General features: G+C 56.4%; 52 protein-coding genes, 7 tRNA genes and 1 pseudogene (2 of these 60 cut by a window edge). 38 read left to right on the top strand and 22 right to left on the bottom strand.

Annotation, left to right across the window (positions count from 1 at the left end; translation table 11 throughout):
* From sucA to sdhC, 5 genes are all read right to left on the bottom strand, one after another.
* Nucleotides 1–305 carry the 5' end (the start) of a 2-oxoglutarate dehydrogenase E1 component gene (gene sucA / locus ABLU86_RS02460; protein WP_015367672.1) on the bottom strand. 2,503 nt of this gene lie to the left of the window's left edge, so 305 of the gene's 2,808 nt are visible here — the first part of the coding sequence; it begins with the start codon at nt 303–305; its stop codon lies beyond the left edge, outside the window.
* Nucleotides 306–570: 265 nt separating this feature from the next.
* Nucleotides 571–1,287, bottom strand: a complete 717-nt coding sequence (gene sdhB, locus ABLU86_RS02455; RefSeq protein WP_020079339.1) for a succinate dehydrogenase iron-sulfur subunit SdhB — start codon at nt 1,285–1,287, stop codon at nt 571–573.
* 15 nt (nt 1,288–1,302) lie between these two features.
* A complete protein-coding gene (gene sdhA, locus ABLU86_RS02450) occupies nt 1,303–3,069 on the bottom strand; it encodes a succinate dehydrogenase flavoprotein subunit (RefSeq protein ID WP_032707635.1) in 1,767 nt (588 codons plus the stop codon).
* Nucleotides 3,069–3,416, bottom strand: coding sequence for a succinate dehydrogenase membrane anchor subunit (gene sdhD / locus ABLU86_RS02445; protein ID WP_015367674.1), 348 nt, complete (start codon nt 3,414–3,416; stop codon nt 3,069–3,071). Before sdhD ends, sdhA begins: the two co-directional genes overlap by 1 nt.
* Complete coding sequence (gene sdhC, locus ABLU86_RS02440) at nt 3,410–3,814, bottom strand: succinate dehydrogenase cytochrome b556 subunit (RefSeq protein ID WP_020079340.1); 405 nt, start codon at nt 3,812–3,814, stop codon at nt 3,410–3,412. The genes sdhD and sdhC overlap by 7 nt, the downstream gene beginning before the upstream one ends.
* 639 nt (nt 3,815–4,453) lie before the next feature.
* On the opposite strand from sdhC, the gene gltA reads away from it, so the two are divergent.
* Nucleotides 4,454–5,737: a citrate synthase gene (gene gltA / locus ABLU86_RS02435; protein ID WP_015367676.1), complete on the top strand. Its 1,284-nt coding sequence runs from the start codon at nt 4,454–4,456 to the stop codon at nt 5,735–5,737.
* A gap of 98 nt (nt 5,738–5,835) precedes the next feature.
* Here the strand turns inward: gltA and nei are convergent, their stop codons facing one another.
* From nei to ybgI, 8 genes are all read right to left on the bottom strand, one after another.
* On the bottom strand, nt 5,836–6,627 hold the full coding sequence (nei, locus tag ABLU86_RS02430) for an endonuclease VIII (RefSeq protein WP_032722427.1): 792 nt from the start codon (nt 6,625–6,627) through the stop codon (nt 5,836–5,838).
* A 15-nt stretch (nt 6,628–6,642) separates the two neighbouring features.
* Nucleotides 6,643–7,287: a pyroglutamyl-peptidase I gene (pcp, locus tag ABLU86_RS02425; RefSeq protein ID WP_015704765.1), complete on the bottom strand. Its 645-nt coding sequence runs from the start codon at nt 7,285–7,287 to the stop codon at nt 6,643–6,645.
* Nucleotides 7,288–7,296: 9 nt separating this feature from the next.
* A complete protein-coding gene (locus ABLU86_RS02420) occupies nt 7,297–8,292 on the bottom strand; it encodes a DUF979 domain-containing protein (protein ID WP_015367679.1) in 996 nt (331 codons plus the stop codon).
* Nucleotides 8,289–9,014 carry a DUF969 domain-containing protein gene (locus tag ABLU86_RS02415; protein WP_015704763.1) on the bottom strand — a complete coding sequence of 242 codons (726 nt, stop codon included), beginning with the start codon at nt 9,012–9,014 and terminating at the stop codon, nt 8,289–8,291. Before ABLU86_RS02415 ends, ABLU86_RS02420 begins: the two co-directional genes overlap by 4 nt.
* 73 nt (nt 9,015–9,087) lie before the next feature.
* Entirely contained in the window at nt 9,088–9,831 is a 744-nt protein-coding gene (pxpA, locus tag ABLU86_RS02410; protein WP_032707633.1) for a 5-oxoprolinase subunit PxpA, read from the bottom strand.
* Nucleotides 9,821–10,753: a 5-oxoprolinase subunit PxpC gene (gene pxpC, locus ABLU86_RS02405; RefSeq protein WP_032707632.1), complete on the bottom strand. Its 933-nt coding sequence runs from the start codon at nt 10,751–10,753 to the stop codon at nt 9,821–9,823. The genes pxpA and pxpC overlap by 11 nt, the downstream gene beginning before the upstream one ends.
* Entirely contained in the window at nt 10,747–11,403 is a 657-nt protein-coding gene (pxpB, locus tag ABLU86_RS02400) for a 5-oxoprolinase subunit PxpB (RefSeq protein WP_032709926.1), read from the bottom strand. The genes pxpC and pxpB overlap by 7 nt, the downstream gene beginning before the upstream one ends.
* 14 nt (nt 11,404–11,417) lie before the next feature.
* Nucleotides 11,418–12,161, bottom strand: a complete 744-nt coding sequence (gene ybgI, locus ABLU86_RS02395) for a radiation resistance protein YbgI (RefSeq protein WP_015367684.1) — start codon at nt 12,159–12,161, stop codon at nt 11,418–11,420.
* A 268-nt stretch (nt 12,162–12,429) separates the two neighbouring features.
* On the opposite strand from ybgI, the gene dtpD reads away from it, so the two are divergent.
* The gene (gene dtpD, locus ABLU86_RS02390; protein ID WP_015704759.1) at nt 12,430–13,908 is read left to right on the top strand and encodes a dipeptide permease DtpD; all 1,479 of its coding nucleotides are present in this window, start codon (nt 12,430–12,432) and stop codon (nt 13,906–13,908) included.
* Nucleotides 13,909–13,911: 3 nt separating this feature from the next.
* Here the strand turns inward: dtpD and phrB are convergent, their stop codons facing one another.
* A complete protein-coding gene (gene phrB / locus ABLU86_RS02385; RefSeq protein WP_126028433.1) occupies nt 13,912–15,321 on the bottom strand; it encodes a deoxyribodipyrimidine photo-lyase in 1,410 nt (469 codons plus the stop codon).
* A 179-nt stretch (nt 15,322–15,500) separates the two neighbouring features.
* Complete coding sequence (locus ABLU86_RS02380) at nt 15,501–15,707, bottom strand: DUF2517 family protein (RefSeq protein ID WP_015367687.1); 207 nt, start codon at nt 15,705–15,707, stop codon at nt 15,501–15,503.
* A 313-nt stretch (nt 15,708–16,020) separates the two neighbouring features.
* Between ABLU86_RS02380 and kdpF the strand changes: the two genes are divergently transcribed.
* Genes kdpF through kdpE form a run of 6 tightly spaced genes read left to right on the top strand, consistent with a single transcriptional unit; the run spans nt 16,021 to nt 23,806 of the window.
* The gene (gene kdpF, locus ABLU86_RS02375; RefSeq protein WP_020079348.1) at nt 16,021–16,110 is read left to right on the top strand and encodes a K(+)-transporting ATPase subunit F; all 90 of its coding nucleotides are present in this window, start codon (nt 16,021–16,023) and stop codon (nt 16,108–16,110) included.
* On the top strand, nt 16,110–17,789 hold the full coding sequence (kdpA, locus tag ABLU86_RS02370; protein WP_101739216.1) for a potassium-transporting ATPase subunit KdpA: 1,680 nt from the start codon (nt 16,110–16,112) through the stop codon (nt 17,787–17,789). The genes kdpF and kdpA overlap by 1 nt, the downstream gene beginning before the upstream one ends.
* 20 nt (nt 17,790–17,809) lie before the next feature.
* Nucleotides 17,810–19,858: a potassium-transporting ATPase subunit KdpB gene (kdpB, locus tag ABLU86_RS02365; protein WP_015704756.1), complete on the top strand. Its 2,049-nt coding sequence runs from the start codon at nt 17,810–17,812 to the stop codon at nt 19,856–19,858.
* Between the two features lie 10 nt (nt 19,859–19,868).
* Nucleotides 19,869–20,441: a potassium-transporting ATPase subunit KdpC gene (gene kdpC, locus ABLU86_RS02360; protein ID WP_059444368.1), complete on the top strand. Its 573-nt coding sequence runs from the start codon at nt 19,869–19,871 to the stop codon at nt 20,439–20,441.
* A 3-nt stretch (nt 20,442–20,444) separates the two neighbouring features.
* A complete protein-coding gene (gene kdpD, locus ABLU86_RS02355; protein WP_348796179.1) occupies nt 20,445–23,132 on the top strand; it encodes a two-component system sensor histidine kinase KdpD in 2,688 nt (895 codons plus the stop codon).
* Nucleotides 23,129–23,806: a two-component system response regulator KdpE gene (gene kdpE, locus ABLU86_RS02350; protein ID WP_348796178.1), complete on the top strand. Its 678-nt coding sequence runs from the start codon at nt 23,129–23,131 to the stop codon at nt 23,804–23,806. The genes kdpD and kdpE overlap by 4 nt, the downstream gene beginning before the upstream one ends.
* Before the next feature lie 54 nt (nt 23,807–23,860).
* Here the strand turns inward: kdpE and pgm are convergent, their stop codons facing one another.
* Both pgm and seqA read right to left on the bottom strand, forming a co-directional pair.
* Entirely contained in the window at nt 23,861–25,501 is a 1,641-nt protein-coding gene (gene pgm / locus ABLU86_RS02345; RefSeq protein WP_015367693.1) for a phosphoglucomutase (alpha-D-glucose-1,6-bisphosphate-dependent), read from the bottom strand.
* Nucleotides 25,502–25,533: 32 nt separating this feature from the next.
* A complete protein-coding gene (gene seqA, locus ABLU86_RS02340; RefSeq protein ID WP_348796177.1) occupies nt 25,534–26,109 on the bottom strand; it encodes a replication initiation negative regulator SeqA in 576 nt (191 codons plus the stop codon).
* Between the two features lie 229 nt (nt 26,110–26,338).
* Here seqA and ybfF point away from each other — a divergent pair, with 229 nt between their 5' ends.
* The 8 genes from ybfF (at nt 26,339) to ABLU86_RS02300 (ending at nt 33,980) form a co-directional block, all read left to right on the top strand.
* Nucleotides 26,339–27,112, top strand: coding sequence for an esterase (gene ybfF, locus ABLU86_RS02335; protein WP_113373861.1), 774 nt, complete (start codon nt 26,339–26,341; stop codon nt 27,110–27,112).
* Between the two features lie 133 nt (nt 27,113–27,245).
* Nucleotides 27,246–27,539 carry a LexA regulated protein gene (gene ybfE, locus ABLU86_RS02330; RefSeq protein WP_015367696.1) on the top strand — a complete coding sequence of 98 codons (294 nt, stop codon included), beginning with the start codon at nt 27,246–27,248 and terminating at the stop codon, nt 27,537–27,539.
* Nucleotides 27,540–27,688: 149 nt separating this feature from the next.
* Nucleotides 27,689–28,219, top strand: a complete 531-nt coding sequence (fldA, locus tag ABLU86_RS02325; protein ID WP_015367697.1) for a flavodoxin FldA — start codon at nt 27,689–27,691, stop codon at nt 28,217–28,219.
* A 291-nt stretch (nt 28,220–28,510) separates the two neighbouring features.
* The gene (fur, locus tag ABLU86_RS02320) at nt 28,511–28,963 is read left to right on the top strand and encodes a ferric iron uptake transcriptional regulator (protein ID WP_015367698.1); all 453 of its coding nucleotides are present in this window, start codon (nt 28,511–28,513) and stop codon (nt 28,961–28,963) included.
* 113 nt (nt 28,964–29,076) lie between these two features.
* Complete coding sequence (gene tcuR, locus ABLU86_RS02315; RefSeq protein WP_015367699.1) at nt 29,077–30,003, top strand: tricarballylate utilization LysR family transcriptional regulator TcuR; 927 nt, start codon at nt 29,077–29,079, stop codon at nt 30,001–30,003.
* Nucleotides 30,004–30,099: 96 nt separating this feature from the next.
* Entirely contained in the window at nt 30,100–31,503 is a 1,404-nt protein-coding gene (gene tcuA, locus ABLU86_RS02310) for an FAD-dependent tricarballylate dehydrogenase TcuA (RefSeq protein WP_348796176.1), read from the top strand.
* On the top strand, nt 31,490–32,629 hold the full coding sequence (tcuB, locus tag ABLU86_RS02305; protein WP_348796175.1) for a tricarballylate utilization 4Fe-4S protein TcuB: 1,140 nt from the start codon (nt 31,490–31,492) through the stop codon (nt 32,627–32,629). Before tcuA ends, tcuB begins: the two co-directional genes overlap by 14 nt.
* 55 nt (nt 32,630–32,684) lie before the next feature.
* Nucleotides 32,685–33,980: an MFS transporter gene (locus ABLU86_RS02300; protein ID WP_049034978.1), complete on the top strand. Its 1,296-nt coding sequence runs from the start codon at nt 32,685–32,687 to the stop codon at nt 33,978–33,980.
* Nucleotides 33,981–34,032: 52 nt separating this feature from the next.
* On the opposite strand, the gene chiQ is transcribed toward ABLU86_RS02300, so the two are convergent.
* On the bottom strand, nt 34,033–34,365 hold the full coding sequence (gene chiQ / locus ABLU86_RS02295) for a ChiQ/YbfN family lipoprotein (protein WP_015367703.1): 333 nt from the start codon (nt 34,363–34,365) through the stop codon (nt 34,033–34,035).
* A gap of 47 nt (nt 34,366–34,412) precedes the next feature.
* Nucleotides 34,413–35,813 carry a chitoporin gene (gene chiP / locus ABLU86_RS02290; protein WP_348796174.1) on the bottom strand — a complete coding sequence of 467 codons (1,401 nt, stop codon included), beginning with the start codon at nt 35,811–35,813 and terminating at the stop codon, nt 34,413–34,415.
* Nucleotides 35,814–35,918: 105 nt separating this feature from the next.
* Here chiP and ABLU86_RS02285 point away from each other — a divergent pair.
* Nucleotides 35,919–35,996, top strand: a pseudogene (locus tag ABLU86_RS02285) (methionine synthase); the annotation flags it as partial.
* Between the two features lie 251 nt (nt 35,997–36,247).
* Here ABLU86_RS02285 and glnS read toward each other — a convergent pair.
* Entirely contained in the window at nt 36,248–37,915 is a 1,668-nt protein-coding gene (gene glnS, locus ABLU86_RS02280) for a glutamine--tRNA ligase (RefSeq protein ID WP_015704748.1), read from the bottom strand.
* 177 nt (nt 37,916–38,092) lie between these two features.
* The gene (nagE, locus tag ABLU86_RS02275) at nt 38,093–40,045 is read right to left on the bottom strand and encodes a PTS N-acetyl glucosamine transporter subunit IIABC (RefSeq protein ID WP_015704747.1); all 1,953 of its coding nucleotides are present in this window, start codon (nt 40,043–40,045) and stop codon (nt 38,093–38,095) included.
* Between the two features lie 314 nt (nt 40,046–40,359).
* On the opposite strand from nagE, the gene nagB reads away from it, so the two are divergent.
* From nagB to ABLU86_RS02215, 12 genes are all read left to right on the top strand, one after another.
* Nucleotides 40,360–41,160, top strand: a complete 801-nt coding sequence (gene nagB / locus ABLU86_RS02270) for a glucosamine-6-phosphate deaminase (RefSeq protein ID WP_015367707.1) — start codon at nt 40,360–40,362, stop codon at nt 41,158–41,160.
* Nucleotides 41,161–41,262: 102 nt separating this feature from the next.
* Nucleotides 41,263–42,411, top strand: coding sequence for an N-acetylglucosamine-6-phosphate deacetylase (gene nagA, locus ABLU86_RS02265; protein WP_015367708.1), 1,149 nt, complete (start codon nt 41,263–41,265; stop codon nt 42,409–42,411).
* A gap of 8 nt (nt 42,412–42,419) precedes the next feature.
* Entirely contained in the window at nt 42,420–43,640 is a 1,221-nt protein-coding gene (locus ABLU86_RS02260) for an N-acetylglucosamine repressor (RefSeq protein WP_015367709.1), read from the top strand.
* 45 nt (nt 43,641–43,685) lie between these two features.
* Nucleotides 43,686–44,438, top strand: a complete 753-nt coding sequence (locus ABLU86_RS02255) for an HAD-IIA family hydrolase (protein WP_015367710.1) — start codon at nt 43,686–43,688, stop codon at nt 44,436–44,438.
* A gap of 279 nt (nt 44,439–44,717) precedes the next feature.
* Nucleotides 44,718–46,382 carry an asparagine synthase B gene (asnB, locus tag ABLU86_RS02250; protein WP_015367711.1) on the top strand — a complete coding sequence of 555 codons (1,665 nt, stop codon included), beginning with the start codon at nt 44,718–44,720 and terminating at the stop codon, nt 46,380–46,382.
* 226 nt (nt 46,383–46,608) lie between these two features.
* Nucleotides 46,609–46,685 (top strand) — tRNA-Met (locus ABLU86_RS02245).
* Nucleotides 46,686–46,693: 8 nt separating this feature from the next.
* Nucleotides 46,694–46,778, top strand: a tRNA-Leu gene (locus tag ABLU86_RS02240).
* Nucleotides 46,779–46,801: 23 nt separating this feature from the next.
* Nucleotides 46,802–46,876, top strand: a tRNA-Gln gene (locus ABLU86_RS02235).
* Between the two features lie 36 nt (nt 46,877–46,912).
* Nucleotides 46,913–46,987 (top strand) — tRNA-Gln (locus tag ABLU86_RS02230).
* A gap of 23 nt (nt 46,988–47,010) precedes the next feature.
* A tRNA-Met gene (locus ABLU86_RS02225) sits at nt 47,011–47,087 on the top strand.
* A gap of 45 nt (nt 47,088–47,132) precedes the next feature.
* Nucleotides 47,133–47,207, top strand: a tRNA-Gln gene (locus ABLU86_RS02220).
* A 35-nt stretch (nt 47,208–47,242) separates the two neighbouring features.
* Nucleotides 47,243–47,317: transfer RNA gene (locus ABLU86_RS02215), tRNA-Gln, on the top strand.
* A gap of 114 nt (nt 47,318–47,431) precedes the next feature.
* Here ABLU86_RS02215 and ubiF read toward each other — a convergent pair.
* Nucleotides 47,432–48,607, bottom strand: a complete 1,176-nt coding sequence (gene ubiF / locus ABLU86_RS02210) for a 3-demethoxyubiquinol 3-hydroxylase (protein WP_015367712.1) — start codon at nt 48,605–48,607, stop codon at nt 47,432–47,434.
* A 170-nt stretch (nt 48,608–48,777) separates the two neighbouring features.
* Between ubiF and miaB the strand changes: the two genes are divergently transcribed.
* From miaB to ABLU86_RS02165, 9 genes are all read left to right on the top strand, one after another.
* Nucleotides 48,778–50,202 (top strand): tRNA (N6-isopentenyl adenosine(37)-C2)-methylthiotransferase MiaB, encoded by a 1,425-nt coding sequence (miaB, locus tag ABLU86_RS02205; protein ID WP_015367713.1) that lies wholly within the window; start codon nt 48,778–48,780, stop codon nt 50,200–50,202.
* Between the two features lie 156 nt (nt 50,203–50,358).
* Nucleotides 50,359–51,405 carry a PhoH family protein gene (locus tag ABLU86_RS02200; protein ID WP_015367714.1) on the top strand — a complete coding sequence of 349 codons (1,047 nt, stop codon included), beginning with the start codon at nt 50,359–50,361 and terminating at the stop codon, nt 51,403–51,405.
* Nucleotides 51,402–51,875 (top strand): rRNA maturation RNase YbeY, encoded by a 474-nt coding sequence (ybeY, locus tag ABLU86_RS02195; RefSeq protein ID WP_015367715.1) that lies wholly within the window; start codon nt 51,402–51,404, stop codon nt 51,873–51,875. The genes ABLU86_RS02200 and ybeY overlap by 4 nt, the downstream gene beginning before the upstream one ends.
* 158 nt (nt 51,876–52,033) lie before the next feature.
* Nucleotides 52,034–52,912, top strand: coding sequence for a CNNM family magnesium/cobalt transport protein CorC (gene corC, locus ABLU86_RS02190; protein ID WP_015704743.1), 879 nt, complete (start codon nt 52,034–52,036; stop codon nt 52,910–52,912).
* 22 nt (nt 52,913–52,934) lie between these two features.
* Complete coding sequence (gene lnt / locus ABLU86_RS02185) at nt 52,935–54,473, top strand: apolipoprotein N-acyltransferase (protein ID WP_348796173.1); 1,539 nt, start codon at nt 52,935–52,937, stop codon at nt 54,471–54,473.
* A gap of 428 nt (nt 54,474–54,901) precedes the next feature.
* A complete protein-coding gene (locus ABLU86_RS02180; protein WP_015367719.1) occupies nt 54,902–55,813 on the top strand; it encodes an amino acid ABC transporter substrate-binding protein in 912 nt (303 codons plus the stop codon).
* A gap of 163 nt (nt 55,814–55,976) precedes the next feature.
* A complete protein-coding gene (locus ABLU86_RS02175) occupies nt 55,977–56,717 on the top strand; it encodes an amino acid ABC transporter permease (RefSeq protein ID WP_015367720.1) in 741 nt (246 codons plus the stop codon).
* Nucleotides 56,717–57,391 (top strand): glutamate/aspartate ABC transporter permease GltK, encoded by a 675-nt coding sequence (gltK, locus tag ABLU86_RS02170; RefSeq protein ID WP_015367721.1) that lies wholly within the window; start codon nt 56,717–56,719, stop codon nt 57,389–57,391. Before ABLU86_RS02175 ends, gltK begins: the two co-directional genes overlap by 1 nt.
* Nucleotides 57,391–57,671, top strand: the 5' portion of a protein-coding gene (locus ABLU86_RS02165) for an amino acid ABC transporter ATP-binding protein (RefSeq protein ID WP_015367722.1). Its footprint extends 445 nt past the window's final position; only the first 281 of its 726 coding nucleotides appear in the window; the start codon lies at nt 57,391–57,393; its stop codon lies off the right edge, out of view. The genes gltK and ABLU86_RS02165 overlap by 1 nt, the downstream gene beginning before the upstream one ends.

Below are 57,671 nucleotides of genomic sequence, written 5' to 3'. Positions count from 1 at the left end.
CGGAAGCGGTATGCGTTGATGAGCTGCAGGACTTTAACCTGCTTCACATTGGTATCAGGGTCGGATATCGAAGAAGTGTAACGTGAGGCATCCTTCGCCAGTCGACGGAAATAATCACGCGTTTTCGAATGAAATTGATCCGGTTTAACTCCGGTGCCAGGTAACTGCTGGAACATCGAACGCCAGTTGGCGTCAACAGAGTCAGGATCGGTTAAGAAGTCTTCATAGAGCTGTTCTATCCAGCTCTGGTTCGAACCAGAGAGGTAAGAAGAGTCCAGCCAGGCTTTCATTGCGCCGTTCTGCATCGTGATCCCTTAAGCATTTTTATGCTTATTTCGCCGTAGAAACTACCACGCACACCGAGTGCACGTGCCGGGGTTCACTTGTTGCGGACGAGTTGTGGTTTCTATCCGCTAAGGAACCTTTAAAAACTGTCTAACTATCAGGGGCAGTTTTTAGAGGTTTCCTGCTATATCTATTGCCTGATGGCGCTTCGCTTATCAGGCCTACAAGATACGATCCTGTAGGCCGGATAAGACGTTTACGTTGCCATCCGGCAACGAAAACAACTTACGCGCTGCGCTGCAGCAGCATCGACTTAATATGGCCGATAGCGCGCGTTGGGTTCAATCCCTTAGGACACACACTGACGCAGTTCATAATGCTGTGACAGCGGAATACGCTGAAAGCATCGCTCAGACCTTCCAGACGCTCGCTGGTTTCGGTATCGCGGCTGTCGATCAGGAAGCGATACGCGGCCAGAAGGCCTGCCGGGCCGATGAACTTGTCCGGGTTCCACCAGAACGACGGGCAAGAGGTCGAACAACATGCGCACAGAATACACTCGTACAGACCATCGAGTTTCTCGCGCTGCTCAGGCATCTGCAGATGCTCGCGAGCCGGAGGATTTTGCCCATTATTCAATAAGTAAGGCTTGATCTTCTCATATTGTGCGTAGAATTGCCCCATGTCTACCACCAAATCGCGGATAACCGGCAATCCAGGCAGCGGACGGATAACAATTTTCTTACCCGGCTGATTCAGCGCGGAGATCGGCGTGATGCACGCCAGACCATTTTTACCGTTCATGTTCAGACCATCGGAACCGCACACCCCTTCACGGCAGGAGCGGCGGAACGACAGCGACGGATCTTTTTCTTTCAGCTGGATAAGCGCATCCAGCAGCATCATGTCGCGACCTTCTTCCGCGTCGAGGGTGTAATCCTGCATATGCGGAGCGTCGTCAACATCCGGGTTATAGCGATAAATTGAAAACTCGAGTTTCATATTCCTGTCTCCGCATTAATAAGTACGAATCTTCGGCGGGAATGCCGGACGCAGTTTCGGTTCCATGTTGACCGCTCGACGCGTCATGGATTCCGACTCTGGCAGATACAGGGAATGGCACAGCCAGTTTTCATCATCACGTTCCGGGAAGTCGAAGCGGCTATGCGCGCCGCGGCTTTCGGTACGGAAGTTAGCGGATACCGCCGTGGAATACGCGGTTTCCATCAGGTTATCCAGCTCCAGGCACTCAACGCGCTGGGTGTTGAACTCGCTGGAAGTGTCGTCCAGGCGCGCATTTTTCAGACGCTCGCGGATCTCTTTCAGCTGTTCCAGACCTTTATGCATCGCGTCGCCTTCACGGAAGACCGAGAAGTTATGCTGCATACATTCCTGCAGCGCTTTGCGGATAGCGACCGGGTCTTCGCCGGAACGGGTGTTGTTCCAACGGTTGAGGCGGTCCAGGGAAGCTTCGACATCGGACTCGCTGGCAGCGCGCAGCGCGCCCTGCTCGGCGATGGATTCCTGCAGATGCAGACCCGCCGCACGGCCGAAGACCACCAGGTCCAGCAGCGAGTTGCCGCCCAGACGGTTGGCGCCATGTACCGATACGCAGGCGATTTCGCCAACGGCGAACAGGCCCGGGATCACCACATCTTCGCCCTTCTCGTTCACGGTCAGCGCCTGGCCAGTCACTTTGGTCGGAATACCGCCCATCATGTAGTGGCAGGTTGGGATAACCGGAATCGGTTCTTTAACCGGGTCAACGTGGGCAAAGGTACGAGACAGTTCAAGAATGCCCGGCAGACGGGATTCCAGCACTTCTTTACCCAGGTGATCCAGTTTCAGTTTAGCGTGCGGACCCCACGGACCATCGCAGCCGCGGCCTTCGCGAATTTCGATCATGATGGAACGTGCCACCACGTCACGACCCGCCAGGTCTTTCGCGTTCGGCGCATAACGCTCCATAAAGCGCTCGCCGTGTTTGTTCAGCAGGTAACCGCCTTCGCCGCGGCAACCTTCGGTGACCAGCACCCCTGCCCCGGCGATACCGGTCGGGTGGAACTGCCACATTTCCATATCCTGCACCGGAACGCCCGCGCGCAGAGCCATACCGACGCCGTCGCCGGTGTTGATGTGGGCGTTAGTGGTGGATTGATAAATACGACCTGCGCCGCCGGTCGCCAGCACGGTAGCGCGGGCTTTGAAGTACACCACTTCGCCGGTTTCGATGCACAGTGCGGTACAACCAACCACCGCGCCGTCCTGGTTTTTCACCAGATCGAGGGCATACCATTCGGAGAAGATAGTGGTGTGGTTTTTCAGGTTCTGTTGATACAGGGTGTGCAGCAGCGCGTGACCGGTACGGTCGGCCGCCGCCGCGGTGCGTGCCGCCTGCTCGCCGCCGAAGTTTTTCGACTGGCCGCCAAACGGACGCTGATAAATACGGCCGTCATCAAGACGGGAGAACGGCAGGCCCATATGTTCCAGCTCAAGAATCGCTTCCGGGCCGGTCTTACACATATATTCGATGGCGTCCTGGTCGCCGATATAGTCCGACCCTTTTACGGTGTCGTACATGTGCCATTCCCAGTTATCTTCATGGGTATTACCGAGCGCGACGGTGATGCCACCCTGCGCGGAAACGGTATGGGAACGGGTAGGGAAAACTTTAGAGAGCAGCGCACAGGTCTGTCCGCTCTGGGAAATCTGCAGCGCCGCGCGCATACCTGCGCCGCCGGCACCAATTACAACTGCATCAAATTCTCTGACTGGCAATTTCATTACACACCCCACACCACAACAAATCCATAAAGAACGTAAGCCACCAGCGCCACAACGATAATCAGTTGCAGAACTAAGCGCACGGCCAGTGGTTTAACGTAGTCCGTCAACACCTGCCACATACCGATCCAGGCGTGAATCAGGATGGAAACGAGAGCCAGCAGGGTAAAGACTTTGGTGAACGCGGAGGAGAAGAATCCGGTCCAGATTTCCCAGGAGATCTCACCGGAGGTGGCGAAGAAGCCAACCATGTAGATGATGTAGAGGGTCAGAACGATGGCGGTAGCACGGACCAGAATAAAGTCATGTACGCCGTTGCGTCCCAGTGCTGAGGCGTTGCTTACCATACGAGGACTCCTGCGAGAAGTGAAAGCACGACAGTAATAACAAAAGAAATTTTGGCGGAGCGTGTCCCTGCTTCGAGGGTTTCTTCCAGATAGCCAAAGTCCATCAGCAGATGGCGGATACCGACAACGGCGTGGTAAGCCAGCGCGGTGAGGATGCCCCACATGATGAACTTCACGAAGAAGCTATTCATGATGGAAGCGGCCGTCAGGAAGCCCTCCGGAGAGGAAAGGCTGGTGCCCAGCAACCAAAGCAGAATTCCGACCGCCACAAAAGTGATCACACCGGATACGCGATGGAGAATGGACGCTATCGCCGTGATTGGGAATCGAATCGTTTGTAGATCCAGATTGACAGGTCTTTGTTTTTTCACATTTCTTACCATGAATAACGCCCACATGCTGTTCTTATTGTTTCCTTCCTCCGGTCTGCTTGCGGGTCAGACAGCGTCCTTTCTATAACCAGAAGTCATGTTAAAACCCCTTTCCAGGAGTAAAAGCGTGACCAAACAACGCTGGGTGGCTCGGGATTGCAGGGTGTTCCGGAGACCTGGCGGCAGTATAGGCCGTTCACAAAATCATTACAATTAACCTACATATAGTTTGTCGGGTTTTGTCCGGAACAGTGATCAAGGTCACGATTACAACATTATTTTAAATTTTAATCACCTGATTTGACAAATATTAAACATTCTTGTTACAACCATTACTAGATTAATGCAATAATGCCCAAAAGTTATGGGGTCACTCTTTCACCTGAGAATAAGTTATGTAACAGTGTGATGGTATTGACCGATGTAATCAGGACAGTTATTAGTGGTATACAGGTTTTAATATTCGGGCTGCTAAAACGCTGATTTGCTGCCGTTTCACTCCCGGGCTGAAGACGTACCATCAAGCGCCTGCGCTCTGTACCCTGCAATTTTCGCGACACAGAGCTGTGAGCAACATAACAATCTGGTAACGTAGTCAGGTTCGGGCCGAATGCAAATCCACCACCCGGCAGTCTTAAGCAATAAAAGGCGCTAAGGAGACCATAAATGTCTGATGCTAAAGCAAAAATCACCCTGGGTGGTGACACTGCTATTGAACTTGATGTGCTAAAAGGCACGCTCGGTCAGGATGTTATTGATATTCGTAGTCTTGGTTCAAAAGGTGTCTTCACCTTCGACCCCGGTTTCACTTCAACAGCCTCGTGTGAATCTAAAATTACTTTTATCGACGGCGATGAGGGGATCCTGCTGCACCGCGGTTTCCCGATCGATCAGCTGGCTACCGAGTCAAATTATCTTGAAGTGTGCTACATCCTGTTGAACGGCGAAAAACCGACTCAACAGCAGTACGACGAATTCAAAACTACCGTTACCCGCCACACCATGATCCACGAGCAGATTACCCGTCTGTTCCACGCGTTCCGCCGCGACTCTCACCCGATGGCGGTGATGTGCGGTATTACCGGCGCGCTGGCGGCGTTCTATCACGACTCCCTGGACGTGAATAACCCACGCCACCGTGAAATCGCCGCCTATCGTCTGCTGTCCAAAATGCCGACCATGGCAGCGATGTGTTACAAATATTCTATCGGCCAGCCTTTCGTGTATCCGCGCAACGATCTCTCCTACGCGGGTAACTTCCTGAATATGATGTTCTCCACGCCGTGCGAAACCTATGAGGTTAACCCGGTGCTGGAACGCGCGATGGACCGTATCCTGATCCTGCACGCTGACCACGAACAGAACGCCTCAACCTCTACCGTGCGTACCGCTGGCTCTTCCGGCGCTAACCCGTTCGCCTGCATCGCTGCGGGTATCGCCTCCCTGTGGGGGCCGGCGCACGGCGGCGCCAACGAAGCCGCGCTGAAAATGCTGGAAGAGATCAGCTCCGTTGAACACATTCCGGAATTCGTGCGCCGCGCGAAAGACAAGAATGACTCTTTCCGCCTGATGGGCTTCGGTCATCGCGTGTACAAGAACTACGATCCGCGCGCCACCGTAATGCGTGAAACCTGCCACGAAGTACTGAAAGAGCTGGGCACCAAGGACGATCTGCTGGAAGTGGCGATGGAACTTGAGCATATCGCGCTCAACGACCCGTACTTCATCGAGAAGAAACTGTATCCGAACGTCGACTTCTACTCCGGCATCATCCTGAAAGCGATGGGTATTCCATCCTCGATGTTTACCGTCATCTTCGCGATGGCGCGTACCGTCGGCTGGATTGCCCACTGGAACGAAATGCACAGCGACGGTATGAAAATTGCCCGTCCGCGTCAGCTGTATACCGGCTACCAGAAGCGCGATTTCAAGTCCGATCTCAAGAAGTAATTTCAACCCTGTCGGGGTTAGCAAAAAAAATCGGGGACCTTCCCCGATTTTTTTTTATTTAAGCGTACAAAAAAATTTGAATCACTCAATAACTGACGTTAGTGCTGGCAGCCAGGACACCAGTAAAAGGGTCGCGATGACAGCATGGTTTTTTCAATGATACTGCCGCAGCGTTCGCAGGCCTCACCCTCGCGATGAAAAACCTTAAAGCGGAATAGCGCGCCATGATGTTTGTTTTCATCCACTTGCCCGCGGGTGCGGTAAGAAAGGCGCGGGATATCCAGCAGCGCGTGCGCCAGCGCATCGAGCTGCGTGTCATTGAGCTCGGCGGCCTTATGCTGCCCGGTCAACCCCACCTGCCATAGGATCTCCACCCGCAGATAGTTACCGAGCCCGGCGAGAAACGCCTGGTCCAGCAACAGGCCGGAAAACTGGCGATTGCGAAATTTCGCCGATAACAGCCGCTCTCTGACCTGCCCGGCGGTTAACGTCATATCCAGCACATCCGGCCCGACCCGTTGTAAAAACGGATGATGGGCCAGCTCTTGCGCCGTCAGTATCTCAATCTCGGAGGCGCTATAGAGCAAAATCGCCTTGCGTGCGGTCTGTAACCTGACGCGCAGCACGCGCTTCGATTGCGGCTCAACGCCGGCATCCACCACGCGCCAGACGCCATACAGCTGGTTATGGCTATACAACGTCAATCCGCCGGAGAAGTGGGTTAACAGGGCCTTGCCGCGGGTGGCGATATGGGTCACCCGCTGACCAATTAGCTGAGTTTGATAGGGTTGCAACTGTGGAAAGGCGAACCAGGCTTCGGTTAACGGTTCGCCTTTGATAGCCGCCTCCAGGGTATCCGCCGCGCGGCGGATCTCCGGGCCTTCAGGCATAGTTTCGTCCTTCTGTTAGTGCGTGGCGCCGCCGCCAATTTTGACGTCGTCATCCTGTTCAAGGGCGACGGCAATCGCCGTTTCCAGCGCCGCGCGTACCGTCTCGACCGACATACTCGCCTGCCCCGGATGGGCCGCCGCCTGTTCAGGCAGATAAGGAATATGGATAAAACCGCCCTTCTGCCCGCTTTTTCCCTGCAGCTGATGCAGCAAACCATACATCACGTGATTGCAGACGAAGGTGCCCGCGGTTTGCGACACCGAGGCCGGGATCCCCTGCTGGCGCAACGCGCTAACGATCGCTTTGATCGGTAGCGTACTGAAGCATGCCGCGGGGCCGTCAGCGACGATCGGCTCATCGATCGGCTGCTGGCCTTTATTGTCGGGGATCCGCGCATCATCGACGTTGATAGCCACACGTTCGACGGTAATATCGACACGGCCTCCGGCCTGCCCGACGGCAATCGTTAGCTGCGGTTGATAGGTTTCCAGCGCGGCGTTCAGCACCGTTAGCGCCTCGCCGAACACGCAGGGTAACTGTTTAGCCACCACCTGCTGCCCGCGAATAATCATGCCATCAAGCTGCTTAACCACTTCCCATGAAGGATTAACCGTTTCGCCGCCGAACGGCTCAAAACCGGTAATTAATACGCCAGCCATCATCCCTCCTTACAGGAACATCAGGAAATAGAGTAAGAATACGTTGACGATCAGCAGCAGGATACCGGTCGGTACCTGGGCTTTAATCACCGCATTTTTATCCGGCAGTTCCAGCAGCGCCGCCGGTACGATATTAAAGTTCGCCGCCATCGGCGTCATCAGCGTACCGCAGTAGCCGGAAAACATACCAATCGCCGCCATTACCGCCGGATTGCCGCCGTGCTGCAGAACTAAAATCGGAATGCCAACCCCGGCTGTCACAATCGGGAAAGCGGCAAAGGCATTGCCCATCACCATCGTCAACACCGCCATGCCGATGGCGTACACGGCCACGGCGATAAAGCGGTTATCTACCGCCAGATAGTGCTCGGTCAGCCACGAAATGCTGGTTCCGACACCCGCTGTGGTGAACAGCAGCCCCAGCACCGCGAGGATTTGCGGCAGGATAAAGGCCCAGCCGACGGAATCAAGCAAACGGCGCGCTTCCTGCATCGGCTGCGCCACCGTTTCATGGGTCATACGAATCGCCATCGCCAGGCCAATCAGCGTACCGACGGTCATCGAGAACAGGGTAATCAGCGTCGCGTGGTTGCCCGGCCCGAAGAGCGCCACCTGCCATGAAGGCAGATTGTTAAACAGCAGTACGCCAATGACGGTGACGACCGGAATCGCCAGCGCCGGATAGAAAAGTTTGTTGCCGAGGCGTTTCGCGCTGGCGGTTTTCTCTTCCTGGCTACGCTGATGGTAGCTGCCGAGGCGCACACCGCCAAAACCGGCGATCAGCGCCAGTACCACCACCACCCCGCCGACGGCGATATTCACCGCACGCTTATCGCCCACCAGTTGATACGTCCAGTCGCCGAGCAAGAACACCAGCCCGTACAGACCCCAGAACAGGCCGGTTGTCAGACGCCGCGGATTGCTTTTGTCGCGCCAGGACATGATAGCCACGACCAGCAGTACCGCGCCGGCCAGCCAGTATAAATACGTTTGCTGGAAGTTCATGCCGCACCGCCTTTCGCCTGCCCGGCGTTAACCCGGTCCAGCTCACGCTGGAGATGGCGATCGAGGCGCCACAGGCGCGCGGCGTGGATCAGGAAGGCGCAGATCGCCGTCGGGATCCCCCACAGGGCAATATGCAACGGTTCCGTCTGGATCCCGCCCGACTCCAGCATAAAGTTGTGCATGAAGATGATCGCGCCAAAGGCGACAAAAATATCTTCACCGAAAAACAGCCCGACGTTATCGGTCGCCGCCGACATCGCGCGCAGACGGTAGCGCACATGACCCGGCAGCGGGCCAAAGCGCTTTTCCGCCGCCCCCTCCGCCATTGGCGCCAGCAGCGGGCGCACCATTTGCGGATGCCCGCCGAGGCTGGTCAATCCCAGGGCGGCGGTAGCTTCGCGCACAAACAGATAGACGATCAGCAGACGTCCGGCGGTCGCGCTATGAATCTTCGCGATCCACGCCTGCGCCCGCTCTTTCAGACCATGTCGCTCCAGCAGCCCGATCACCGCCAGCGGCAGCAGCAGAATAAACGGCAGATTACGGGTATTAAGGAAGCCCTCGCCCAGTTTCTCCAGAATAGTGGCTATTGGCATATGCGCCGCCACGCCGGTGACGATCCCGGAGATTATCACCACCAGCACCGGGTTAAAGCGTAATACAAAACCGACCACAATCACGGCAATGCCGATCAGCGGCCAGAGGGATATCGCCTCTTGCATAATAACGTCCTGTTCAGTTGTGAGTGTTGTTTATTGTTTGATTTAATTATTATTAAAATACTCAGGCGGCCGATTAATCGATGTCCGCGCTGACGTCAATATTGCGCCCGGCAAACGCGGCGCGCAGGCGTCGGGCGAAATCGAGCGCATGAGCGCCATCGCCATGCAGACAGACCGTTTCCGCCTTCACATGCGCCCATTCGCCGCTCAGGCTGCGCACCCGATTGTGCTGCACCATTTCCAGCGTTTGCGCCAGCGCCTGCTCTTCGTTCTCTATCAGCGCGCCCGGCTGGCTGCGCGGCACCAGGCTACCGTCGGCGAGATAACCGCGATCGGCGAAGACTTCCTGGCGCGTCGTCAGCTGATAGCGCTGTCCGGCGCGGATAAGCTCGCTCCCCGCCAGCCCGACCAGCACCAACCCGGCGTCGGCATCGCGCACCGCACGGGCGATGGCATCGGCCAAAGCCGGCTCTTTCGCCGCCTGGTTGTACAACATGCCATGCGGTTTGACGTGCCGCAGCTCGCCGCCCTGGGCATGCACGATTGCCGCCAGCGCGCCAATTTGATACAGCACCTGGGCATAGACCGTCTCTGGCGGTAACTGCATCGCGGTGCGGCCGAAATTTTCCCGGTCCGGGAAGCTTGGGTGCGCGCCAATAGCGACGCCATTTTTCAGCGCCTCGCGCACGCACTGCTGCATGAGCAGCGCATCGCCGGCGTGAAAGCCGCAGGCGATATTGGCGGAAGAGACCAGCTGCAGCAGCGCGCTATCGCTGGCGCAGCCTTCGCCGAGGTCGGCATTTAAATCAATTCTCATCGCTTAATCTCCAGGCCAGTTGTTCAAGGTAACGCTGCTGGTCGGCGCGCGCTTTCAGCGCATCTTCCAGCGAACAGGGGACGAAATGGATCGGCTGACCCAGCGGAATTTGCGCCAGTTGGTACATATCGGCTTCAATAATGCACGCTATACGCGGATAGCCGCCGGTGGTCTGCGCATCGTTCATTAACACAATCGGCTGGCCGTTATGCGGTACCTGTACCACGCCGGGCAGCAGGCCATGGGAGAGCATTTCCCGGTCGGTTGTGCGCTTGAGCGGCTGACCCTGCAGGCGGTAGCCCATACGGTTGCTCTGCGGACTCAGCTTCCACGGCGAGCGCCAGAAAGACTCCTGCGACACGCTGTCGAATTCGTGATACTCCGGCCCCGGCAGCGCGCGAATAATATTGCCTATCGGCAGCTGTTTAACGCCGCGCGAAGCGCTAAAGCGGCGGGAGGATTTCCCAATCTTCAATTGATCGCCATCCTGCAACCGGCGCCCTTCGATTCCGCCGATACCGACTTTCAGATCGGTAGAGCGGGAACCTAAAACTTCAGGCACGTCGATACCGCCCGCCACCGCCAGGTAGCTGCGGATCCCATGCTGCGGAGTTTTCAACACCAGCCGCTGCCCGGCCTTCGCTTCCATTCGCCAGCCCAGCCAGACCGGCGCGCCGTCGAGCGTCGCTTCACAGGCGGCTCCGGTCAACGCGAACCAGCAATGGCGGGTAAACTGTACATCGACCTGACCCAGCGTAATTTCCAGCGCCGCCGTCTCCGGCGCATTGCCCACCAGCAGATTGGCAATGGTCATCGCCGGTTTATCCAGCGCGCCGCAGCGGCTGATCCCCCACTGGCGCTGGCCTTCCCGGCCGCCATCCTGTACCGAGGTGTACATGCCGGCGCGGATAAATTTCAACATACCCCCTCCTTCTGCGGCACAAAGCGTACGCGATCGCCAGAACGCAGCAGCACCGGCTCTTCACGTTTTGGATCGAATAATGCCAGCGGCGTGCGACCCAGCAGCTGCCAGCCGCCCGGCGTCGCCAGCGGATAAATACCGGTTTGCGATCCGCCGATACCAACCGATCCCGCCGGTACCAGTACGCGCGGCTCGGCGCGACGCGGCATCGCCAGCTGCTCCGGCAGGCCGCCAAAGTACGGAAACCCCGGCTGGAAACCCAGAAACCACACCATGTACTCCACCGAAGAGTGCAGTTCGACCACCTGCTTTTCGCTCAATCCGCAATGGCGCGCGACGTCGCCAAGGTCTGGCCCTGCCTCGCCGCCATAGATAACCGGGATACTTATCTCACGGGATTCCGGATCCAGCGCTTCGCTCTCTTCCCACCAGCGTTGCAGCTTGTCAATCGCCTCCCATGCCATCTCCTGCGGGCGGCGCAGTACAACGGTGATGTTGTTCATCCCCGGTATCACTTCAACCACTTCTTCGTGGTCGGTTAACCGCTGCGTCAGGCCCCAGATACGTTTTTGGCTCTCCAGGGTCACCGGAGGCTCAAGCTCCAGGACCACCGCCGTTTCACCTAATAGATAACAACGCGCTCGCTGCACTTTTTTCTCTCTCATCAGGCCGGGTTAGGGATATCAATAAAGGTGACGTCCAGGTCGGTATTTTCCGTCAACCACTCGCTCAGAGCGCGAATACCGCCACGCTCGGTGGCATGATGGCCAGCGGCATAAAAATGCAACCCTTGCTCACGAGCGGAATGGATGGTCTGCTCAGACACTTCGCCGGTAATAAAGGCATCGACGCCAAAGCGGGCCGCGCTATCGATAAAGCTCTGGCCGCCACCGGTACACCAGGCGACGCGGGCGACTTTGTCTGGCCCGGTATCGCCGCACCACAGCGGTTTACGTCCCAATCGCGCTTCAATCCACGAGGCCAGTTCCAGCCCGGATACCGGCATAGACAGCTCGCCCCACGGCACCAATGGTTCGATTTCCCCCATCACGTTGATCCCCAGCAGTTGCGCCAGTTGGGCGTTATTGCCCAGTTCCGGATGCGCATCCAGCGGTAAATGCCAGCCATAAAGGTTGATATCGTTGGCCAGCAACGTTTTCAGCCGATTGCGCTTCATGCCGCGGATCACCGGCGACTCGCCTTTCCAGAAGTAGCCGTGATGCACAATCACCGCATCCGCCTGCAGACGCACGGCTTCATCGAGAAGCGCCTGGCTGGCGGTCACGCCGGTAACGATTTTCCGCACCGACTCCCGCCCTTCGACCTGCAGGCCATTCGGGGCGTAATCACTGATGGCCGCGCTATTCAGTTTTTCGTTAATTAATTGTTCCAGTTCGCTATTTTTCATTGCCGCTCCATCAGAAAATCAGTTTGTACAAACCTATAACATAACCACATCCGCCCGAGTCGTCGATAGCGACGCCAAAGGGTCTATTTCAGCCATTCGCATAATCGCCCAAATTGCCTCTTCCCCTCACCGCGCATTAGTGTATATTTATGCACTTATAAAGCATATTAAATAACCAGAAAGCCATTTAGGCCATGAATAACACCAGACAAGCGCTATTCATGCAGAAAGATCGACTTTCGTTTTACGGCCAGGAAATGAACGTTACATGAACAGACAAACTTCACAGCCACGGGCGATTTATTACGTCGTTGCGCTGCAAATTTGGGAATACTTCAGTTTTTACGGCATGCGGGCGCTGTTAATCCTGTACCTCACCAACCAGCTCAAGTACGACGATAACCACGCCTATACCCTGTTTAGCGCCTACTGCTCCCTGGTCTATGTCACCCCTATTCTCGGCGGCTTCCTCGCCGACAAACTGCTCGGTAACCGCATGGCGGTGATGCTCGGGGCGCTACTCATGGCTATCGGTCACCTGGTGCTCGGCGCCAGCGAAATCGCCCCCACCTTCCTCTATTTATCGCTGGCGATTATCGTTTGCGGTTACGGGCTGTTTAAATCCAACGTCAGCTGCCTGCTTGGCGAACTGTATGAGCCGACCGATCCGCGCCGCGATGGCGGCTTCTCGCTGATGTACGCCGCGGGAAATATTGGTTCGATCATCGCGCCTATCGCCTGCGGCTACGTGCAGGAAGAGTACAGCTGGGCGATGGGCTTTGCGCTGGCGGCAGTCGGTATGATTGCCGGTCTGGTGATCTTCCTCTGCGGCGGTCGCCACTTCCGCCATACCACCGGCGTTAACCGCGAGGCACTGCGCGCGCGGACCTTCCTCCTGCCGAACTGGGGCTGGCTGCTGGTATTGCTGGTGGCGACGCCGCTGTTGATTACCGTGCTGTTCTGGCAGGAGTGGTCGGTGTATGCGCTGATCGTCGCGACGGTGATTGGCCTGGCGGTACTGGCGCGTATTTACCTGCGCGCGGAGAACGACAAACAGCGTAAAGAGCTGCGTCTGATTATCGTCCTCACCGGTTTTAGCCTGCTGTTCTGGGCCTTTGCCCAGCAGGGCGGCAGCTCCATCAGCCTGTATATCGACCGCTTCGTGAACCGCCACGTCATGAGCTATGAAGTACCAACCGCGATGTTCCAGTCGGTTAACGCCTTCGCGGTAATGCTCTGCGGTATGGTGCTGGCATGGCTGGTCAAAGAGAACATCAAGGGCAACCGCACCGTGCGTATCTGGGGGAAATTCGCCCTCGGTCTGGGGCTAATGAGCGCCGGGTTCTGCATTCTGACTTTAAGCGCCCGCTGGTCGGCCGCTTATGGCCACTCCTCCATGCCGCTGATGGTACTGGGGCTGGCGGTGATGGGCTTCGCCGAACTGTTTATCGACCCGGTTGCGATGTCGCAAATCACCCGGATCGAAATCCCCGGCGTCACCGGGGTGCTGACCGGTATCTATATGCTGCTTTCCGGGGCGATCGCCAACTATCTGGCCGGCGTCATCGCCGACCAGACGTCGCAGGCGTCGTTTGATGCCGCGGGCGCGGTTAACTATTCGATTGAAGCCTACATCGACGTCTTCAGCCAGATCACCTGGGGCGCGCTGGCCTGCGTCGGCCTGGTGCTGGTCATCTGGCTGTATCACTCCGTGAAGGTCAAAACCCGCCAACTGGCGGTAGAATAGAAACTATCTGGCGGCTTCCCAGGCCGCCAGCGTCTCCAGCCGCGCCTGCTTATGGTCAACCAGCGGGCGCGGATACCTCAGCGTTACCCCCTGTTTATCCGCCCACAGCCACGGCTGATGCAACGCTTTCTCTGGCACTTCAGCCAGTTCCGGCAGCCAGCGGCGAATAAACTCGCCCTGCTTATCAAATTTCTCGCCCTGGGTCGTCGGATTGAAAATACGAAAATAAGGGGCTGCATCGGTACCGGTCGAGGCCGCCCACTGCCAACCGCCGTTGTTGGCCGCCAAATCGCCGTCGATCAGTTGGCTCATGAAATAGCGCTCTCCTTGCCGCCAGTCGAGGCGCAGGTCTTTCGCCAGGAAGCTGGCGACAATCATCCGCAGGCGATTGTGCATCCAGCCGGTGGCGTTAAGCTGCCGCATGGCGGCATCGACGATGGGGAAACCGGTTTGCCCCTGTTGCCAGGCCTGCAGTTCATCCTCATTGCTGCGCCAGGCGACCTTGTCGGTCCAGGCGACAAACGGCCGGCCTTTACACAGTTTCGGGTAGTAAACCATCAGATGACGATAGAACTCGCGCCAGATAATCTCGTTCAGCCAGCTTGCGCCCGCTTCGCCATCCAGCGCGCCGGGCTGCTCCCGTAACAAGCGATGCAGGCACTGGCGCGGCGACAGTACGCCTACCGCGAGACACGGCGATAGCCTGCTGGTTCCCTCTATCGCCGGAAAATCGCGCTGCTGGTCGTAATCCGCCGCCGGCTGCTGACAAAACGCGCGCAATCGAGCCAGCGCCGTTTTTTCATCCGCCGCGAACAGATCGGTGTCGAACGGCGTTTGCGGATAGTTGATCTCAGGCAGCGGCGAGGCCTGTCGGGTGGCTGACTGGCGCGATTTCGGCGCCGCCACGCACTCCGGCAGCCCTTCACGCAGGCGGCGGATAAAGGCATTTTTAAACGGCGTAAAGACTTTATACATCTCACGGTTGCCGGTCATCACGCTGCCCGGCGGCAACAGCACGCTGTCATCAAACCCCTGGCAGGTGACTTCTGTCAGGATTTTCTCAACACCGGCGTCGCGCTGGCGCTCATTAAACTCATACTGATAATTATAAAATAGATGGCTAACCTGGTGCTGTTTACAGATGCGCGTCAGCAGCTCGATGCTGGCGGCGAAATTGTCCGCTTCTTCAACCAGCAGCGGGATACCGCGTTCCGCCAACGCCGCGTGGAGGCTGCGTAAATGGCTGGCGATAAAGGCCGCCTGGCGCGGCGCCATGTGATGTTGGCGCCACTGTTCTGGCGTAGCGATATACAGCGCCAGCACCTGCGCGTTCGGGTCGCGGCAGGCGGCGGCCAGCGCCAGATTATCGTTAAGGCGTAAATCCATGCGAAACCAGACCAAATGGGTGGCCATAAAACTCCTCACTCTCCGTAAGCAAAACTCAGCACTCAGGCCGGCAAAATAGCGCGCTGCGGTAAAATACGCACCTGCCAATTCTGCCACGGCGCGTGAAAGCTAAGTGTAGACAGCAGACGAAAAAAAACCGCCGGTCGTCAACCGGCGGTTTTGATATTCGTTGCAGCAGCGCGGATTTAGTAGAAGTCGTGCGCGGCTTTTTCCGCCTGCGCCATCCATACCGGCTGTTCGCTGGTTTTCGCCCATACGCGATGCAGCCAGCTGTAATAACGGGCGCGATCTTTCCAGAACAGCATCACCGGCAGCGCAGCGACCCCGGCCACGACGGCGAAAGCGCGACGCATCAGGATAATGTGAGCAGGATAAGCTTTGTACAACGCCATAATTTCTCTCCCCTTTGTCAGGCCGGCAAGCAACGCCGGTAAATGTCACAATGTTTGTCTGCACAAATAGTACCGCGCTGGTTGTAATTTTACTACTCATCCGACCACTAAAAAGCACTTATTTATACTTAATTTACATTCACGGCGTAACTGAGTTACAAAAAAGTTAAATTAATACTAACCATTAGTTAAATTGTGCCTTTAGCCATTTTTATACTTTTTTTACACCGCCCGCGGCGATTTTTGCGAAATCTTTGCGCCGAAATTCCTACCCTCTCGGTATATCAATAAGAGACACACCCGGAGGTGGAAAGTGACTACAGGCATCATTGCCGGCGTAACGCTGGTGTTCCTGCTGCTGGCGTATCTGGTCTATGCCCTGATACATGCGGAGGCGTTCTGATGGCCGCGCAAGGGTTCTTACTTATCGCCAGCTTCCTGCTGGTACTGCTGGTGCTGGCGCGGCCACTCGGTTCGCTGCTGGCGCGAATGATAAACGACGTTCCGCTCCCGGGGCTTGCCGGCGTTGAGCGCGGTATCTGGCGGCTGGCGGGGATTCGCCGCCAGGAGATGGACTGGCGGCAGTACTTGATCGCCATTGTGCTGTTTAACGCCATTGGTCTCGCGGCGCTGATGGCGCTGCTGATGTGCCAGGGTTGGCTGCCGTTCAATCCGCAGCACTTCCCCAACCTGTCATGGGATTTAGCGTTGAATACCGCGGTAAGCTTCGTCAGCAACACTAACTGGCAGGCCTACGCCGGGGAAACCACCATGAGCTATCTCAGCCAGATGGTGGGCCTGGCGGTGCAAAACTTCCTGTCGGCCGCGACCGGTATTGCGGTGATCTTCGTGCTGACCCGAGCCTGGGCGCGACAGAAAGTCAGCACCCTCGGCAACGCCTGGGTCGACCTGACCCGCATTACGCTGTGGCTGCTACTGCCAATCTCTCTGCTGATTGCGCTGTTCTTTGTGCAACAGGGCGTGCCGCAGAACCTGCAGGCTTATCAGCCGTTCACCAGCCTGGAAGGCGTTCGCCAATGGCTACCGATGGGACCGGTCGCCTCGCAGGAAGCGATCAAAATGCTCGGTACCAACGGCGGCGGCTTCTTTAATGCCAACTCATCGCATCCGTTTGAGAACCCGACGTCGTTAACCAACCTGGTGCAGATGCTGGCGATCTTCTTGATCCCGGCGGCGCTGTGTTTTGCCTTTGGCGAAGCGGTCGGCGATCGCCGTCAGGGGCGCGCAATCCTGTGGGCGATGGCGCTGATTTTCGTGGTCTGCGTGGCGGTGGTGATGTGGGCGGAAACCCGCGGAAATCCGCATCTGCTCAGCCTTGGCGCCGACAGCAGCCTGAATATGGAAGGGAAAGAGAGCCGCTTTGGCATTCTCGCCAGCAGCCTGTTTGCGGTGGTCACCACTGCGGCCTCCTGCGGTGCGGTCAACGCGATGCATGATTCCTTCACCGCGCTGGGCGGTATGGTGCCGATGTGGTTGATGCAGATTGGCGAGGTGGTCTTCGGCGGCGTAGGCTCCGGGCTATACGGCATGCTGCTGTTCGTCATGCTGGCGGTATTTATCGCCGGGTTGATGATTGGCCGCACGCCGGAATATCTCGGCAAGAAAATCGACGTGCGCGAAATGAAAATGATCGCGCTGGCGATTCTGGTGACCCCGACGCTGGTACTGCTCGGCACCGCGCTGGCGATGATGACCGAAGCCGGACGCAGCGCCATGTTGAATCCTGGGCCACACGGCTTTAGCGAAGTGTTGTACGCCGTCACCTCGGCGGCCAACAACAACGGCAGCGCCTTCGGCGGCTTAAGCGCCGGCACGACATTCTGGAACCTGCTGCTGGCGTTCTGCATGCTGGTGGGCCGCTTCGGGGTGATCGTCCCGGTGATGGCGATTGCCGGGTCGCTGGTGAATAAGAAAATTCAGCCCGCCAGCTCCGGCACGCTCGCCACCCACGACGCGCTGTTTATCGGCCTGCTGATCGGTACCGTCCTGCTGGTCGGCGCCCTGACCTTTATCCCCGCACTGGCGCTCGGCCCGGTGGCGGAACACTTCTCTTTACTTTAAGCGATGCGGAGCAGCCTGTTATGAGTCGCAAACAATTAGCCCTGCTGGAGCCGACGCTGGTGCGTCAGGCGCTGCTGGATGCGGTGAAAAAACTCAGCCCCTCGGTGCAGTGGCGTAACCCGGTGATGTTTATCGTCTGGATTGGCAGCGTGCTGACCACCCTGCTGGCGATGGCCATGGCCGGGGGGTATCTCACGGGTCACGCCGGCTTTACCGCCGCCGTCAGCCTGTGGTTATGGTTTACCGTGCTGTTCGCCAACTTCGCCGAAGCCATGGCCGAAGGCCGTAGTAAAGCGCAGGCCAACAGCCTGAAAGGGGTGAAGAAAACCGCTTTCGCCCGTAAGCTGCGCGCGCCGCAGCACGATGCTCCGATGGATCACGTCCCGGCGGAAGAGTTACGCAAAGGCGATATCGTGCTGGTCGAAGCTGGCGACATTATCCCCTGCGACGGCGAAGTGATCGAAGGCGGCGCTTCGGTAGATGAAAGCGCCATCACCGGGGAATCCGCGCCGGTGATCCGCGAGTCCGGCGGCGATTTCGCCTCGGTCACCGGCGGCACCCGGATCCTCTCTGACTGGCTGGTGATCCGCTGCAGCGTCAACCCTGGCGAAACCTTCCTTGACCGGATGATCGCCATGGTTGAAGGCGCGCAGCGCCGTAAAACTCCAAACGAAATCGCGCTGACGATCCTGCTGATCGCCCTGACGCTGGTGTTCCTGCTGGCCACCGCCACCATCTGGCCCTTCTCGGCGTGGAGCGGTAATGCGGTTAGCGTTACCGTGCTGGTCGCGCTGCTGGTGTGTCTGATCCCGACCACCATCGGCGGCCTGCTCTCCGCTATCGGCGTCGCCGGGATGAGCCGAATGCTCGGCGCCAACGTTATCGCCACCAGCGGCCGCGCGGTGGAAGCCGCCGGCGATGTCGACGTACTGCTGCTGGATAAAACCGGCACCATCACCCTCGGCAACCGTCAGGCCTCGGCTTTCCTGCCGGCTCGCGGCGTCGAAGAGCGCGTATTGGCCGACGCCGCCCAACTGTCGTCGCTGGCGGATGAAACGCCGGAAGGCCGCAGCATCGTGGTACTGGCGAAACAGCGCTTTAATTTGCGCGAGCGCGACCTGCAGTCGCTGCACGCCACATTTGTCCCCTTTACCGCCCAGACCCGTATGAGCGGTATCAACATCGACCAACGCATGATCCGCAAAGGGTCGGTGGACGCGATTCGCCGCCATATCGAAGCTAACGGCGGCCACTTCCCGGCCGATGTCGATAAGCAGGTAGAAGAGGTCGCCCGCCAGGGGGCCACGCCGCTGGTGGTGGCGGAAGGCGAACGCGTGCTGGGCATTATTTCACTCAAAGATATCGTCAAAGGCGGCATTAAAGAGCGTTTCGCCCAGCTGCGCAAAATGGGCATTAAGACGGTGATGATCACCGGTGATAACCGTCTGACCGCCGCCGCCATCGCCGCCGAAGCGGGGGTTGATGATTTTCTTGCCGAAGCGACACCGGAAGCCAAGCTGGCGCTGATTCGCCAGTATCAGTCGGAAGGACGGCTGGTGGCGATGACCGGTGACGGTACCAACGACGCCCCGGCGCTGGCGCAGGCTGATGTGGCGGTCGCGATGAACTCCGGCACCCAGGCAGCAAAAGAGGCGGGCAATATGGTGGATCTCGACTCGAACCCGACCAAGCTGATTGAAGTGGTGCATATCGGTAAACAGATGCTGATGACCCGTGGGTCGTTAACCACATTCAGTATCGCCAACGACGTCGCCAAGTATTTCGCGATTATTCCGGCCGCCTTCGCCGCCGCCTATCCGCAGCTGGCGATGCTGAACGTGATGCATCTGCACTCGCCCTCTTCGGCGATCATGAGCGCGGTTATTTTCAACGCCCTGATTATCGTCTGCCTGATCCCTTTAGCGCTGAAAGGCGTGAGCTATCGTCCGCTGTCGGCATCGGCGATGCTGCGCCGCAACCTGTGGGTTTACGGCCTCGGCGGGCTGATTGTGCCGTTTGTCGGTATTAAAGCTATCGACCTGTTGCTGACCCTGACGGGTCTGGTGTGAGGAAACTACCATGTCATTAATTCGTCCGGCACTTGTGCTATTTATTCTGTTAACCCTGCTCACTGGCGGCCTGTATCCGTTGCTGACTACCGCCTTAGGGCAGTGGTGGTTCCCGCAGCAGGCTAACGGCTCGCTGATCCAGATCGACGGCGAGGTGCGCGGCTCCGCTCTGATCGGGCAGAACTTTACCGCCACCGGTTATTTCCACGGCCGCCCTTCCGCGACGGCAGAGGTGGCGGATAATCCGCTGGCCTCTGGCGGCAGTAACCTGGCGGTCAGCAATCCGGCGCTGGATAAAGCGATTAGCGAACGGGTAGAGGCGTTACGCGCCGCTAACCCGCAAGCGAATCCGACGGTGCCGGTCGAGCTGGTTACCGCGTCGGCCAGCGGGCTGGATAACAACCTGACCCCTGCCGCGGCGCTGTGGCAGGTACCGCGCGTCGCCAAAGCGCGCAATCTCAGCGACGCGCAGGTGAAACAGCTAGTGGATCAGGCGACGCAAAAACCGTTGCTCAGTTTTCTCGGTCAACCTGTGGTAAATATACTGCAACTGAATATGGCGCTGGATGCCCTAAAGGATTAATCAATGAGTGACGAGCCGCTGCGTCCGGACCCCGACCGTCTGCTGCAACAAACCGCTGCGCCGCATCGCGGCAAGCTGAAGGTGTTTTTCGGCGCCTGCGCCGGGGTGGGCAAAACCTGGGCAATGCTGGCGGAAGCGCAGCGGCTGCGCGCTCAGGGGCTGGATATTCTGATCGGCGTGGCGGAAACCCACGGCCGCAAAGATACCGCCGCCATGCTGGAGGGGCTCAGCACCCTCCCGCAAAAGCGCATTTCCCATCGCGGACGCTACGTCCATGAGTTTGACCTCGATGCCGCACTGGCCCGCCGCCCGGCGCTGATCCTGGTGGACGAACTGGCGCACAGCAACGCGCCGGGTTCGCGCCACCCGAAACGCTGGCAGGACGTCGAAGAACTGCTCGAAGCCGGTATCGACGTCTTCACCACCGTCAACGTCCAGCATCTTGAAAGCCTCAATGATGTGGTCAGCGGTATTACCGGCGTGCAGGTGCGCGAAACCGTCCCCGACCCCTTCTTTGACGCCGCCGATGATGTCGTTCTGGTGGATTTGCCGCCGGACGATCTGCGCCAGCGCCTGAATGAGGGCAAGGTGTACATCGGCGGCCAGGCCGAACGCGCCATCGAAAACTTCTTCCGCAAAGGTAATCTGATCGCCCTGCGCGAGCTGGCGCTGCGCCGTACCGCCGACCGGGTAGACGAGCAAATGCGCGCCTGGCGCGACCGCCAGGGGCAGGAAAAAGTCTGGCACACCCGCGACGCCATTCTGCTGTGCATCGGCCACAACACCGGCAGTGAAAAACTGGTTCGCGCCGCCGCCCGGCTGGCAGCCAGGCTCGGCAGCGTCTGGCACGCGGTCTATGTAGAAACGCCCGCGCTGCACCGACTGCCGGAGGCCAGGCGGCGGGCGATCCTCGCCGCGCTGAAGCTGGCGCAAGAGTTAGGCGCCGAGACCGCCACCCTCTCCGACCCATCGGAAGAAAAAGCGGTGCTGCATTACGCTCGCGAGCACAACCTCGGCAAAATTGTGATTGGCCGCCAGGGAGAGCGCCGCTGGTGGGAACGAGCCGGGTTTGCCGACCGTCTGGCGCGTCGCGCCCCGGACCTCGATCTGGTGGTGATCGCGCTGGATGAAAAACCGGCCTCCCTGCCCGCCCGCGCGAACGACAATCGTACGGCGCTCGACAAATGGCGCCAGCAGTTGAAGGGCTGCCTGCTGGCCGTGGCGCTGTGCGCCATTATCACCGTAGTCGCCATGCAGTGGCTGATGGCCTTCGAAGCCGCCAACCTGGTGATGCTCTATCTACTGGGCGTGGTGATTATCGCCCTGCTGTATGGCCGCTGGCCATCGGTGCTGGCGACCTTTATCAACGTCATTAGCTTCGATCTCTTTTTTGTCGCCCCACGCGGCACGCTGGCGGTTTCCGACGTCCAGTATCTGCTGACGTTCGGCGTGATGCTGACCGTTGGTCTGGTGATCGGCAACCTGACCGCCGGGATGCGTTACCAGGCGCGGGTGGCGCGTTACCGCGAGCGGCGCACCCGCCACCTGTATGAAATGTCGAAAGCGCTGGCGGTCGGCCGCAGCCGCGAAGATATCGCCGCCACCAGCGAACGCTTTATTACCTCCACCTTTCAGGCCCGCAGCCAACTACTGCTGCCAGATGAGAACGGGCAGCTGCAGCCGATGACCCAGCAATCCGGCGTTTTCTCGTGGGATGATGCGATTGCCCGCTGGAGCTTCGATAAGGGCCAGCCAGCCGGAGCCGGTACCGACACTCTCCCCGGCGTGCCGTATCAAATTCTGCCGCTACAAAGCGCCGCCCGCACCTGGGGACTGCTGCTGGTCGAACCGGAAAATCTGCGTCAGCTGATGATCCCCGAACAGCAACGGCTGCTGGAAACCTTTACCCTGCTGGTGGCCAGCGCCCTTGAACGTCTGACCCTGACCGCCAGCGAAGAGCAGGCGCGCTTGACCAGCGAACGCGAAAGCCTGCGCAACTCACTACTGGCCGCCCTCTCCCACGATCTGCGGACGCCGCTGACGGTCCTGTTCGGCCAGGCGGAGATCCTGACCCTCGATCTGGCCAGCGAAGGTTCGAAGCACGCGCCGCAGGCCAACGAAATTCGCCAGCACGTGCTCAACACCACCCGGCTGGTGAATAATTTACTGGATATGGCGCGTATTCAGTCCGGCGGCTTTAATCTGCATAAAGAGTGGTTAACGCTCGAAGAGATCGTCGGTAGCGCCCTGCGTATGCTGGAGCCAGGGCTTGGCGGCCAGCACATCCAGCTGTCGCTGCCGGACCCGCTACTGCTGGTCCACGTAGACGGCCCGCTGTTTGAGCGGGTGCTGATCAACCTGCTGGAAAACGCGCATAAATACGCCGGCGCGCAGGCGCAGATTGGCATTCACGCCGAAGCGGATAGGCAGCAGTTGATCATTGAAGTCTGGGATAATGGTCCGGGGATCCCGGCAGGCCAGGAACAAGCTATCTTTGATAAGTTCGCGCGTGGTAATAAAGAATCGGCTATCCCCGGCGTCGGTCTGGGGCTGGCGATTTGCCAGGCCATTGTCGAGGTGCACGACGGTAGCATTACCGCCAGCAACCGTCCGGAGGGCGGAGCCTGTTTCCGTGTTACACTGCCGCGAGAATCGCCCCCAGAACTGGAAGAGTTAACCGAGGACATGTGATTAACGTTTTAATCATCGAAGACGAACACGCTATCCGCCGCTTTCTGCGCACCGCGCTGGAAGTCGACGGTATGCGCGTATTTGAAGCCGAAACACTGCAGCGGGGGCTCATCGAAGCCGCTACCCGCAAACCGGATTTAGCGATCCTCGATCTCGGCCTGCCGGACGGGGACGGTAATGATTTTATCCGTGAAGTTCGCCAGTGGAGCCAGATGCCGATTATCGTGCTGTCGGCGCGCAGCGAAGAGCATGACAAAATCGCCGCCCTTGACGCCGGCGCCGATGACTACCTGAGTAAACCGTTTGGCATAGGCGAACTGCAGGCGCGACTGCGCGTCGCGCTGCGCCGTCACGGCAGCGCGCAGGCCGATGAGCCGGTGGTGCGCTTTGCCGATATTAGCGTCGATATCCCCGCCCGCCGTATCATGCGCGGCAGTGAAGAAATTCATCTGACGCCCATCGAGTTTCGCCTGCTGGCGGCGCTACTGAACAATCCGGGCAAAGTGCTTACCCAGCGCCAGCTTCTGAATCAGGTATGGGGACCTAACGCCGTGGAGCACAGTCACTATTTGCGGATTTATATGGGGCACTTACGGCAAAAACTGGAGGCTGACCCGGCGCGGCCGCAGCATCTGCTGACCGAAACCGGTATTGGCTATCGCTTTATGCCTTGAAGGGAACAAATCAATGACCCCGGCGGTCGGTTAACGCCGCCGGGGTAAACAGGGTCAGGCGTTTTTCAGCACTTCACTGACAATCTCTACCGCTTCTTTTTCAATCAGCTTGCGATGTTCTTCGCCAAGGAAGCTCTCGCAGTAGATTTTGTAGGCGTCTTCGGTGCCTGACGGACGGGCCGCGAACCAGCCGTTGTCGGTCATCACTTTCAGCCCGCCGATAGAAGCGCCGTTGCCCGGCGCCGCGGTCAGACGCGCGGTGATCGGATCGCCCGCCAGCGTGTCGGCGCTCACCATTTCCGGCGACAGCTTAGACAGCGCCGCTTTCTGCGCGGAAGTGGCCGATGCCTGCAGACGGTTGTAACTCGGGGCGCCAAAGCGTTCCGCCAGCTCGTTGTAGTGCTCCTGCGGGTTCTTACCGGTCACCGCGGTGATTTCCGCCGCCAGCAGGCACATGATGATACCGTCTTTATCGGTGGACCACGGCGTGCCATCGAAACGCAGGAATGATGCCCCTGCGCTCTCTTCGCCGCCGAAGCCGAAGCTGCCATCGAACAGACCGTCAACAAACCACTTGAAGCCCACCGGCACTTCCACCAGCTTACGGCCCAGATCGTTAACCACGCGGTCAATCATCGCCGAGGAAACCAGCGTTTTACCAACCGCAACGTCTTTACCCCACTGCGGACGATGCTGGAACAGGTAGTTGATAGCCACCGCCAGATAGTGGTTCGGATTCATCAGGCCAGCCGGGGTCACGATACCGTGACGGTCGTAATCCGGATCGTTGGCGAAGGCCAGATCGAACTTATCGCGCAGCGCCAGCAGACCCGCCATCGCACACTCGGAGGAGCAGTCCATGCGGATCGCGCCATCTTTATCCAGGTGCATAAAGCGGAACGTCTGATCGACCTGATCGTTGACGATGGTCAGATCCAGCTTGTAGTGCTCGCCGATGCGTTTCCAGTATTCGATACCCGAACCGCCCAGCGGATCGACGCCCAGTTTCAGGCCCGCTTTCTGAATAGCCGCCATATCGACGATATCCGCCAGCCCTTCAATAAACGGCTGTACCAGGTCCTGCTCTTTCACGTGGCCGGAAGCCAGCGCGGCGTCGAGAGAAATACGCTTCACGCCCTGCAGACCGGCGGCCAGCAGTTCATTCGCGCGGTTCTCCACCACTTTAGTCACGTTGGTATCAGCCGGGCCGCCGTTTGGCGGGTTGTACTTAATACCGCCATCTTCCGGCGGGTTGTGCGACGGGGTGATAACGATACCATCCGCCAACGGGCCGCCTTTTTTGTTATGCACCAGAATCGCGTTGGAAACCGCCGGCGTCGGGGTGAAACCGTTGTTTTCCTGAACGATCACATCAACACCGTTCGCCGCCAGCACTTCCAGCACGGAAATGAAGGCCGGTTCGGATAAAGCGTGGGTATCCTTACCCACGTAGCATGGGCCGGTGATGCCGTTTTTCGCGCGGTTTTCCGCAATCGCCTGCGCAATCGCCAGAATATGCTGCTCATTGAAATTGTGGCGCCCTGCGCTACCGCGATGGCCGGAGGTGCCAAACTTAACCGCATGCTCCGCATTACCCGCTTCCGGCTTCAGCACGTAGTACTGAGCGGTCAGCTGGGCGACGTTAATCAAATCACTCTGTTGTGCCGGCTGACCCGCACGTTTATCGATTGCCATTGCCTGATCCTTCTGGTGCAAAGTTTAATTAACTAGATCGTGCCGCATACCTTTTCAATCAGCTCCGCAGGGAACTGCATTGATTGCATGATGTGTTCGATCATACTGCATTTACGGCCGGTATTAGTATTGGTGATAACCCACCACGGCGTACCAGGAACCTGTTTCGGTTTGGTCTGATTACCGCTTTTCAGCAGCGTCCGTGAGTCTTCGGCGAAGTATACGCGGGTGCGTCCGTGCAGAGACTCAGTGGCTTCTGAAAATGCCTTGCTGTCTAACGAGTAAAGCGTAGTCAATACCAGCATGAAGCGGTTAACCGCGCGCTTTTGTTCAGCGTATTCGTCAGATAACAGCAGCTCGCGCATGGCGCGGACTTTATCTTTAACCGGGTTGGCCGGCTTCGCTTCGACGACTGGCGCCGCCGCAGGAGCAGCCGCCGGCGCGGCTTTCGCCGGCGCGGCTTTCGCCGCTGGCGCGCCAGATGCAGGCTGAGAAACGGCGGAAAATTTCAGCATGCGCCGTAAAATGTCGGATGCGCTCTCGCCGATATGCAGAGTGTGGCTGGCAATATAGCGGTAGAGCTCATCATCAACTTCGATTGTTTTCATCTTAATCCAGTGCGATTTCTTTGTTTCTGAATACAAGTCGTCGGGATTAACTATCCTTTGTCTTTCACACTACTGCACAAAAGGCATCAGATAGAGGACAAATCCCAACCGCGAATAGCGTCAAACCAGGATGGCGGTAAAACTCAGAATGCTTCCGGGTCTTGCAGCCTAATGGCAGAATGTCCAACATAATACCCTAACCCGACGGAGCGAAAAAAAGAACTTTGCCATGAAATTAAATAGCCGAGCGCAATCTGCACAAAACCCGCACAATAAATCCCCAATCGTCCTGGTACATGGCCTGTTCGGCAGCCTGGACAATCTTGGGATCCTCGCCCGCGATCTGGTCGCCGACTACGATATATTGCAGGTCGATATGCGAAACCACGGTTTATCCCCGCGTTCGCCGGAGATGACCTACCGCGCGATGGCGCAGGATCTGCTGGATACTCTTGACGATCATCAGATAGAGAAAGCGACTTTTATCGGCCATTCGATGGGCGGCAAAGCGGTGATGGCGCTGACCGCGCTGGCGCCGGATCGCATCGCCGGGCTGGTGGCGATTGATATTGCGCCGGTGGCTTATCACGTCCGCCGTCATGATGAGATCTTCGCGGCGATTAACGCGGTCAGCGAATCCGCCGCCAGCACCCGCCAGCAGGCGGCGCAAGTGATGCGCGAGCATATAAAGGAAGAAGGCGTCATTCAGTTTCTGCTGAAATCCTTTGTCGACGGCGCGTGGCGCTTCAACGTGCCGGCGCTGTGGGATCAATACCCGCATATTGTCGGCTGGGAAACCGTGCCCGCCTGGCCGCACCCGGCGCAATTTATTCCCGGCGGCAACTCCCCTTATGTCACCGATGAATACCGCGACGCGCTGCTGGCGCAGTTCCCGCAGGCCCGCGCCCACGTCATTGCCGGCGCCGGACACTGGGTGCATGCGGAAAAACCCGAGGCGGTTTTACGCGCAATTCGCCGTTATCTGAGCACAATTGAAGCCTGAGTGGCTAAAAAACGCCCGACCGCGCGGCATAATGCCCGCGGTCGTTGGCGCAGCGGTTCGCCTGATGTATTATGGCGCGCTATCTGCGCCGGCTATAGCCCGGCAGCTTGTTTCCCCGAAGTCACTCTGAATCATGGCAAAAGAACAAACGGACCGAACGACATTAGATTTGTTCGCAAATGAGCGTCGCCCGGGTAGACCGAAAACCAATCCGCTTTCGCGCGATGAACAACTGCGCATCAACAAACGCAATCAGCTCAAACGCGATAAGGTTCGCGGCTTGAAGCGCGTTGAGTTGAAGCTCAACGCCGATGCGGTCGACGCGCTTAATGAGCTGGCGGAAGCCCGCAATATGAGCCGCAGCGATCTTATCGAAGAGATGCTGATGCACCAACTGGCCTGCCTGCGTAACCAGGGCGAAGTCTGAAAAACGCAAAAAAATCGCTTTCATGTAGCAGAGTGTGCACCAGGACGTTATTGCTGTTTCCGCGCCCTTCCCTGTTCTGCTATGATTGCCGTTAACTGTAGGCATAATGCCACTACCACATCATTAAGTTTCAAGAGGTTATTTTACTCATGGCAATCATCGGCATCTTTTTTGGCAGCGACACCGGCAACACCGAAAATATTGCAAAAATGATCCAAAAGCAGCTCGGTAAAGACGTTGCTGAAGTTCACGACATTGCCAAGAGCAGCAAAGAAGATCTGGAAAGCCACGATATTCTGCTGCTCGGCATCCCAACCTGGTACTACGGCGAAGCGCAGTGCGACTGGGACGACTTCTTCCCAACGCTGGAAGAGATCGACTTCAACGGTAAGCTGGTAGCCGTCTTTGGCTGCGGCGACCAGGAAGATTACGCAGAATACTTCTGCGATGCGCTGGGCACCATTCGTGACATCATTGAACCGCGCGGCGCAACCATCGTTGGCCACTGGCCGACCGCGGGCTATCACTTCGAAGCGTCTAAAGGCCTGGCGGACGACGATCACTTCGTCGGTCTGGCGATTGATGAAGACCGTCAGCCGGAACTGACCAACGAGCGCGTTGAGAAGTGGGTGAAGCAGATTTCCGAAGAGCTGCATCTGGAAGAAATCAAAAACGCCTAAGAATCAAACAGCGCAGCTATTAAGCTGCGCTGATTAATAGATAAAAGCAATCAAACTAATAGCTACAAGTTTTTAACTTTTCATCACATATCTGTACAATGTCCTCTGATTCCACGAGGTCACGTGACACAGTTTGTAGCTGGTAATTCGTTTTTGACAGCTTACAAGGCGCGATGGTTGCAGTTTTCATTTCAGAGTAGCAGCTCTATAATGAGACGCATTACATCGGGTGATTCTCTGTATTGCTTCCCTTTAAAGGAAGCCGATCTTTAGCAACAGGACAGATTCCGCATGACTGACAACAATATCGCATTAAAGAAGGCTGGCCTGAAAGTCACACTTCCCCGACTGAAAATTCTGGAAGTGTTGCAGGAACCGGATAACCATCACGTCAGTGCGGAAGATTTATACAAACGCCTGATCGATATGGGTGAAGAGATTGGTCTGGCTACCGTTTACCGCGTGCTGAACCAGTTCGACGATGCAGGCATCGTGACTCGCCACAACTTCGAAGGCGGTAAATCCGTATTCGAGCTGACTCAGCAGCACCACCACGATCACCTGATTTGCCTCGATTGCGGCAAAGTGATCGAGTTCAGCGATGATTCTATCGAATCCCGCCAACGTGAAATTGCTGCGCAACACGGCATCCGCTTAACCAACCACAGCCTGTACCTCTACGGCCACTGTGCGGAAGGCGACTGCCGCGAAGATGAACATGCCCACGATGCGGTGAATAAATAATTTCCCGTCTCGTATGTAATGAAAAGCCAGCCTTCAGGTTGGCTTTTTTTATGGGCGAAATCCGCCTGAATGCGTATTCTGTCAGAGCCTAACGCCTTGTACGGAGAGTCACTATGGAGCTGCGCCAGCTACGCTATTTTGTCCGCATCGTGGAAACCGGCAGTATGGGCCGCGCCGCGCTCGATCTGAATATTGGCGTCTCTGCGCTCAGCCAGCAAATGGCGCGTCTGGAAAATGAACTCGCTATCCGCCTGCTGCAACGGACTTCGCGCGGCGTAATGCCCACCAGCGCCGGCCTCGCCTTTTACTCGCAGGCGCAACTGGCGCTGCGCCATGCTGACGATGCCATTCTCGCCGCGCGTGAAGCACGCCTTTCCGGTCACGTCAGCGTCGGTATGGCGCCGAGCACCGCTTCTGTGCTGGGCGTACCTTTTATCAACGCCATGCGCGAAAGCTACGCCGACGTCCGCCTGCACCTGGTGGAAAGCCTCTCCGGCAATCTGGAACGGATGATCAACACTCGCCAGCTCGATTTAGCCATCGTTTTCCAGAAAGAGAAGATCCTGCGCTGGAGCGCCCGACCCATTCTTGAGGAACGTCTGTTCCTGATTGGCGCCCATGACGTGCTGGCGCCGCTGCCCGGCGATAGTATCTCTCCGGACCAGCTTGCCGCCATCCCGCTGATTATGCCAAGCCAGGGACATGGCCTGCGCGGTAGGCTGGACGCTATTTGCCAGGAGCACGCCATCAACGTTGACGTGGTGGCTGAAATCGATGGCCTGGCCCTGCTGATGCGCGCCGTCCGTGACGGGCTCGGCGCCACGCTGCAGCCGGGCGCGGCGATTTCTCATCTCGACAGCGAGGCGCTAAGAGTGATCGGCGTCGACAATCCGGTACTAAGCCGACCGAATTTTCTGGTCAGTCTCTCAGATGACGAACTTACCCCGGCAGGCCTTGCCGCGCGCGTGATACTGACCAAAGTCATGCGTCAGCTTGTGGAAACTGGCTGCTGGCCGGGCGCCAGCCTTTACACTTCCTAAACCCCTCTTTAGCTTTACGCCATAGCGCCTGTCGCTCCTGCGCCTTACATTTCCATTACAAATTTAACAATTAGTCAAAGCGTAATGGAGCCGATAATGGTGGATGTACTGGTGATTGGCGGCGGCAACGCCGCGTTATGCGCCGCCTTAACCGCCCGGGAAGCAGGCGCATCCGTATTGCTGCTGGAAGCCGCGCCGCGGGAATGGCGTGGCGGTAACTCTCAGCACACGCGTAACCTGCGTTGTATGCACGATGCGCCGCAGGATGTCTTAGTCGACAGCTACCCGGAAGAAGAATACTGGCAGGATCTGCTGCGCGTCACCGGGGGCAACACCAACGAAGCGCTGGCTCGCCTGGTGATCCGCACTTCGTCGCAATGTCGGGACTGGATGCGCCGTCATGGCGTTAACTTTCAACCGCCCTTATCCGGCGCCCTGCACGTCGCCCGCACCAACGCCTTTTTTATGGGCGGCGGGAAAGCCCTGGTCAATGCCTATTACCGTAGCGCCGAGCAGATGGGCGTGCAGATCCGCTATAACACGCCGGTGCAGGCGCTTGAATTACGTGATGGCGAATTCGTCGCCGCGCTGGCAGGCGCCGAGCGCATCACCGCGAAAACCTGCGTGCTCGCCGCCGGCGGTTTTGAATCTAACCGCGAGTGGCTGCGCGAAGCCTGGGGGCAAAATGAGCGCGGCGAGTGGCCTGCCGACAACTTTCTCATCCGCGGCACCCGTTTTAACCAGGGAGTGCTGCTCAAATTTATGATCGACGCCGGAGCCGATATCATCGGCGATCCTTCACAGTCGCACTGCGTCGCCATTGACGCCCGGGCGCCGCTCTATGACGGCGGCATCTGTACCCGCGTCGATTGCGTGTCGCTGGGGGTGGTGGTGAACCGCGATGCCGAGCGCTTTTATGATGAAGGGGAGGATTTCTGGCCCAAACGTTACGCCATCTGGGGCCGTCTGGTCGCCCACCAGCCGGGGAAAATCGGCTATTCGATCATCGACAGTAAAGCCGTTGGACAGTTTATGCCGCCCGTTTTTCCGGGCGCCCAGGCCAATACCATCGCGGAACTGGCCCGCCAATTGGGGCTGGATGGCGAACGTTTGTCGCAGACCATCGCCAGCTACAATGCCGCCTGTACGCCAGGCCAGTTCGACCATACCCGTCTTGATAACTGCGCTACCTCCGGCCTTACGCCGCCAAAAACCCACTGGGCGCGGCCTATCGATACGCCGCCTTATTATGGTTATGCCCTGCGTCCAGGGATCACCTTCACCTACCTCGGGCTGTACGTCAATCAACACGCCGCCGTTCACTTTGCCGGTAAGCCGAGCCGCAACCTGTTTGTCGCCGGCGAAATGATGGCTGGCAACGTACTGGGCAAAGGCTATACCGCCGGCGTAGGCATGTCGATCGGGACCACATTCGGCCGCATTGCCGGTCAGCAAGCCGCCCTGGCGGCGCAGCAGGAGAAACATCATGAAGTCGCTTGAAAAGCTGATCATCGAGGCGCAAATCATCACCGAGCCGGAGGCGGAAGTCGAACGGGTGATGCAGGTCTGTAACGCCTGCCGCTATTGCGAAGGGTTTTGCGCCGTGTTCCCTGCCATGACCCAGCGTCTGGCATTCGGCAAGGCGGATATTAACTATCTGGCGAACCTGTGCCACAACTGCGGCGCCTGTCTGCACGCCTGTCAGTATGCCCCGCCGCACGAGTTTGCGATTAATGTTCCCAAAGCAATGGCGGAAGTGCGGCTGGAAACCTATCAACATTACGCCCGGCCCGCCGCTTTCGGCAGTTTATATCGCCGTGCGGGGATCGCCACGGTGCTGGCGCTGGTCGCGGGTCTTGTCCTGTTTCTGCTGCTGGCGATGGGGCTTAAAGGTTCGCTGCTGCACCCGCCGCTGGCCGGTGATTTCTACCAGATTTTCCCGCATAACCTGTTGGCGTGGATGTTCGGTTCGGTTTTCATTGTGGCCATTGGTTTATTGATGAGCGGGGTGATTCGTTTCTGGCGCGAGATCTCGCCTGGCCAACCGCAAGCTGGTGATATCGCCAGGGCCTCGCATGATGCGCTGACGTTGAAATATCTCGACGGTGGCCACGGTAAAGGCTGTAACGAGGCCGATGATGCCTTCACGCTGATGCGCCGCCGTTTTCACCACTTCACCTTTTACGGCTTTATGCTCTGTTTCGCCGCCACGGTTGTGGCTACGGGCTATCACTATTTCGCCGGCTGGGAAGCCCCCTACCCGTTCTTCAGCGTACCGGTGCTGCTTGGCACGCTCGGCGGCGTCGGGCTGCTGGTAGGCCCTGCGGGTTTGCTATGGCTAAACCTGCGCCGCTCGCCGCTGCACGGCGACGCGCGGCAAAAACCGATGGATCGCGCTTTTATCCTGCTGTTGCTGCTGACCAGTTTTACCGGGCTCGCGCTACTGGCGGGCCGGGACACCTCGTGGATGGGCATTCTGCTCGCTATCCATCTCGGGGTGGTGATGGCGCTGTTTTTAACGCTGCCTTACGGAAAATTTGCCCACGGATTTTATCGCTGTGCGGCGCTACTCAAGTGGGCGATTGAGAAACGCCGCGGAAAACAGGCGGCAGTCGCAGGCGACTGACCCGCTCCCTCTTACCTCTATAAAAACAAGATAAAGACAATGGAGAGCAAACCCTATGACCCAACCAACCTCGCGCGCCGGTACCTTCGGCGCAATTCTCCGCGTAACCAGCGGTAATTTTCTCGAGCAATTCGACTTCTTTCTGTTTGGTTTCTACGCCACCTATATCGCCAGGACCTTCTTTCCGGCAGAGAGTGAGTTCGCGGCGTTGATGCTCACCTTTGCCGTATTTGGTTCCGGTTTCCTGATGCGCCCCATCGGTGCGGTGGTATTAGGAGCTTATATCGACAGGATCGGTCGCCGCAAAGGGCTGATGGTCACCCTGGCGATTATGGGCTGCGGCACGTTACTGATTGCGCTGGTGCCGGGCTACCAAACCATCGGCGTGCTGGCGCCGGTGCTGGTCTTAATTGGCCGTTTGTTGCAAGGATTCTCGGCCGGGGTCGAGCTCGGCGGCGTATCGGTCTATCTGGCGGAAATCGCCAAACCGGGGAAAAAGGGGTTCTATACCAGTTGGCAGTCCGCCAGCCAACAGGTCGCCATCGTCATGGCGGCGCTGATTGGCTACGCGCTGAACGAGACGCTGGGTCACGACGAGATTGCAGAATGGGGCTGGCGCATTCCCTTCTTCATCGGCTGCCTGATTATCCCGCTGATTTTCGTGCTCCGGCGTTCGCTGCAGGAGACCGAAGCGTTTCTGCAGCGTAAGCATCGTCCCGATACCAAAGAGATACTGACCACTATTGTTAAAAACTGGCGCATCATCAGCGCGGGCACCTTACTGGTGGCGATGACCACCACCACCTTTTATTTTATTACCGTCTATACCCCAACTTATGGCAGAGCGGTACTGCATCTGAGCGCACGCGACAGCTTGCTGGTCACGATGCTGGTCGGTATCTCTAACTTTATCTGGTTGCCGATTGGCGGGGCGCTGTCAGACAAAATAGGCCGCCGTCCGGTGCTGATGGGAATTACCGTCCTGGCGCTGCTGACCACCTGGCCGGTGATGCAATGGCTCACCGCCGCGCCGGATTTCACCCGCATGACGCTGGTGCTGCTGTGGTTCTCGTTCTTCTTTGGTATGTATAACGGCGCAATGGTGGCGGCGCTAACGGAAGTGATGCCGGTCTACGTTCGCACCGTGGGCTTTTCGCTGGCGTTTAGCCTCGCCACCGCTATCTTCGGTGGGCTGACGCCGGCTATCTCTACCGCACTGGTCGAAATCACCGGCGATAAGAGCGCGCCAGGCTGGTGGCTGATGTGCGCGGCCCTATGCGGATTCGCCGCCACCGCCATGCTGTTCATGCGTCTGAGCCGCGGCTATCAGCCAGCGGAAATACCGCGTTAAAATAGCGACGGGCGGAGTGTGCGCTCCGCCCGTTTACGCTTAACTGTCTGCTTTACTTAGTGGTGTTATTACTGCGAATCTCCTGCCAGATTTTATCGCAGCGCGCTTTTACCGCCTGGTCATTACCGGTGCGCGTCGCCTGAATACAGGCCTGATAATCCAGTACTCTGACGCTCTCCTGCGTCGCAAACTGCTGATGCGGTTTCTCTTCCTTCAGGACGTTGAGTACGCTCTGACAGGCTTCAATCTTGTCCGGATTACCTTCTGCCGTGTTGATACAGGCGCTATAGGCATCTTTCAATTTGGAATCTTCTTTCGGCGCTGGCGATGGCGCGCAGGCAACCAGACCTGATGCCATGATGGCGATGAGCAGCAACTTTTTCATAGTTATTCTCCCAGAGGGGCGGCAGGCTCACGCCCGCCGCGCAGGCATCAGAAAATGGTGAACGGCGCGATAACCATAAACTTCACGTCACGCTCATCCTGGAAGATGTTGCCGTAACCACCGCTCCAGCTTGGGATGTCGGAGTGGTTGTCGTATTGCGTGAAGTGCAGTTTGAACATCGTTCCTTTCGCCCGGCCTTCCTGCAGGGTGTAGATAGCATCCAGACTGTAGGCGGACTCTTTCAGACGATAGTTAGGATCGTAGTAAGCATCCGGGGATGCCATTCTGCCAGGCTTCGCATCCCAGGCGTAAACATAGGAAGCGCCAAACGCCCAGCCCGGCATATCCCAGTTCTTCATGTCATACATCGCGCCGAAGAACACCGCTTTCTCGCCGTTGGCGTTAAAGTCGGAGCGGTTATCCCACCAGATATCAAGACGACCATTAGAGGAGGCATAGGTTGGCGTCATACGCTGCAGGAAGTAGCCCTGCTGGCCATCGGCTTTAACCCAGGTCCCTTCCAGACGCAGATCCAGCACATCGGCCGCTTTATAGCCAAAGGTGATCGCCTGCAGCCACGCGGTGCCATCGTAGATGTCGTTGACGCCGCCGTTACTGACTTTATCGCGGGTACCATAGAACTGATAGCTGGCGCTTAACGGCGAACCGGCAATATCAAATTTGTAGCTGGCCTTCGCAAAGTATTGATCGATATAACCTTCAGCCTGGCCAAAAGCGGCTTCCAGCACCAGATCGTTTTTAAAATCGTATTTCGCGCCAAGAGAGTGCAGATAGTCGACCTTGGTTTTCTTATCGTTCTGGTAGAAATCATCCATCTCGATATGCCACGGCGCTTTATATTCGTTGGTCCACATGTAGGAGAAACTCAGCGCGCCGTTATCGCCATAGTCGAAGTTGGCTCCGGCTTCCGCCCCCTGATAGGTACCCGGCATAAAGCTCCAGTGCGGCGCCAGCAGCGTTTGCCCGGTCGGCTGGATATAACCCGCGCGCGCCCACGCCGGGCCGAATTTAAATTTAGCCGCTGCTTTATACAGGCTAATCCCGCTCTTATCGCCGGAATAATCTTCACTGTAGGCACGGTTACTGGAGGAGAAGGCAATTTCGTTCGGGTGGCCGCTGTCGCCGTTTTCCGCCATTTCTATCGCGGTGAAGGCGGCAATATCAATCCCGAACATATCGGCGGCATAGCCGGACTGGAAATCCAGGTTGGCGTTCCAGGTAGAATGGGAAAGGTTGGTTTCATACTTGTCGGTTTCTACGTTTTTACGGTCGCGCTCGCGCTGCCAGTAATAGATACCGCCAGTTAAAGTAGAATCATCGATAAAGCCTGCTGCTCTGGCCTGTGGAGCCACAACCCAACCCGACATCGCGGTGACGGCGGCAATAGCCAGCGCCAGCGTACTACGTTTGCCACTAAACGTACGCATGTGCATATCCTCTTTGACGTTTTAAAATTGCGATTGCCAAAGGCAGCTCGCTAAAAAAATAAAAAAGTACTAAAAGCGGTGCGGTTAAAAGGCCGCGAAACCACTATGGATAGACTATTTTTCGTGACGCGAATTATCAATCTCTTTCGCAGAGCAAAGCTTAAGATTATGACAAAGCGCACATAATTTATGTCTTTTTGTTACAGACTTAGTTCTCAGCTTTTTTAACGATAAGTCATGGTTATATCGAAAAAAAATTGATAGTTGCCGGAAGCTGAAACGGTTAAATGTAAATACACCGGCAGGAAGAGATGGGGAATTATTACGGTGTTTTAATAAGATTAATTCGCATCGAAAAAATATCGATTTTTAATTCACTGATTCTGAAATAAAAAAACGCCGCAGTGTGCGGCGTTTCATGAATACGGTGAGCATTACTCGCCGATTTTAGCCCAGGTGTCACGCAGGCCAACGGTGCGGTTGAAGACCAGATGGCCCTCGGTGGCGTAGCGGCTGTCGAGGCAGAAGTAACCTTCGCGCTCGAACTGGTATGCTTTACCCGCCTGCGCTTTCGACAGGCTCGGCTCCGCGAAACCTTGCTTGATGACCAGAGATTCCGGGTTCATTACCGCCAGGAAGTCATCCGCCGCGCCCGGGTTCGGCACGCTAAACAGACGGTCATAGAGGCGAATTTCAACCGGCAGCGCGTGCGCCGCACTCACCCAGTGGATAACGCCTTTGACCTTGCGGCCATCGGCCGGGTCTTTACTCAGGGTGTCGGCATCGTAAGTACAGAAGATGGTAGTGATGTTACCCTCTGCATCTTTCTCAACGCGTTCCGCTTTAATCACGTAGGCGTTGCGCAGACGCACCTCTTTACCCAGCACCAGACGCTTGTACTGTTTGTTAGCTTCTTCGCGGAAGTCCGCGCGATCGATCCAGATCTCAGCGCTGAATGGTACTTCGCGGCTGCCCATCTCCGGCTTGTTCGGATGGTTCGGCATCGCCACCATTTCGCTTGCGCCCTGCGGATAGTTTTCGATAACCAGTTTAACCGGATCGATCACCGCCATCGCGCGCGGCGCGTTTTCATTCAGATCTTCACGAATGCACGACTCCAGCGACGCCATCTCAATGGTGTTGTCCTGCTTGGTCACGCCGATGCGTTTGCAGAACTCGCGGATGGATTCAGCGGTATAGCCGCGACGGCGCAGACCGGAAATAGTCGGCATACGCGGGTCATCCCAGCCTTCCACATGCTTTTCGGTCACCAGCTGATTCAGCTTACGCTTGGACATCACGGTGTATTCGAGATTCAGGCGCGAGAATTCATACTGACGCGGATGCACCGGAATACTGATGTTGTCGAGCACCCAGTCGTACAGACGACGGTTGTCCTGGAACTCCAGGGTACACAGCGAGTGGGTGATACCTTCCAGCGCATCGCTGATGCAGTGGGTGAAGTCGTACATCGGGTAGATGCACCATTTGTTGCCGGTCTGATGGTGTTCGGCAAATTTAATGCGATACAGCACCGGGTCACGCATCACGATGAATGGCGACGCCATGTCGATCTTCGCGCGCAGGCAAGCCTTACCCTCTTCAAAACCGCCGGTACGCATTTTTTCGAACAGCGCGAGGTTCTCTTCCACGCTGCGATCGCGGTACGGGCTGTTTTTACCCGGTTCTTTCAGGGTACCGCGGTATTCGCGGATCTCGTCGGCGGACAGTTCGTCAACGTAGGCCAAACCTTTGTTGATCAGTTCAACCGCATACTGATGCAGCTGATCGAAGTAATCAGAGGAGTAGCAGACATCGCCGGACCAGTGGAAACCTAACCACTGCACGTCGTTTTTAATCGACTCCACGTATTCGATATCTTCTTTCACCGGGTTGGTGTCATCGAAACGCAGATTACATTGACCTTGATAATCCTGAGCGATGCCGAAGTTCAGGCAAATGGATTTTGCATGGCCAATGTGCAGGTAACCGTTCGGTTCCGGCGGGAAGCGGGTATGAACGGTGGTGTGCTTACCGGTAGCCAGATCTTCATCGATGATCTGACGGATAAAGTTAGTCGGGCGGGCTTCTGCCTCACTCATCACGGGTTCCTCAAAGCGTAAACAACGTATAACGGCACATGATCTTACAAGCAGGGCGCAGAGACAACTATTAGTTACGCAAAATACGTATCTGTTGTTGGATATGGGGGTATTTGCTGCAAAAAAAAGCGGCGCAGGTTTCGCTGCGCCGCTGAGGCAAAACTCTACTCAGGAGCCTTACTTGCCTTTAATCTCGAACAACGGCGTTTGGCCGGCAACAACGTTACCCGTTGCCTGAATCACCAGCGCGCTGTAATCATCGCTGTTGCTGCAGACGACCGGACTGATCATCGAGCGGGCGTTGGCGTTAAGGAACGCCAGATCCATTTCCAGGATCGGCTCGCCGGCTTTCACCTGTGCGCCCTCTTCAACCAGACGTTTAAAGCCTTTGCCTTCCAGCGCGACGGTATCAATGCCCATATGGACGACGATTTCCGCGCCGTTATCGGTTTCCAGGCAGAATGCGTGGTTGGTGTTGAAGATTTTCACCACCGTACCGGCCGCCGGCGCGACAACGATGTTATCGGTCGGTTTCACCGCGATACCGTCACCAACGGCTTTGCTGGCGAAGGCTTCATCCGGCACCTGCTCAAGCGCCACCACTTCACCGGTGATCGGGGAAACCAGCGCTTCGACGGTTTTGGCGTTCGCGACCGCCTGCGGTTTGGCCGCAGGCGCGGCGGCTGGCGCGCTGTCAGTCGAAGCAGCCGCAGCAGCAACCGGACCACGGGCAACCACTTTCTTCATGGCGTCGCCAACGGATTCCGCTTTCGCGCCAACAATGACCTGGATGGTCTGTTTGTTCAGTTTCACCACCCCGGAGGCGCCGAGACGTTTACAGGCGGCATCGTTGACTTTCGCCGAGTCGCCGACGGTCAGACGCAGACGGGTGATACAAGCATCAATGGCTTTCAGGTTATCGGTACCGCCTACGGCTGCGATGTAGTTGGTCGCCAGCTGAGTCAGACCTTCTTCGGTGTTGCTGTTAGCTTCTTCAGTCACGACGTCGTCGGTTTTATCTTCACGACCCGGCGTTTTCAGGTTGAACATGCGGATAACCGCGCTGAACAACAGGAAGTAAACGAAGAAGAACACCACGCCCATCACCAGCAGCATCCAGACGTTTTTGCTGGCTGCCGGCAGGCTATACATCAACACGTAGTCGATAGCGCCCGCGGAGAAGGAGAAGCCCGCGTGGATACCCAGCGCCGTTGCGATGAACAGGCTGATACCGGTCAGGATAGCGTGCAGGAGGTACAGCAATGGCGCCAGGAACATGAACAGGAATTCCAGCGGCTCGGTCACACCAGTCAGGAACGCGGTGATGGCCACGGACAGCAGCATACCGCCGACCATCGGACGACGCTCTTTCGGCGCAGCCATGTACATTGCCAGCGCAGCGCCCGGCAGACCGAACATCATGATCGGGAAGAAGCCGGACATGAACATCCCCGCGGTGCCGTCACCGGCATAGAAGCGGTTGATGTCGCCGTGGAAGACCGCACCCGCGGCGTTGGTGAACTCGCCAATCTGGAACCAGGCGATGGTGTTCAGCACCTGATGCAGACCGGTTGGGATCAGCAGACGGTTAATGAAACCGAAGATACCGGAACCCAGCGCGCCCGCAGACACGATCCATTCACCGCCCGCATGAATAGCGTGCTGCACCGGCGGCCAGACATAGCCGAAGATGGCAGCCAGCACCAGACAGAAGAAGCCGGTAGCGATCGGTACGAAGCGTTTGCCGCCGAAGAAGCTCAGGAAGTCTGGCAGTTTAATGCCGGCCCAGCGGTTATAAACAGCACCCGCGACCAGACCGGTAATGATACCCGCCAGTACACCCATGTTAATTTCCGGGTTGATGGTGACCATCGCTTTGGTCATCACGAAATAACCTACCGCGCCGGCCAGCGCCGCAGAACCCGCGTTATCTTTGGACCAGCTTGATGCCACGCCGATGGCGAAGATCAACGCTAAGTTGTCAAAGATTGCCCCACCCGCTTGCGCGATGAAGGGTACGTTCAGCAGATCCGGTTGCCCGAATCGCAGCAGCAATGCCGCGACCGGCAGCACTGCGATAGGGAGCTGTAATGCCCTACCCAGCCGCTGAAAGAAACCTAAAATATTCATCTTATTCCCCCTATGAGACCCCGATGAGGCTCATTTCAAAGCCACTTTTTTATTGTGTAACAAGGTCGGATTTATCACTTACCGGCAAAGTGTGTGAAAAATTAATTCGTATCGCAAATTAAACGGGTATTTTTTGTGACTATAATCACCAAATATCGTATTCCCCCCTCCCTTTGACTGGCTAACATCGAAAACTTATTTTATCATTCAAAAAATCAACACGGATTGACCCCGGTCGGCGCAGTTGCTGCAATACTCTTCATAGTATGCTGGCGCCAATCCGCCGGGTTCTAATTTAACTATAGAGGTGAAGAATGAGACTGATCCCCCTGGTAACAGCTGAACAAGTAGGTAAATGGGCTGCCCGTCATATCGTTAACCGCATTAACGCGTTCAAACCGACCGCGGACCGTCCGTTCGTACTGGGTCTGCCTACGGGTGGTACGCCTCTTACCGCTTACAAAGCGCTGGTTGAAATGCATAAAGCAGGCCAGGTTAGCTTCAAGCACGTTGTTACCTTCAACATGGATGAGTATGTCGGCCTGCCGAAAGAGCATCCGGAAAGCTATCATAGCTTCATGCACCGCAATTTCTTTGACCATGTTGATATTCCAGCTGAAAATATCAACCTGCTGAATGGTAATGCGCCGGATATCGATGCAGAATGCCGTCGTTATGAAGAAAAAATCCGCTCCTACGGTAAAATCCACCTGTTTATGGGCGGCGTAGGTAACGATGGTCATATCGCGTTTAACGAACCGGCCTCTTCTCTGGCGTCCCGTACCCGTATCAAAACCCTGACCCATGACACCCGCGTGGCCAACTCCCGCTTCTTCGACGGCGATGTGGATCTGGTGCCGAAATATGCGCTGACCGTGGGCGTGGGTACCCTGCTGGATGCAGAAGAAGTGATGATTCTGGTGCTGGGCCATCAGAAAGCGCTGGCGCTGCAGGCAGCGGTCGAAGGTAACGTCAACCACATGTGGACCATCACCTGTCTGCAGCTGCATCCGAAAGCGGTTGTGGTCTGCGACGAGCCGTCCACGATGGAACTGAAAGTGAAGACCCTGAAATATTTCAACGAATTAGAAGCTGAAAATATTAAAGGTCTGTAATGTAGTCCGTCCCGCGCCCTGGCGTGGGACCATCTTTTTCTTTGTATGCAACGCCAGAACAATGCGAGTTGCGCTGGTGGGGCGTATATACCGGGGGTCGTAATGTATGCATTAACCCAGGGCCGGGTTTACACCGGTCATGAAATTCTCGATGACCATGCGGTCGTTATCGCCAATGGCCGTATCGAACGTCTCTGTCCGCTGGCTGATTTGCCGTCTGAAATTGAGCAACGCTCGGTCAACGGCGCGATTATTGCCCCCGGTTTCATCGACGTCCAGCTGAACGGCTGCGGCGGCGTGCAATTCAACGATAGTCCGGATGCGGTCACCGTCGAAACGCTGGAAATTATGCAGAAAGCGAATGAGCGTTCCGGCTGCACCAACTTCCTGCCGACGTTGATTACTTCCAGCGATGATCTGATGAAGCAAGGCATCCGCGTCATGCGCGAATACCTGCAAAAACACCCCAACCAGGCGCTGGGTCTGCATTTGGAAGGGCCGTGGCTGAATATCGTCAAGAAAGGCACCCATAACCCGGACTACGTGCGTAAACCGGACGCCGCGCTGGTCGACTTCCTGTGCGACAACGCCGACGTTATCACCAAAGTGACGCTGGCCCCTGAGCGCGTCGAGCCGGAAGTGATCCGTAAACTGGTCGCCGCCGGCATCGTGGTTTCGGCAGGTCACTCTAACGCTACGCTGAAAGAAGCGAAAATCGGTTTCCGCGCCGGTATCACTTTTGCGACACACCTTTATAATGCCATGCCGTACATTACCGGCCGTGAACCAGGTCTGGCCGGCGCCATTTTCGACGAGCCGGATGTCTACTGCGGTATCATCGTTGACGGCATGCACGTCGATTATGCCAACGTGCGTAACGCTAAACGCCTGAAAGGCGATAAACTGTGCCTGGTGACTGACGCCACCGCGCCGGCAGGGGCTAATATTGACCAGTTCATTTTTGCTGGTAAAACAATATACTACCGTAATGGTCTGTGCGTGGATGAAAACGGCACTCTCAGCGGTTCTTCGCTGACCATGATCGAAGGGGTACGTAACCTCGTTGAACATTGCGGCGTAGCGCTGGACGAAGTGCTGCGTATGGCGACGCTCTACCCAGCGCGCGCGATTGGCGTGGACAAGCAGCTCGGCAGCATTGCGCCGGGTATGGTCGCTAACCTGACCGCTTTCAGCCGCGATTATAAAATCATCAAGACCATCGTTAATGGTAACGAGGTCGTCACTGAGTAAGTAAAAGTATGACAGCAGGCGGACAAGCTCAAATTGGTAACGTCGATCTGGTAAAACAGCTGAACAGCGCGGCCGTCTATCGGCTGATTGACCAACATGGTCCCATCTCGCGCATTCAGATAGCGGAACAAAGTCAGCTTGCCCCTGCCAGCGTAACCAAAATTACGCGTCAGCTTATTGAGCGCGGCCTGATCAAAGAAGTCGATCAGCAGGCCTCCACCGGGGGGCGCCGCGCCATCTCTATCATCGCGGAAACCCGCAATTTCAACGCTATCGGCGTGCGGCTTGGCCGCTATGACGCCACCCTGACCCTCTATGATTTAAGCAGTAAGACGCTGGAAGAAGAGCACTTCCCGCTGCCGGAGCGTACCCAGGAAACGCTTGAGCACGCGCTGCTGAATATCATCGCCACCTTTATTGAAAATTGTCAGCGCAAAATCCGCGAGCTCATCGCCATTTCGGTCATTCTGCCGGGGCTGGTCGATCCGGAAAGCGGCGTTATCCGCTATATGCCGCACATTCAGGTAGAGAACTGGGGGCTGGTCGAAGCACTGGAAAAACGCTTTAACGTCACCTGTTTTGTCGGCCACGACATCCGCAGCCTGGCGTTGGCCGAGCACTATTTTGGCGCAAGCCAGGATTGCGAGGACTCTATTCTGGTGCGCGTACACCGCGGTACCGGCGCGGGCATTATTTCCAACGGGCGCATTTTTATCGGCCGTAACGGTAACGTCGGCGAAATTGGCCATATCCAGGTTGACCCATTAGGCGAACGCTGTCACTGCGGCAACTTCGGCTGTCTGGAAACCGTCGCCGCGAACGCCGCTATTGAGCACCGCGTCCGCCATCTGCTTGAGCAGGGCTATCAAAGCCGCATCACGCTTGATGACTGCAATATCAAAACCATCTGCAAAGCGGCAAATAAAGGCGATGCGCTGGCCTGTGAAGTGGTCGAATACGTTGGCCGTCATCTGGGCAAAACCATCGCCATCGCCATCAACCTGTTTAACCCACAAAAAGTGGTGATTGCCGGTGAAATCGTCGAGGCGGAAAAGGTGCTGCTGCCGGCCATCGAAAGCTGTATCAACGGCCAGGCGTTGAAAGCGTTTCGCCACAATCTGCCAGTGGTACGCTCGACACTCGATCACCGCTCCGCCATCGGCGCCTTTGCGCTGGTCAAGCGTGCGATGCTCAATGGCATCCTGCTACAGCATTTGCTGGAAAGTTAATCCAGCTTTATAGTTTCGCCTTTCGTTAATGATGTTGGACTGTCCATGACCATTCAAAACGTAATTTGTGATATCGACGGCGTGCTGATGCACGATAACGTGGCTGTTCCCGGCGCCGCTGAATTTATCAAACGCATCCTGGAAAAAGGCATGCCGCTGGTGATGCTGACCAACTATCCTTCGCAAACCGGGCAGGACCTGGCCAACCGCTTCGCCACCGCCGGTATCGAAGTGCCGGATACCGCGTTCTACACCTCCGCCATGGCCACCGCCGATTTCCTGCGTCGCCAGGAAGGTAAAAAAGCCTATGTGGTTGGCGAAGGCGCGCTCATCCACGAACTGTATAAGGCCGGCTTCACCATCACCGACGTTAACCCTGATTTCGTCATCGTTGGCGAGACCCGCTCCTTTAACTGGGAAATGATGCATAAAGCGGCTTTCTTTGTCGCCAACGGCGCACGTTTCATCGCCACCAACCCGGATACTCACGGCCGTGGCTACTACCCTGCTTGCGGTGCGCTCTGTGCGGGAATCGAAAAAATCTCCGGCCGTAAACCGTTTTATGTCGGTAAGCCGAGCCCGTGGATTATCCGTTCCGCGCTTAACAAAATGCAGGCCCACTCCGAGCAAACGGTGATCGTCGGCGATAACCTGCGTACCGATATCCTCGCCGGCTTCCAGGCGGGCCTTGAGACCATTCTGGTGCTCTCCGGAGTCTCCACGCTAGACGATATCGACAGCATGCCGTTCCGCCCGTCATGGATTTATCCGTCGGTCGCCGAAATCGACGTTTTTTGAGCCGAAACCACGTCCCTGGACGTGGTTTTTTATTTTTGGTGCCGCCAAAAATAGATTCATCTAATGAAAATGGCTTATCGCTAAACAATCATCAATAAAGCCGAGATAAACATACTCATTTTTCAACATCCGGCAATCAGCATTGCACTTTTTACTTTTCTGCCGGTAAATCTCTTGCGCCCCACTCTCCTTTACGGCATTTTCTTTAACACGCACTAAGACCTTGCAAGAGACGAGGTCTGCATAACATCACTACACGACAGGGTAACGGAGAAGGCTATGTGTTCTATTTTTGGCGTACTGGATATTAAAACTGACGCAGGCGAACTGCGTAAAAAGGCACTGGAACTTTCCCGCCTGATGCGCCACCGCGGACCGGACTGGTCCGGCGTTTATGCCAGCGATAAAGCGATTCTCGCCCACGAACGTCTGTCGATCGTCGACGTCAACGCCGGCGCCCAGCCGCTCTATAACCAACAAAAAACCCATGCGCTGGCGGTCAACGGTGAAATCTACAACCACCAGGCGCTGCGCGCCGAATATGGCGATCGCTACCAGTTCCAGACCGGTTCCGACTGTGAAGTGATCCTCGCGCTGTACCAGGAAAAAGGGCCTGAGTTCCTCGATGAACTGCAGGGGATGTTTGCCTTCGCGCTGTATGACAGCGAGAAAGACGCTTATCTGATTGGCCGCGACCATATCGGTATTATTCCGCTGTATATGGGCCACGACGAGCACGGCAACTTCTACGTCGCCTCTGAAATGAAAGCGCTGGTGCCGGTCTGCCGCACGATTAAAGAGTTCCCTGCGGGTAGCTACCTGTGGAGCCAGGATGGCGAAATTCGCCAGTACTATCAGCGCGACTGGTTCGACTACGACGCGGTAAAAGACAACGTCACGGATAAAAACGAACTGCGTCAGGCGCTGGAAGAGTCGGTGAAGAGCCACCTGATGTCCGACGTACCTTACGGCGTGCTGCTCTCCGGCGGCCTGGACTCGTCGGTGATTTCGGCCATTACCAAAAAATACGCCGCCCGCCGCGTTGAAGATCAGGAGCGCAGCGAAGCCTGGTGGCCGCAACTGCATTCATTCGCGGTCGGCCTCGAAGGCTCCCCTGACCTTAAAGCGGCGCAGGAAGTCGCAAACCACCTCGGCACCGTGCATCACGAAATTCACTTTACGGTGCAGGAAGGGTTGGATGCGATCCGCGACGTTATCTATCACATCGAAACGTATGACGTGACTACCATTCGCGCCTCGACGCCGATGTACCTGATGTCGCGTAAAATTAAAGCCATGGGCATTAAAATGGTGCTCTCTGGCGAAGGTTCCGATGAAGTATTCGGCGGGTATCTCTACTTCCACAAAGCGCCGAACGCTAAAGAACTGCATGAAGAAACGGTGCGTAAACTGCAGGCGCTGCACATGTTTGACTGCGCTCGTGCTAACAAAGCGATGTCCGCCTGGGGGGTAGAGGCCCGCGTACCGTTCCTCGATAAGAAATTCCTCGATGTGGCGATGCGCATCAACCCGCAGGATAAAATGTGCGGCAACGGCAAAATGGAAAAACATATTTTGCGCGAATGCTTTGAGTCCTATCTGCCAGCCAGCGTCGCCTGGCGCCAGAAAGAGCAGTTCTCCGACGGCGTGGGCTATAGCTGGATTGATACGCTGAAAGAAGTGGCGGCAAAACAGATTAGCGACCAGCAGCTGGAGACGGCAAGCTTCCGCTTCCCGTACAACACGCCGACCTCTAAAGAAGGTTATCTGTACCGCGAAATCTTCGAAGAGCTGTTCCCGCTGCCCAGCGCGGCGGAATGCGTACCCGGCGGCCCGTCCGTTGCCTGCTCTTCAGCGAAAGCCATCGAGTGGGATGAAGCGTTCAAAACCATGAACGATCCATCAGGACGCGCGGTCGGCGTCCACCAGTCAGCTTATAAATAAGCCATTCTGGCGAACAACGGACCCTACGGTGTCCGTTTTTTTTATGCCAAAATTGGCAAATAAAAACGATAAATAATCAATTCTTGCCGATTATTGCACCATGCTGTTCGCAACCTAACCAAACAGTCACATTACGACGATTTTCCTTGAAAAAGTGGTTGACGCTCGCAGGCCCAATACGCATAATGCGCCCCGCAACGCCGATAAGGTAACGCGAAAAAAAGATGGCTACGTAGCTCAGCTGGTTAGAGCACATCACTCATAATGATGGGGTCACAGGTTCGAATCCCGTCGTAGCCACCATCTTTTTTGCGGGAGTGGCGAAATTGGTAGACGCACCAGATTTAGGTTCTGGCGCCGCAAGGTGTGCGAGTTCAAGTCTCGCCTCCCGCACCATTCACCAAAAAGCGTTGCACGGATGGGGTATCGCCAAGCGGTAAGGCACCGGTTTTTGATACCGGCATTCCCTGGTTCGAATCCAGGTACCCCAGCCATATTTCTTCGATATTTGCGGTTAGCCGCGACGGTATTGGGGTATCGCCAAGCGGTAAGGCACCGGTTTTTGATACCGGCATTCCCTGGTTCGAATCCAGGTACCCCAGCCATCGAAGAAACAGCATGACAATTTGGCTACGTAGCTCAGCTGGTTAGAGCACATCACTCATAATGATGGGGTCACAGGTTCGAATCCCGTCGTAGCCACCATATTCAGGACTATCGGTTAATATCGGTAAATCCGTAAAAATTTGTTGGGGTATCGCCAAGCGGTAAGGCACCGGATTCTGATTCCGGCATTCCGAGGTTCGAATCCTCGTACCCCAGCCAAATTAAAAAGACGTTCCTCTGTGAACGCAGCCTGTTGGGGTATCGCCAAGCGGTAAGGCACCGGATTCTGATTCCGGCATTCCGAGGTTCGAATCCTCGTACCCCAGCCACTTATTAACAAAAAAGCTCACTTCGGTGAGCTTTTTTGCTTTCTGCGGATAGTCATCTTGCCGATGCAGGTACTGCAAAACTTTAGTCTGCAGCCCCCATCGGCAAATGCCCCTTTACAACCCTAATGCATATTTCAATGCCTGGCGCTTTAATACACCGGCACGTTCGGCAGCCATCAGGCCAATATTACGCAACACGCGCACCGGCGCTAAATCGTTGCTGAAGCCGGCATAGAACAGATCCATGCCGGATTGCATAATAAAGTTATCCGCCCGGCGCCGCGCCTGATAGCGCTTCAGCACCGGCAAGCTGGACCAGGCTTCCCCGCGCCCGCGGGCTTCCGCCAAAATATCCAGCAGCGCGTCAACGTCGCGATAGCCAAGGTTAACCCCCTGCCCCGCCAGCGGATGAATGGTATGCGCCGCATCCCCTACCAGCGCCAGCCCCGGTTGCACGTACTGCAGCGCATGTCGGCGGGTTAACGGGAAGGCGCCGGCGCTCATTGGCGTCACGCTGCCCAGACGTTTCGGGAAATGCGCGGTGATTTCCTGCTGCAGTTGGGTCATCGACATCGCCTGCAGCTGGCGGATGCGCGCCGGGGTGTCGTACCACACCAGCGACGCCCAGTTATCGAATAGCGGCAGGAAGGCGCGCGGCCCGCTGGGGGTGAACTGTTGCCAGGTGCTATCACCGGGATCGTCGGCGCATTGCACGCTAATTAGCATACAGGATTGCTGATATTGCCACGCCTGTACGCCGATGCCGGCCAGTTCGCGCACCTGAGAATTCGCGCCGTCTGCGCCGATCGCCAGTTGCGCCGTGCAAACGCTCTCATCGCTCAGGCGCAGCGAAACGCCCTGCGGCTCACGATGAAGCTCGCTTAACGTCACGCCAACCCGCAAGCTCACCTGCGGATGGGCTTCAAGCGCCTGCCACAGCGCCAGCTGTAGCACGCTATTTTCCACCATATAGCCAAGCTCAGGCAGCTTCAGCTCGGCGGCATTAAAGTCAACGTGCGCGCTTTCCCACTCCCAGGTTTCAAGACGACGATAAGCATGCGCGCGCATACCGCGCACCGCTTCCCAAACGCCGAGGCTTTTGAGCAAGCCGACCGACGACGCGCTGATCGCCGAAATACGCACATCCGGCGCCGCAGCGGCATCAAAGGCCGGAGGCGCGTGTTTTTCTATCACCGTCACCGAAAACCCGTGTTGCGCCAGCCCCAGCGCCAGCGCGCCGCCGACCATTCCGCCGCCGACGATGGCGATATCTGTTGCATGAATTGTCATGGCAATTATCCTTAAAGCTGATTTCCTTAAGTTTACCGGATTTTTTGCACCTTGCGGGGGATCGTGGTCGCACTGGTCAGGTGGCAACCAAAGCATTACAATGCGTACCCTGCAAACGAATTCTAATTCTTAACTTATACCCGTCTTTATAATTGAGCATGAGCAAGTCGATGACAAAAAAACTCCATATTAAAACCTGGGGCTGTCAGATGAACGAATACGATTCATCCAAGATGGCCGATCTGCTGGATGCCACCCATGGGTATCAACTCACAGAAGTGGCCGAAGAAGCGGACGTGCTGCTGCTCAACACCTGCTCAATTCGCGAGAAGGCGCAGGAAAAAGTGTTCCATCAGCTTGGCCGCTGGAAACTACTGAAAGAGAAAAAACCCGGCGTGATTATCGGCGTCGGCGGCTGCGTCGCCTCCCAGGAAGGCAAACTGATTCGCCAGCGCGCCCATTACGTTGACATTATTTTTGGCCCGCAGACGCTGCATCGCCTGCCGGAGATGATCGACGCGGTGCGCAATAACCATAAACCGGTTATCGACGTGAGCTTCCCGGAAATCGAAAAATTCGATCGCCTGCCGGAACCACGCGCCGAGGGGCCGACCGCCTTCGTTTCCATTATGGAAGGCTGCAACAAATACTGCACTTACTGCGTGGTGCCCTACACCCGCGGTGAAGAAGTGAGCCGTCCGTGCGACGATATTCTGTTTGAAATCGCTCAACTGGCGGCGCAAGGGGTGCGTGAAGTCAACCTGCTCGGGCAGAACGTTAACGCCTGGCGCGGCGAAAACTACGATGGCACGACCGGCAACTTTGCCGATCTGCTGCGTCTGGTCGCCGCCATCGACGGCATCGACCGTATTCGCTTCACCACCAGCCACCCGATTGAGTTTACTGACGATATCATCGAGGTCTATCGCGATACCCCTGAGCTGGTGAGCTTCCTGCATTTACCGGTGCAGGCCGGTTCCGATCGCGTACTGAACCTGATGGGCCGTACCCACACCGTGCTGGAATATAAAGCGATTATCCGCAAGCTGCGCGAAGCGCGCCCGGATATTCAGATTAGCTCCGACTTTATCGTCGGTTTCCCTGGCGAAACGACGGAAGACTTCGAAAAAACCATGAAGCTGATTGCCGAGGTTAACTTTGATGTCAGCTACAGCTTTATCTTCTCTGCCCGCCCGGGCACCCCGGCGGCGGATATGGTCGACGATGTTCCTGAAGCCGATAAAAAACAGCGCCTGTACATTCTGCAGGAGCGTATTAATCAGCAGGCGATGGCATGGAGCCGCCGCATGCTCGGCACCACCCAGCGTATTCTGGTAGAAGGCACGTCGCGTAAGAGCCTGATGGAGCTCTCCGGGCGCACCGAGAACAACCGCGTGGTGAACTTCGAAGGCACGCCGGATATGGTCGGTAAATTCGTCGACGTAGAAATCGTCGATGTCTACACTAACTCATTACGCGGCAAAATTGTCCGCACAGAAGATGAGATGGGACTGCGCGTCGTGGAATCGCCGGAATCGGTCATTGCGCGTACGCGAAAAGAAAACGATCTGGGCGTCGGCATCTACCAGCCGTAATCCCGGCAGGCCTGTCGGTTCCGGCAGGCCTTGCATTTCCCCTCCTCGCCCCTATATCTACAGCAATGCTTGCGCCATATTCCCGTGACGTGAATAATTTCCTTATTGGCCGGATGACGATTGTCCTCCGGCAACACACGTAATAAGAGGAACAGTTTGAACATAGAAACCCGTGAAATTACCCTGGAGCCAGCGGACAATGCCCGCCTGTTAGCACTGTGCGGCCCGTTTGACGACAACATCAAACAGCTGGAGCGTCGGTTGGGTATTGAGATCAACCGCCGCGACAATCACTTTAAACTGACCGGCCGCGCCATCTGCGTGCACGCCGCGGCCGATATTCTGACAAGCCTGTATGTCGATACCGCGCCAATGCGCGGCCAGATTCAGGATATTGAACCGGAACAAATCCACCTGGCTATTAAAGAAGCCCGGGTGCTCGAGCAGAGCGCCGAGAGCGTGCCGGAATACGGCAAGGCCATCAATATCAAAACCAAACGCGGGGTGATCAAACCGCGTACGCCAAACCAGGCGCAATACATCGCCAATATCCTCGACCACGACATTACCTTTGGCGTCGGCCCGGCGGGTACCGGTAAAACCTATCTTGCTGTCGCCGCGGCGGTCGATGCCCTGGAGCGTCAGGAAATTCGCCGCATTCTGCTGACTCGTCCTGCGGTCGAAGCAGGCGAGAAGCTCGGCTTCCTGCCGGGCGACTTAAGCCAGAAGGTTGACCCGTATTTGCGCCCGCTGTACGACGCGCTGTTCGAGATGCTCGGCTTTGAGAAAGTCGAGAAGCTGATTGAGCGTAACGTCATTGAAGTCGCGCCGCTGGCCTACATGCGCGGGCGTACGCTGAATGACGCCTTTATCATTCTCGATGAAAGCCAGAACACCACCATCGAGCAGATGAAGATGTTCCTGACCCGTATCGGCTTTAATTCGAAAGCGGTTATCACCGGCGACGTTACCCAGATTGACCTGCCGCGCAATACCAAATCAGGTCTGCGTCACGCCGTCGAAGTGCTGGCGGAAGTCGATGAAATCAGCTTCAACTTCTTCCACAGCGAAGACGTGGTGCGCCATCCGGTGGTCGCCCGCATCGTCAATGCCTATGAGGCATGGGAAGAAGCCGAACAAAAACGTAAAGCAGAACTGGCCGCCGAGCGCAAACGCGAAGCCCAGGAACAGGAGCAAAAATGAGTCAGGTGATTCTCGATTTACAGCTGGCCTGCGAAGACACCAGCGGTCTACCGGACGAAGCCCTCTTTCAACGCTGGGTGGATGCCGTGATCCCGCAGTTCCAGGAAGAGTCAGAGTTAACGATTCGCCTGGTGGATGTCGCCGAAAGCCACGAGCTGAACCTGACCTATCGCGGCAAGGATAAGCCGACTAACGTCCTCTCCTTCCCCTTCGAAGCCCCGCCGGGCATTGAGATGCCGCTGCTCGGCGATCTGATTATCTGCCGCCAGGTGGTTGAACAGGAAGCCAAAGAGCAGGAAAAACCGCTGGAGGCCCACTGGGCGCACATGGTCGTGCACGGTAGCCTGCACCTGCTGGGCTACGATCATATCGAAGATGAAGAAGCGGAAGAAATGGAAGGCCTCGAAACAGAGATAATGCTTGCTCTGGGCTATGAGGATCCGTACATTGCCGAGAAGATTGCTGAATAGTAACTTGCCGGATGACGTCGCAAGCGCCTTATCCGGCCTACATTCATGCGTATCCCAGGCCTGATAAGCGTAGCGCTATCAGGCAAAACATGCCGTACGACGCTGAGTTTGCGCGCGACGAGCGACAATTAAATCAACACGAGAACCCATACGACGCCATGAGCGACGACAATTCACACAGTAGTGACACAGTAAACAGCAAAAAGGGATTTTTCTCCCTCTTACTCAGCCAACTTTTCCACGGTGAACCCAAAAACCGTGATGAATTATTGGCGCTGATCCGTGACTCCGGGCAGAACGAGCTTATCGATGAAGATACGCGCGACATGCTCGAAGGGGTAATGGATATCGCCGACCAGCGCGTCCGCGATATTATGATCCCGCGTTCGCAAATGATTACCCTGAAACGCAACCAGACGCTGGACGAGTGCCTCGATGTGATCATCGAATCCGCCCACTCGCGTTTCCCGGTCATTAGCGAAGATAAAGATCACATTGAAGGGATTCTGATGGCTAAGGATCTGCTGCCGTTTATGCGCAGCGACGCCGAAGCTTTCAGCATGGAAAAAGTGTTACGACCGGCGGTTGTCGTGCCTGAAAGCAAGCGGGTTGACCGCATGCTGAAAGAGTTCCGCTCGCAACGTTATCATATGGCGATCGTCATCGACGAGTTCGGCGGCGTCTCTGGCCTGGTGACTATCGAAGATATTCTCGAACTTATCGTCGGCGAAATCGAAGACGAATACGATGAAGAGGAAGATATCGATTTCCGTCAGCTAAGCCGTCATACCTGGACGGTACGCGCGCTGGCATCGATTGAAGATTTCAATAAAGCCTACGGCACCCACTTCAGCGATGAAGAGGTCGATACCATCGGCGGACTGGTGATGCAGGCCTTTGGTCATCTTCCGGCCCGCGGCGAGTCGATTGACATTGATGGTTACCAATTCAAGGTCGCAATGGCTGACAGCAGACGTATTATTCAGGTCCATGTAAAGCTTCCTGATGATGCGCCGCAGCCGAAGCTGGAAGACTAATTTAACGGGACGATTAACCTAAATGGTATTTGCCTCTTTACTTGAACGCCAGCGCGTACGTCTGCTGCTGGCGCTGTTATTCGGAGCCAGCGGAACGCTGGCTTTTTCACCTTACGACTTCTGGCCAGCGGCGATTGTCTCGCTGTTTGGTCTGCAGGCGCTCACTCTCAACCGTCGCCCGCTACAGAGCGCCTGGATTGGCTACTTCTGGGGGCTTGGGCTATTCGGCACCGGTATTAACTGGGTTTACGTTAGCATCGCGCAGTTCGGCGGCATGCCGGGCCCGGTTAACGTTTTCCTTGTTGCTTTGCTGGCGGCCTATTTATCGCTGTACACCGGTCTGTTCGCCGGGATCCTCGCGAGACTATGGCCGAAAACTAACTGGATCCGTTTGGCCATCGCCGCGCCTGTCATCTGGCAAATTACCGAATTTCTCCGCGGCTGGGTGCTGACCGGTTTCCCGTGGCTACAGTTCGGCTATAGCCAGATTGACGGTCCGCTAAAGGGTCTGGCGCCGGTGATGGGCGTTGAGGCGATAAACTTTCTGTTGATGGTGGTCAGCGGCCTGCTGGCGCTGGCTATCGCGCAGCGCCACTGGAAACCGTTGCTGGTGGCGATAGTGCTGTTTGCCCTGCCCTTCCCGCTGCGTTATATCCAGTGGTATCAACTGCTGCCTGAGCGGGCGACGGAAGTCTCTTTGGTGCAGGGCGATATTCCGCAGGCGATGAAATGGGATGAAAACCAGCTGGTTAACACCCTGAAAACCTATCTCGATCTCACCCAGACGCATATGGGTAAATCGCAGCTGATTATCTGGCCGGAGTCGGCGATTCCGGATCTGGAAATCAATCAGCAGCATTTCCTCAGCATGGTTGATGACCTGATGCGGGCCAAAAATAGCTCGTTGATTACCGGTATTGTCGATGCGCGCCTCAATAAACAAAACCGCTACGATACCTACAACACCATCATCACGCTGGGTAAAGATAACCCGTACAGCTACGACTCGACCAATCGCTATAACAAAAACCATCTGGTGCCGTTCGGCGAATTCGTACCGCTGGAATCGATTTTACGCCCACTGGCGCCGTTCTTCGATTTGCCGATGTCCTCGTTCAGCCGCGGCCCTTACGTGCAGCCGCAGCTGGTAGCGCATAATCTGAAGCTTACGGCGGCAATTTGCTACGAAATCATTCTCGGCGAGCAGGTCCGCGATAATTTCCGCCCGGATACCGATTATCTGCTGACTATCTCCAACGATGCGTGGTTTGGTAAGTCAATTGGCCCATGGCAGCACTTCCAGATGGCGCGGATGCGCGCGCTGGAACTGGCGCGCCCGCTGCTACGCAGCACCAACAACGGTATCACCGCCGTTATTGGCCCGCGTGGTGAAATTCAGGACATGATCCCACAGTTTACCCGCGCGGTGTTGACCACTAAGGTCACGCCAACCACCGGCCTGACGCCGTATGCTCGTACCGGCAATTGGCCGCTGTGGGCGTTAACCGCCCTCTTTGGCTTTGCCGCGCTGGTGATGAGCCTGCGCCAGCGTCGACGCTAATCTTTTCCGCCGGGCAGCCGCCCGGCCTGCTCCCGGCGGCATTCGTCGCCGGCGGGCCTTCCCCGCTTTACGCTCTCCAGCGCCAATCTGGCACGTCCATTGCTTAATTTCATCCCTGTAGGCGATTTTGACCGCGGTTGTACTAGGGTTGCACCGAAAGCGTTCGCACTTCGCGCCACGTTGGTGCAACAACCCATTTTTGCCCACAAATGGTGCGGTGCGCTTCGCAAAAATAAACAATAACGCATCAAAATCTTTACATTAAGCCAAACTAAATGCTAACAAGCTCATACAAATACTGCACTTTAAGATTGCAGACGATTCCCGAAAGCGCCGCCTTACGGCAGTGCTCGCAGGAATAACAACACATACACACAATCACAATGGGTATCACTAGCGTCCCTGGCGTTAAGGATAAGGAGTTGGATATGCAATTACGTAAACTGGCCGCCGCAATGCTGGTCATGGGAGTGACCGCTGGTCTGGCGCACGCTGAAGATGCCGCCCCGGCCGCAGGTCAGAGCACGCTGGATAAAATCGCCAAAAACGGGGTGATCGTCGTCGGCCACCGCGAGTCGTCAGTACCATTCTCCTATTACGATAACCAACAAAAAGTGGTGGGTTACTCTCAGGATTACTCCAACGCTATCGTTGAAGCCATCAAGAAAAAGCTGAATAAACCCGATCTGCAGGTGAAACTGATTCCGGTCACCTCGCAGAACCGCATCCCGTTACTGCAGAACGGCACTTATGATTTCGAGTGCGGTTCCACCACCAACAACCTTGAGCGTCAGAAGCAGGCCGCCTTCTCCGATACCATTTTCGTCGTCGGCACTCGTCTACTGGTGAAAAAAGGTGGGCCGATTAAAGACTTCCCGGATCTGAAAGACAAAGCGGTAGTCGTCACTTCCGGTACCACCTCGGAAGTACTGCTGCATAAGCTGAACGACGAGAAGAAAATGAACATGCGCATCATCAGCGCGAAAGATCACGGCGACTCTTTCCGTACGCTGGAAAGTGGCCGCGCGGTGGCCTTTATGATGGATGATGCCCTGCTGGCCGGCGAGCGCGCAAAAGCGAAGAAACCGGATAACTGGGAAATCGTCGGTACGCCGCAGTCGAAAGAAGCCTATGGCTGCATGCTGCGTAAAGACGACGCATCGTTCAAAACACTGGTCGATGACACCGTTGCCCAGGCGCAGACCTCTGGCGAAGCGGCGAAATGGTTTGATACCTGGTTTAAGAACCCGATTCCGCCGAAAAATCTGAACCTGAACTTCGAACTGTCCGACGACATGAAGGCGCTGTTCAAATCACCCAATGACAAGGCTCTTAACTAATTAAAAAAACAGGGGCTCGATAAAGTAGCCCTCCCGATTGTTGCCTTTGCACGGACAGACTATACGGTGGCTGGTCGTTCCCCAGCCGCCGCGAATACCGAAACAAGCAGGGCAACAATCTTCGAGGGTAGCGCTGCTACCCTTTTTTTTCTGGAGTTTATTTATGTCAATAGACTGGAACTGGGGAATATTCCTGCAACCCGCCCCGTTCGGCAACACCACTTATCTAGGCTGGTTATGGAGCGGCTTTCAGGTTACCGTCGCGCTGTCGATTAGCGCCTGGATTATCGCTTTCCTCATCGGCTCGCTGTTCGGTATTCTGCGTACCGTCCCTAACCGCTGGTTAGCCGGGATCGGCACCTGCTACGTCGAACTGTTTCGTAACGTTCCACTGATTGTCCAGTTCTTTACCTGGTACCTTGTTATTCCGGAGTTTCTGCCGGAAAACATCGGCATGTGGTTTAAGTCGGAACTGGATCCAAATATTCAGTTCTTTGTCTCCTCAATGCTGTGCCTTGGGCTGTTTACCGCTGCCCGCGTCTGCGAGCAGGTCCGCGCCGCGATACAGTCCCTTCCTCGCGGGCAGAAAAATGCCGGCCTGGCGATGGGGCTGACCCTGCCGCAAACCTATCGCTACGTGCTGCTGCCGAACGCTTATCGCGTTATCGTGCCGCCGATGACCTCGGAAATGATGAACCTGGTAAAAAACTCGGCTATCGCTTCCACTATCGGTCTGGCGGATATGGCGGCGCAGGCGGGCAAGCTGCTGGATTACTCAGCCCACGCCTGGGAATCGTTTACTGCGATCACCCTCGCCTATGTATTCATCAACGCCGTAATCATGCTGGTGATGTATGTGGTTGAACGTAAAGTTCGCCTGCCGGGCAATATGGGAGGCAAATAATGTACGATTTTGACTGGAGTTCAATTGTTCCTTCCATGCCCTACCTGCTGGCAGGGTTGGTCATTACGCTGAAAATCACCGTCACGGCAATTATTATCGGTATCGTCTGGGGCACCATTCTGGCGGTGATGCGCCTGTCAAGCTTCCTGCCGTTGGCATGGTTTGCCAAAACCTACGTTAACGTTTTCCGCTCGATTCCGCTGGTGATGGTGCTGCTGTGGTTCTATCTGATCGTTCCCGGATTCCTGCAAAACGTGCTGGGGCTGTCGCCGAAAACCGATATTCGCCTGATTTCGGCGATGGTGGCATTTTCGATGTTTGAAGCGGCCTACTATTCGGAAATTATTCGCGCCGGGATCCAGAGTATTTCCCGTGGTCAGTCGAGCGCCGCGCTGGCGCTGGGGATGACCCACTGGCAATCGATGAAGTTGGTGATTCTGCCGCAGGCCTTCCGCGCGATGGTCCCGCTGCTGTTAACCCAGGGTATCGTCCTGTTCCAGGATACCTCGCTGGTGTACGTCCTGAGCCTGGCCGATTTCTTCCGTACCGCCTCCACCATTGGCGAACGTGACGGAACCCAGGTGGAAATGATCCTGTTCGCAGGCGCCGTTTATTTTGTATTTAGTCTCAGCGCATCGCTGTTGGTCAGTTGGTTGAAGAAAAGGACTGTGTAATGATTACCCTGAAAAATATTTCAAAATGGTATGGTCACTTTCAGGTGCTGACCGATTGCTCCACCGAAGTGAAAAAAGGCGAAGTGGTGGTGGTTTGCGGGCCGTCAGGCTCCGGTAAATCGACGCTGATTAAAACCGTTAATGGCCTTGAGCCGGTGCAGCAAGGCGAAATTATCGTTGATGGCACTCAGGTTAACGATAAGAAAACCAATCTTGCTAAACTGCGTTCCCGCGTCGGTATGGTATTCCAGCACTTTGAACTGTTCCCGCACCTGTCGAT

Origin of the sequence: Klebsiella sp. JN_Kp121 (assembly GCF_040062145.1) — a bacterium.
Taxonomy (GTDB): domain Bacteria; phylum Pseudomonadota; class Gammaproteobacteria; order Enterobacterales; family Enterobacteriaceae; genus Klebsiella; species Klebsiella aerogenes.
This window is presented reverse-complemented; position numbering and strand designations above follow the sequence as displayed.

Bases quoted from the DNA above. Each gene is read 5' to 3' on its own strand.
- kdpD (WP_348796179.1), top strand. From the start codon at position 20,445: ATGAGTGACGAGCCGCTGCGTCCGGACCCCGACCGTCTGCTGCAACAA.
- ABLU86_RS02380 (WP_015367687.1), bottom strand. From the start codon at position 15,707: ATGGCGTTGTACAAAGCTTATCCTGCTCACATTATCCTGATGCGTCGC.
- tcuR (WP_015367699.1), top strand. From the start codon at position 29,077: ATGGAGCTGCGCCAGCTACGCTATTTTGTCCGCATCGTGGAAACCGGC.
- fur (WP_015367698.1), top strand. From the start codon at position 28,511: ATGACTGACAACAATATCGCATTAAAGAAGGCTGGCCTGAAAGTCACA.
- ABLU86_RS02255 (WP_015367710.1), top strand. From the start codon at position 43,686: ATGACCATTCAAAACGTAATTTGTGATATCGACGGCGTGCTGATGCAC.
- nei (WP_032722427.1), bottom strand. From the start codon at position 6,627: ATGCCTGAAGGCCCGGAGATCCGCCGCGCGGCGGATACCCTGGAGGCG.
- ABLU86_RS02260 (WP_015367709.1), top strand. From the start codon at position 42,420: ATGACAGCAGGCGGACAAGCTCAAATTGGTAACGTCGATCTGGTAAAA.
- kdpC (WP_059444368.1), top strand. From the start codon at position 19,869: ATGTCATTAATTCGTCCGGCACTTGTGCTATTTATTCTGTTAACCCTG.
- seqA (WP_348796177.1), bottom strand. From the start codon at position 26,109: ATGAAAACAATCGAAGTTGATGATGAGCTCTACCGCTATATTGCCAGC.
- ABLU86_RS02415 (WP_015704763.1), bottom strand. From the start codon at position 9,014: ATGCAAGAGGCGATATCCCTCTGGCCGCTGATCGGCATTGCCGTGATT.
- sdhC (WP_020079340.1), bottom strand. From the start codon at position 3,814: ATGTGGGCGTTATTCATGGTAAGAAATGTGAAAAAACAAAGACCTGTC.
- ABLU86_RS02300 (WP_049034978.1), top strand. From the start codon at position 32,685: ATGACCCAACCAACCTCGCGCGCCGGTACCTTCGGCGCAATTCTCCGC.
- pcp (WP_015704765.1), bottom strand. From the start codon at position 7,287: ATGGCTGGCGTATTAATTACCGGTTTTGAGCCGTTCGGCGGCGAAACG.
- nagA (WP_015367708.1), top strand. From the start codon at position 41,263: ATGTATGCATTAACCCAGGGCCGGGTTTACACCGGTCATGAAATTCTC.
- chiQ (WP_015367703.1), bottom strand. From the start codon at position 34,365: ATGAAAAAGTTGCTGCTCATCGCCATCATGGCATCAGGTCTGGTTGCC.
- ybgI (WP_015367684.1), bottom strand. From the start codon at position 12,161: ATGAAAAATAGCGAACTGGAACAATTAATTAACGAAAAACTGAATAGC.
- ABLU86_RS02420 (WP_015367679.1), bottom strand. From the start codon at position 8,292: ATGAACTTCCAGCAAACGTATTTATACTGGCTGGCCGGCGCGGTACTG.
- fldA (WP_015367697.1), top strand. From the start codon at position 27,689: ATGGCAATCATCGGCATCTTTTTTGGCAGCGACACCGGCAACACCGAA.
- nagE (WP_015704747.1), bottom strand. From the start codon at position 40,045: ATGAATATTTTAGGTTTCTTTCAGCGGCTGGGTAGGGCATTACAGCTC.
- chiP (WP_348796174.1), bottom strand. From the start codon at position 35,813: ATGCGTACGTTTAGTGGCAAACGTAGTACGCTGGCGCTGGCTATTGCC.
- asnB (WP_015367711.1), top strand. From the start codon at position 44,718: ATGTGTTCTATTTTTGGCGTACTGGATATTAAAACTGACGCAGGCGAA.
- lnt (WP_348796173.1), top strand. From the start codon at position 52,935: ATGGTATTTGCCTCTTTACTTGAACGCCAGCGCGTACGTCTGCTGCTG.
- dtpD (WP_015704759.1), top strand. From the start codon at position 12,430: ATGAACAGACAAACTTCACAGCCACGGGCGATTTATTACGTCGTTGCG.
- pxpA (WP_032707633.1), bottom strand. From the start codon at position 9,831: ATGAGAATTGATTTAAATGCCGACCTCGGCGAAGGCTGCGCCAGCGAT.
- ybfE (WP_015367696.1), top strand. From the start codon at position 27,246: ATGGCAAAAGAACAAACGGACCGAACGACATTAGATTTGTTCGCAAAT.
- sdhB (WP_020079339.1), bottom strand. From the start codon at position 1,287: ATGAAACTCGAGTTTTCAATTTATCGCTATAACCCGGATGTTGACGAC.
- gltA (WP_015367676.1), top strand. From the start codon at position 4,454: ATGTCTGATGCTAAAGCAAAAATCACCCTGGGTGGTGACACTGCTATT.
- tcuA (WP_348796176.1), top strand. From the start codon at position 30,100: ATGGTGGATGTACTGGTGATTGGCGGCGGCAACGCCGCGTTATGCGCC.
- kdpA (WP_101739216.1), top strand. From the start codon at position 16,110: ATGGCCGCGCAAGGGTTCTTACTTATCGCCAGCTTCCTGCTGGTACTG.
- ubiF (WP_015367712.1), bottom strand. From the start codon at position 48,607: ATGACAATTCATGCAACAGATATCGCCATCGTCGGCGGCGGAATGGTC.
- sdhD (WP_015367674.1), bottom strand. From the start codon at position 3,416: ATGGTAAGCAACGCCTCAGCACTGGGACGCAACGGCGTACATGACTTT.
- corC (WP_015704743.1), top strand. From the start codon at position 52,034: ATGAGCGACGACAATTCACACAGTAGTGACACAGTAAACAGCAAAAAG.
- gltK (WP_015367721.1), top strand. From the start codon at position 56,717: ATGTACGATTTTGACTGGAGTTCAATTGTTCCTTCCATGCCCTACCTG.
- glnS (WP_015704748.1), bottom strand. From the start codon at position 37,915: ATGAGTGAGGCAGAAGCCCGCCCGACTAACTTTATCCGTCAGATCATC.
- sdhA (WP_032707635.1), bottom strand. From the start codon at position 3,069: ATGAAATTGCCAGTCAGAGAATTTGATGCAGTTGTAATTGGTGCCGGC.
- tcuB (WP_348796175.1), top strand. From the start codon at position 31,490: ATGAAGTCGCTTGAAAAGCTGATCATCGAGGCGCAAATCATCACCGAG.
- ABLU86_RS02180 (WP_015367719.1), top strand. From the start codon at position 54,902: ATGCAATTACGTAAACTGGCCGCCGCAATGCTGGTCATGGGAGTGACC.
- nagB (WP_015367707.1), top strand. From the start codon at position 40,360: ATGAGACTGATCCCCCTGGTAACAGCTGAACAAGTAGGTAAATGGGCT.
- pgm (WP_015367693.1), bottom strand. From the start codon at position 25,501: ATGGCAATCGATAAACGTGCGGGTCAGCCGGCACAACAGAGTGATTTG.
- phrB (WP_126028433.1), bottom strand. From the start codon at position 15,321: ATGGCCACCCATTTGGTCTGGTTTCGCATGGATTTACGCCTTAACGAT.
- ybfF (WP_113373861.1), top strand. From the start codon at position 26,339: ATGAAATTAAATAGCCGAGCGCAATCTGCACAAAACCCGCACAATAAA.
- ABLU86_RS02175 (WP_015367720.1), top strand. From the start codon at position 55,977: ATGTCAATAGACTGGAACTGGGGAATATTCCTGCAACCCGCCCCGTTC.
- pxpC (WP_032707632.1), bottom strand. From the start codon at position 10,753: ATGTTGAAATTTATCCGCGCCGGCATGTACACCTCGGTACAGGATGGC.
- miaB (WP_015367713.1), top strand. From the start codon at position 48,778: ATGACAAAAAAACTCCATATTAAAACCTGGGGCTGTCAGATGAACGAA.
- ybeY (WP_015367715.1), top strand. From the start codon at position 51,402: ATGAGTCAGGTGATTCTCGATTTACAGCTGGCCTGCGAAGACACCAGC.
- kdpB (WP_015704756.1), top strand. From the start codon at position 17,810: ATGAGTCGCAAACAATTAGCCCTGCTGGAGCCGACGCTGGTGCGTCAG.